54 protein-coding genes, 1 tRNA gene and 1 pseudogene (1 of these 56 only partly in view) are annotated in these 56,057 nt (G+C 65.8%); 35 read left to right on the top strand and 21 right to left on the bottom strand.

Features of this window, described 5'->3' with window-relative positions; genetic code table 11:
- Window positions 1–2,416, bottom strand: partial view of an AAA family ATPase gene (locus tag ACQY8M_RS31195; protein ID WP_428664381.1) — the 5' portion only. Its footprint begins 686 nt before the window's first position; 2,416 of the gene's 3,102 nt are visible here — the first part of the coding sequence; the start codon lies at window positions 2,414–2,416; the stop codon falls past the left edge of the window.
- A gap of 141 nt (window positions 2,417–2,557) precedes the next feature.
- Window positions 2,558–3,337: a 2-keto-4-pentenoate hydratase gene (locus ACQY8M_RS31190; protein WP_428664378.1), complete on the bottom strand. Its 780-nt coding sequence runs from the start codon at window positions 3,335–3,337 to the stop codon at window positions 2,558–2,560.
- 346 nt (window positions 3,338–3,683) lie between these two features.
- Here ACQY8M_RS31190 and ACQY8M_RS31185 point away from each other — a divergent pair.
- Window positions 3,684–4,443: pseudogene (locus ACQY8M_RS31185) on the top strand (isocitrate lyase/PEP mutase family protein).
- Here ACQY8M_RS31185 and ACQY8M_RS31180 read toward each other — a convergent pair.
- On the bottom strand, window positions 4,433–4,891 hold the full coding sequence (locus tag ACQY8M_RS31180; RefSeq protein WP_428664376.1) for an ester cyclase: 459 nt from the start codon (window positions 4,889–4,891) through the stop codon (window positions 4,433–4,435). The pseudogene ACQY8M_RS31185 and the gene ACQY8M_RS31180 sit on opposite strands and share 11 nt — an antisense overlap.
- Window positions 4,892–4,943: 52 nt before the next feature.
- On the opposite strand from ACQY8M_RS31180, the gene ACQY8M_RS31175 reads away from it, so the two are divergent.
- The 5 genes from ACQY8M_RS31175 (at window position 4,944) to ACQY8M_RS31155 (ending at window position 10,485) form a co-directional block, all read left to right on the top strand.
- Window positions 4,944–5,432: a MarR family winged helix-turn-helix transcriptional regulator gene (locus ACQY8M_RS31175; protein WP_428664373.1), complete on the top strand. Its 489-nt coding sequence runs from the start codon at window positions 4,944–4,946 to the stop codon at window positions 5,430–5,432.
- Between the two features lie 37 nt (window positions 5,433–5,469).
- Window positions 5,470–6,510: a putative 2-aminoethylphosphonate ABC transporter substrate-binding protein gene (locus tag ACQY8M_RS31170; RefSeq protein ID WP_428664371.1), complete on the top strand. Its 1,041-nt coding sequence runs from the start codon at window positions 5,470–5,472 to the stop codon at window positions 6,508–6,510.
- A gap of 73 nt (window positions 6,511–6,583) precedes the next feature.
- Window positions 6,584–7,645, top strand: a complete 1,062-nt coding sequence (locus tag ACQY8M_RS31165) for a putative 2-aminoethylphosphonate ABC transporter ATP-binding protein (RefSeq protein ID WP_428664368.1) — start codon at window positions 6,584–6,586, stop codon at window positions 7,643–7,645.
- Complete coding sequence (locus ACQY8M_RS31160) at window positions 7,642–9,330, top strand: putative 2-aminoethylphosphonate ABC transporter permease subunit (protein WP_428664365.1); 1,689 nt, start codon at window positions 7,642–7,644, stop codon at window positions 9,328–9,330. Before ACQY8M_RS31165 ends, ACQY8M_RS31160 begins: the two co-directional genes overlap by 4 nt.
- A 318-nt stretch (window positions 9,331–9,648) precedes the next feature.
- Window positions 9,649–10,485: a class I SAM-dependent methyltransferase gene (locus ACQY8M_RS31155; protein WP_428664362.1), complete on the top strand. Its 837-nt coding sequence runs from the start codon at window positions 9,649–9,651 to the stop codon at window positions 10,483–10,485.
- 10 nt (window positions 10,486–10,495) lie between these two features.
- On the opposite strand, the gene ACQY8M_RS31150 is transcribed toward ACQY8M_RS31155, so the two are convergent.
- The 3 genes from ACQY8M_RS31150 to ACQY8M_RS31140 form a co-directional block, all read right to left on the bottom strand.
- Window positions 10,496–11,833 (bottom strand): TRAP transporter large permease, encoded by a 1,338-nt coding sequence (locus ACQY8M_RS31150; protein ID WP_428664359.1) that lies wholly within the window; start codon window positions 11,831–11,833, stop codon window positions 10,496–10,498.
- A complete protein-coding gene (locus tag ACQY8M_RS31145; RefSeq protein WP_428664356.1) occupies window positions 11,830–12,384 on the bottom strand; it encodes a TRAP transporter small permease subunit in 555 nt (184 codons plus the stop codon). The genes ACQY8M_RS31150 and ACQY8M_RS31145 overlap by 4 nt, the downstream gene beginning before the upstream one ends.
- Window positions 12,385–12,469: 85 nt before the next feature.
- Complete coding sequence (locus ACQY8M_RS31140; protein ID WP_428664353.1) at window positions 12,470–13,594, bottom strand: TRAP transporter substrate-binding protein; 1,125 nt, start codon at window positions 13,592–13,594, stop codon at window positions 12,470–12,472.
- 254 nt (window positions 13,595–13,848) lie between these two features.
- Here ACQY8M_RS31140 and ACQY8M_RS31135 point away from each other — a divergent pair, with 254 nt between their 5' ends.
- From ACQY8M_RS31135 to speB, 3 genes are all read left to right on the top strand, one after another.
- Window positions 13,849–14,985, top strand: coding sequence for an NAD(P)/FAD-dependent oxidoreductase (locus ACQY8M_RS31135; RefSeq protein ID WP_428664350.1), 1,137 nt, complete (start codon window positions 13,849–13,851; stop codon window positions 14,983–14,985).
- Window positions 14,986–15,014: 29 nt separating this feature from the next.
- Window positions 15,015–16,349, top strand: coding sequence for an aspartate aminotransferase family protein (locus ACQY8M_RS31130; RefSeq protein WP_428664347.1), 1,335 nt, complete (start codon window positions 15,015–15,017; stop codon window positions 16,347–16,349).
- A 106-nt stretch (window positions 16,350–16,455) separates the two neighbouring features.
- The gene (gene speB / locus ACQY8M_RS31125) at window positions 16,456–17,421 is read left to right on the top strand and encodes an agmatinase (protein WP_428664344.1); all 966 of its coding nucleotides are present in this window, start codon (window positions 16,456–16,458) and stop codon (window positions 17,419–17,421) included.
- A gap of 4 nt (window positions 17,422–17,425) precedes the next feature.
- Here speB and ACQY8M_RS31120 read toward each other — a convergent pair whose 3' ends face one another.
- Window positions 17,426–17,806 carry a VOC family protein gene (locus ACQY8M_RS31120; RefSeq protein WP_428664341.1) on the bottom strand — a complete coding sequence of 127 codons (381 nt, stop codon included), beginning with the start codon at window positions 17,804–17,806 and terminating at the stop codon, window positions 17,426–17,428.
- Between the two features lie 96 nt (window positions 17,807–17,902).
- Here ACQY8M_RS31120 and soxR point away from each other — a divergent pair, with 96 nt between their 5' ends.
- From soxR to ACQY8M_RS31105, 3 genes are all read left to right on the top strand, one after another.
- Entirely contained in the window at window positions 17,903–18,361 is a 459-nt protein-coding gene (gene soxR / locus ACQY8M_RS31115; protein ID WP_428664338.1) for a redox-sensitive transcriptional activator SoxR, read from the top strand.
- A 137-nt stretch (window positions 18,362–18,498) separates the two neighbouring features.
- The gene (locus ACQY8M_RS31110; protein WP_428664336.1) at window positions 18,499–19,143 is read left to right on the top strand and encodes an OmpA family protein; all 645 of its coding nucleotides are present in this window, start codon (window positions 18,499–18,501) and stop codon (window positions 19,141–19,143) included.
- A gap of 262 nt (window positions 19,144–19,405) precedes the next feature.
- Window positions 19,406–19,681, top strand: coding sequence for a hypothetical protein (locus ACQY8M_RS31105; RefSeq protein WP_428664333.1), 276 nt, complete (start codon window positions 19,406–19,408; stop codon window positions 19,679–19,681).
- 50 nt (window positions 19,682–19,731) lie between these two features.
- Here the strand turns inward: ACQY8M_RS31105 and ACQY8M_RS31100 are convergent, their stop codons facing one another.
- The gene (locus tag ACQY8M_RS31100; protein ID WP_428664330.1) at window positions 19,732–20,514 is read right to left on the bottom strand and encodes an SDR family oxidoreductase; all 783 of its coding nucleotides are present in this window, start codon (window positions 20,512–20,514) and stop codon (window positions 19,732–19,734) included.
- Window positions 20,515–20,626: 112 nt separating this feature from the next.
- On the opposite strand from ACQY8M_RS31100, the gene ACQY8M_RS31095 reads away from it, so the two are divergent.
- Entirely contained in the window at window positions 20,627–21,025 is a 399-nt protein-coding gene (locus tag ACQY8M_RS31095) for a winged helix-turn-helix transcriptional regulator (RefSeq protein ID WP_428664327.1), read from the top strand.
- Window positions 21,026–21,048: 23 nt separating this feature from the next.
- Here the strand turns inward: ACQY8M_RS31095 and ACQY8M_RS31090 are convergent, their stop codons facing one another.
- From ACQY8M_RS31090 to ACQY8M_RS31080, 3 genes are all read right to left on the bottom strand, one after another.
- Window positions 21,049–21,510 carry a DUF5990 family protein gene (locus tag ACQY8M_RS31090; protein ID WP_428664324.1) on the bottom strand — a complete coding sequence of 154 codons (462 nt, stop codon included), beginning with the start codon at window positions 21,508–21,510 and terminating at the stop codon, window positions 21,049–21,051.
- 60 nt (window positions 21,511–21,570) lie between these two features.
- Entirely contained in the window at window positions 21,571–22,068 is a 498-nt protein-coding gene (locus ACQY8M_RS31085) for a hypothetical protein (RefSeq protein ID WP_428664322.1), read from the bottom strand.
- A gap of 254 nt (window positions 22,069–22,322) precedes the next feature.
- Complete coding sequence (locus ACQY8M_RS31080; protein WP_428664319.1) at window positions 22,323–22,745, bottom strand: hypothetical protein; 423 nt, start codon at window positions 22,743–22,745, stop codon at window positions 22,323–22,325.
- Window positions 22,746–23,193: 448 nt separating this feature from the next.
- Here ACQY8M_RS31080 and ACQY8M_RS31075 point away from each other — a divergent pair, with 448 nt between their 5' ends.
- On the top strand, window positions 23,194–24,219 hold the full coding sequence (locus tag ACQY8M_RS31075) for an AraC family transcriptional regulator (RefSeq protein WP_428664316.1): 1,026 nt from the start codon (window positions 23,194–23,196) through the stop codon (window positions 24,217–24,219).
- 123 nt (window positions 24,220–24,342) lie between these two features.
- Here the strand turns inward: ACQY8M_RS31075 and ACQY8M_RS31070 are convergent, their stop codons facing one another.
- Complete coding sequence (locus ACQY8M_RS31070; RefSeq protein WP_428664314.1) at window positions 24,343–24,528, bottom strand: hypothetical protein; 186 nt, start codon at window positions 24,526–24,528, stop codon at window positions 24,343–24,345.
- Between the two features lie 265 nt (window positions 24,529–24,793).
- Window positions 24,794–25,939, bottom strand: a complete 1,146-nt coding sequence (locus tag ACQY8M_RS31065) for an iron-containing alcohol dehydrogenase (RefSeq protein WP_428664311.1) — start codon at window positions 25,937–25,939, stop codon at window positions 24,794–24,796.
- Between the two features lie 48 nt (window positions 25,940–25,987).
- Between ACQY8M_RS31065 and ACQY8M_RS31060 the strand changes: the two genes are divergently transcribed.
- The 6 genes from ACQY8M_RS31060 (at window position 25,988) to ACQY8M_RS31035 (ending at window position 31,283) form a co-directional block, all read left to right on the top strand.
- On the top strand, window positions 25,988–27,382 hold the full coding sequence (locus ACQY8M_RS31060) for a M20 family metallopeptidase (RefSeq protein ID WP_428664308.1): 1,395 nt from the start codon (window positions 25,988–25,990) through the stop codon (window positions 27,380–27,382).
- Between the two features lie 92 nt (window positions 27,383–27,474).
- Window positions 27,475–27,939: a sigma-70 family RNA polymerase sigma factor gene (locus tag ACQY8M_RS31055; RefSeq protein ID WP_428664305.1), complete on the top strand. Its 465-nt coding sequence runs from the start codon at window positions 27,475–27,477 to the stop codon at window positions 27,937–27,939.
- Window positions 27,936–28,610: a ChrR family anti-sigma-E factor gene (locus ACQY8M_RS31050; RefSeq protein ID WP_428664302.1), complete on the top strand. Its 675-nt coding sequence runs from the start codon at window positions 27,936–27,938 to the stop codon at window positions 28,608–28,610. The genes ACQY8M_RS31055 and ACQY8M_RS31050 overlap by 4 nt, the downstream gene beginning before the upstream one ends.
- A 107-nt stretch (window positions 28,611–28,717) precedes the next feature.
- Window positions 28,718–29,269: a carboxymuconolactone decarboxylase family protein gene (locus tag ACQY8M_RS31045; protein ID WP_428664299.1), complete on the top strand. Its 552-nt coding sequence runs from the start codon at window positions 28,718–28,720 to the stop codon at window positions 29,267–29,269.
- Window positions 29,270–29,272: 3 nt separating this feature from the next.
- Window positions 29,273–30,787, top strand: coding sequence for a M81 family metallopeptidase (locus ACQY8M_RS31040; RefSeq protein ID WP_428664297.1), 1,515 nt, complete (start codon window positions 29,273–29,275; stop codon window positions 30,785–30,787).
- Between the two features lie 67 nt (window positions 30,788–30,854).
- Entirely contained in the window at window positions 30,855–31,283 is a 429-nt protein-coding gene (locus ACQY8M_RS31035; RefSeq protein WP_428664294.1) for a GyrI-like domain-containing protein, read from the top strand.
- Between the two features lie 102 nt (window positions 31,284–31,385).
- Here ACQY8M_RS31035 and ACQY8M_RS31030 read toward each other — a convergent pair whose 3' ends face one another.
- From ACQY8M_RS31030 to ACQY8M_RS31015, 4 genes are all read right to left on the bottom strand, one after another.
- Complete coding sequence (locus tag ACQY8M_RS31030) at window positions 31,386–31,754, bottom strand: hypothetical protein (protein WP_428664291.1); 369 nt, start codon at window positions 31,752–31,754, stop codon at window positions 31,386–31,388.
- On the bottom strand, window positions 31,751–32,803 hold the full coding sequence (locus ACQY8M_RS31025; protein ID WP_428664288.1) for a prolyl hydroxylase family protein: 1,053 nt from the start codon (window positions 32,801–32,803) through the stop codon (window positions 31,751–31,753). The genes ACQY8M_RS31030 and ACQY8M_RS31025 overlap by 4 nt, the downstream gene beginning before the upstream one ends.
- A 34-nt stretch (window positions 32,804–32,837) precedes the next feature.
- Window positions 32,838–32,912, bottom strand: a tRNA-Val gene (locus tag ACQY8M_RS31020).
- A gap of 34 nt (window positions 32,913–32,946) precedes the next feature.
- Window positions 32,947–33,648 carry an HAD-IA family hydrolase gene (locus ACQY8M_RS31015; RefSeq protein WP_428664285.1) on the bottom strand — a complete coding sequence of 234 codons (702 nt, stop codon included), beginning with the start codon at window positions 33,646–33,648 and terminating at the stop codon, window positions 32,947–32,949.
- 57 nt (window positions 33,649–33,705) lie between these two features.
- On the opposite strand from ACQY8M_RS31015, the gene glmU reads away from it, so the two are divergent.
- Together glmU and glmS are read left to right on the top strand one after the other, a co-directional pair.
- The gene (gene glmU / locus ACQY8M_RS31010; RefSeq protein ID WP_428664282.1) at window positions 33,706–35,064 is read left to right on the top strand and encodes a bifunctional UDP-N-acetylglucosamine diphosphorylase/glucosamine-1-phosphate N-acetyltransferase GlmU; all 1,359 of its coding nucleotides are present in this window, start codon (window positions 33,706–33,708) and stop codon (window positions 35,062–35,064) included.
- A gap of 5 nt (window positions 35,065–35,069) precedes the next feature.
- Window positions 35,070–36,893, top strand: a complete 1,824-nt coding sequence (gene glmS, locus ACQY8M_RS31005) for a glutamine--fructose-6-phosphate transaminase (isomerizing) (RefSeq protein ID WP_428664279.1) — start codon at window positions 35,070–35,072, stop codon at window positions 36,891–36,893.
- 58 nt (window positions 36,894–36,951) lie between these two features.
- Here glmS and ACQY8M_RS31000 read toward each other — a convergent pair whose 3' ends face one another.
- Window positions 36,952–37,881, bottom strand: coding sequence for an EF-hand domain-containing protein (locus ACQY8M_RS31000; protein ID WP_428664276.1), 930 nt, complete (start codon window positions 37,879–37,881; stop codon window positions 36,952–36,954).
- A gap of 405 nt (window positions 37,882–38,286) precedes the next feature.
- Here ACQY8M_RS31000 and ACQY8M_RS30995 point away from each other — a divergent pair, with 405 nt between their 5' ends.
- The 8 genes from ACQY8M_RS30995 (at window position 38,287) to ACQY8M_RS30960 (ending at window position 46,989) form a co-directional block, all read left to right on the top strand.
- Entirely contained in the window at window positions 38,287–39,075 is a 789-nt protein-coding gene (locus ACQY8M_RS30995) for an ABC transporter ATP-binding protein (protein ID WP_428675549.1), read from the top strand.
- Window positions 39,075–39,788, top strand: a complete 714-nt coding sequence (locus ACQY8M_RS30990; protein ID WP_428664273.1) for an ABC transporter ATP-binding protein — start codon at window positions 39,075–39,077, stop codon at window positions 39,786–39,788. Before ACQY8M_RS30995 ends, ACQY8M_RS30990 begins: the two co-directional genes overlap by 1 nt.
- Window positions 39,789–39,795: 7 nt before the next feature.
- The gene (locus ACQY8M_RS30985; RefSeq protein WP_428664271.1) at window positions 39,796–40,701 is read left to right on the top strand and encodes a branched-chain amino acid ABC transporter permease; all 906 of its coding nucleotides are present in this window, start codon (window positions 39,796–39,798) and stop codon (window positions 40,699–40,701) included.
- Window position 40,702: 1 nt separating this feature from the next.
- A complete protein-coding gene (locus ACQY8M_RS30980; RefSeq protein WP_428664268.1) occupies window positions 40,703–41,767 on the top strand; it encodes a branched-chain amino acid ABC transporter permease in 1,065 nt (354 codons plus the stop codon).
- A gap of 70 nt (window positions 41,768–41,837) precedes the next feature.
- Complete coding sequence (locus tag ACQY8M_RS30975; protein ID WP_428664266.1) at window positions 41,838–43,061, top strand: ABC transporter substrate-binding protein; 1,224 nt, start codon at window positions 41,838–41,840, stop codon at window positions 43,059–43,061.
- 14 nt (window positions 43,062–43,075) lie between these two features.
- The gene (locus tag ACQY8M_RS30970; RefSeq protein ID WP_428664264.1) at window positions 43,076–44,293 is read left to right on the top strand and encodes an ABC transporter substrate-binding protein; all 1,218 of its coding nucleotides are present in this window, start codon (window positions 43,076–43,078) and stop codon (window positions 44,291–44,293) included.
- A 129-nt stretch (window positions 44,294–44,422) separates the two neighbouring features.
- Window positions 44,423–45,649, top strand: a complete 1,227-nt coding sequence (locus ACQY8M_RS30965) for an ABC transporter substrate-binding protein (RefSeq protein WP_428664262.1) — start codon at window positions 44,423–44,425, stop codon at window positions 45,647–45,649.
- Between the two features lie 116 nt (window positions 45,650–45,765).
- A complete protein-coding gene (locus ACQY8M_RS30960; protein WP_428664259.1) occupies window positions 45,766–46,989 on the top strand; it encodes an ABC transporter substrate-binding protein in 1,224 nt (407 codons plus the stop codon).
- 14 nt (window positions 46,990–47,003) lie between these two features.
- On the opposite strand, the gene ACQY8M_RS30955 is transcribed toward ACQY8M_RS30960, so the two are convergent.
- Window positions 47,004–47,489 carry an EF-hand domain-containing protein gene (locus ACQY8M_RS30955; protein ID WP_428664257.1) on the bottom strand — a complete coding sequence of 162 codons (486 nt, stop codon included), beginning with the start codon at window positions 47,487–47,489 and terminating at the stop codon, window positions 47,004–47,006.
- Window positions 47,490–47,628: 139 nt separating this feature from the next.
- Here ACQY8M_RS30955 and gor point away from each other — a divergent pair, with 139 nt between their 5' ends.
- The 5 genes from gor to ACQY8M_RS30930 all read left to right on the top strand — a co-directional run bounded on the left by gor (window position 47,629) and on the right by ACQY8M_RS30930 (window position 53,677).
- Complete coding sequence (gor, locus tag ACQY8M_RS30950) at window positions 47,629–49,017, top strand: glutathione-disulfide reductase (protein WP_428664255.1); 1,389 nt, start codon at window positions 47,629–47,631, stop codon at window positions 49,015–49,017.
- A gap of 193 nt (window positions 49,018–49,210) precedes the next feature.
- A complete protein-coding gene (locus ACQY8M_RS30945; protein ID WP_428675547.1) occupies window positions 49,211–50,539 on the top strand; it encodes a class II 3-deoxy-7-phosphoheptulonate synthase in 1,329 nt (442 codons plus the stop codon).
- A 47-nt stretch (window positions 50,540–50,586) separates the two neighbouring features.
- Window positions 50,587–51,735: a hypothetical protein gene (locus ACQY8M_RS30940; protein ID WP_428664254.1), complete on the top strand. Its 1,149-nt coding sequence runs from the start codon at window positions 50,587–50,589 to the stop codon at window positions 51,733–51,735.
- Between the two features lie 37 nt (window positions 51,736–51,772).
- Window positions 51,773–52,402, top strand: a complete 630-nt coding sequence (locus tag ACQY8M_RS30935) for a glutathione S-transferase family protein (protein ID WP_428664251.1) — start codon at window positions 51,773–51,775, stop codon at window positions 52,400–52,402.
- A 72-nt stretch (window positions 52,403–52,474) separates the two neighbouring features.
- Window positions 52,475–53,677 carry an MFS transporter gene (locus ACQY8M_RS30930; RefSeq protein WP_428664249.1) on the top strand — a complete coding sequence of 401 codons (1,203 nt, stop codon included), beginning with the start codon at window positions 52,475–52,477 and terminating at the stop codon, window positions 53,675–53,677.
- A 95-nt stretch (window positions 53,678–53,772) separates the two neighbouring features.
- On the opposite strand, the gene ACQY8M_RS30925 is transcribed toward ACQY8M_RS30930, so the two are convergent.
- Window positions 53,773–54,633: a type 1 glutamine amidotransferase gene (locus ACQY8M_RS30925; protein WP_428664246.1), complete on the bottom strand. Its 861-nt coding sequence runs from the start codon at window positions 54,631–54,633 to the stop codon at window positions 53,773–53,775.
- A gap of 87 nt (window positions 54,634–54,720) precedes the next feature.
- Window positions 54,721–55,944 carry a 5-aminolevulinate synthase gene (gene hemA / locus ACQY8M_RS30920; RefSeq protein WP_428664243.1) on the bottom strand — a complete coding sequence of 408 codons (1,224 nt, stop codon included), beginning with the start codon at window positions 55,942–55,944 and terminating at the stop codon, window positions 54,721–54,723.
- Window positions 55,945–56,057 lie beyond the last annotated feature (113 nt).

The raw sequence follows: 56,057 nt of genomic DNA, 5'->3' as shown, positions 1-56,057 counted from the left end.
GCAGGAGTTCATCGAGGGTGCGGGACGAAAGCGCGACGCACTCCGCATGATTCGACGCGAACTCGTGGCCCTGCGCCAGAAAATACGTCGCCGCAATCCGCGCCCCCTGAAGGTCGGCGCGCTGTGCGAGCGCGAGGGCTTCGGCTGCCTTGAGCCGGCTCGATCGTACGTTGCCGCAGATATTCTCGACGTGCGCCAGGCTCAGCAACCTCAGGAGCCGGGCGCCCGGTTCCTCCATGGTGGGATCCGTCGGCGTGATCTGGCTCAGGTGAAAATAGAGCCGACGGTATTCGCCCATAGGCGCCAGGCTGAGCCGCAGCTGCATGCGAATTTCGTTCTGCCGGACCGATCGGTCGGCCATGACCGGGGCGCGTGTCGTGGCATCGAGAGCATTCTCCAGGCAGAGCGCCGCATGCTTGTAAAGTGACGCCTCCAGCGCCCTGGCATGTGCTTCACGCCAATCGGCTTCAGCGCGGACCCAGTCTCCGGCCTGTGTCGCATGATGGGCCAGCGTCTCGAACAGCTGATTGGGCCCGTCGATCTTGCCGAGCGCCTCGCGAATGGCCCGATGAAAGCGCTGCTTGTCGGCGCGGATTATGCTGCGCTCGATGATCTGCCGCAGCAGGGAGTGGCGGATGCCGTACAGGGTCTCGTCGCCGACCCGAGCGCGTCGAAGGTAGCCACCCGACTGAAGCGTTCGCAATGCCTCGTCCACGACTGATGCGTCTTGCAAGCCCGACGCGTCCGCCAGCAGGCCGGAAGCGCAGTCGAACTGGAGCAACGCCAGGCATTGGAGGAGCCGCCGGGCATCCGCTTTCAACCGGCCGACCCGGTCGAGCACGACGGAGCGGATGCGACCGGTCGGCTCGCCATCCGGATTGGCGAAAATTTGCTGAACCCTGTCGTCGTCCAGGCTGCCGGTCGTGGCGGCGAACGCCAGCTCCTCGATGAATAGCGGATTGCCACCTGTTACGGATGCAATGCCACCAGCGGCAACCATGGCCGGCGGCGAGTCTCCCGCCATGGCGCTGAAGAGCATCTGGCACTCCGGCTCGCGCAGTGGGCCGATACGGACGACGCTTGCGTTTCCTATGTCCCCGAACCGCGCGATCGATTTCAGTTCCCTCGTGCAAATGATGAACAGCACCGACAGGTCGCTGATGTCCTCGATGCTCTCGAAAAGAATCTCGAGCGATTCGGAATCGCTCCATTGAGCGTCGTCGACAACGACGATCATTGCCCTTTCCTCGCTCACGCGCCGCAGGAGAGCTGAAAACTCCGAGCGCAGGGCAACGTCGTTGTCGCTCGGGGCGGCAGTCCTGTCTCCTGCCAGTATGTCATCTCGATTGTAGAGCAAGGGAGCCGACGGCTCGATCTCGCCTCGATCGATGCGTGCAAGCTGGCGCATGAGGCGCAGAATCGCAGAATAGGAGTGAGTGAGACCTTCGGTTACCTCTTCATGGATCACGACGAGGCAGCCCTGGTCCTTGGCGATCTTCGCCAGTTCCTGGCTCAACCGCGACTTGCCGATGCCGCCTTCGCCCATCAGGATGATCGCCTGGCCGCAATGGCCGCGTGCAAGTTCGAGCGCTGTGGAGAGGATCGCCATTTCCGGCGCGCGTCCGACGAGCGGTCGCTCGGCCGACAGATTGCCGTCTGGCTGCTCGGGTGAGCGGCGCAAGCCCAGCACGCGGAACTGCTGCAACTCATGGGACAGGCCGCGTAAGGGCCGGACCCCCAGGCTTTCGAAATCAAAAAGGTGCCGCGCCAGCCGATAGGTGGCGTACGACGTCAAGATGCCGTTGCTCACGGCCGCTTCTTCGAGGCGCTTGGTGACGTGCACCGTCACACCCATCGCGTCGAAGTCGGCAGAGAAATCGGTCTTGATGAGCCGCGTAAAGACGTCGCCGGAATGAACACCAATGCGAACCGTTGGCGTTTGCGGATCGACACGCCGCACGACCTCGTCGCGGATCGAGACGGCGGCCAGCAGGGCGCGAATTGCATGGTCCTCGCGCGCCCTCGGCGCGCCGAAGATCGCGAAAAATCCGTCCCCTTGAAAATTGAGGACCCGCCCCCCGAACCGATGGATATGGCGCGCGAATCCAGCGTGAATCGCGTCCATGAGTTCGGCCGCTGCTTCGGGTTCGAGGGATTCGATCAGGCTTGAAGAGCCCTTGATATCGAGGAACAGCAACGTCGCGAATACGTTGTGCGGCCCTTCATCCGGCTCGTCGCGTCTCTCCGGCACGGTGACGCGGGTCCCGCAGCTTCTGCAGAAATGCTGGCCCACCAGGAGCGGTGCCTGGCAGTTCTCGCATTGCAAGCGGAGGGCCTGACCGCAGACCGAGCAGAAGTTGTCGCCGCCGAATACGCCGCTGCGGCACTTTGGACAGGCCAAAACATCAGTCGCCATGGCAAGCCTGCAATTGGAAGCGCCTCCAATATTATTGCAGATCATGCGTCAGAGGAACGGGAGGCGCTTCGTCCATTTTACGAGAAGCGCGCCAGAACGATTGCGATTGCCTCCAGCCTCAACCGTCATGCACCGGCCTTTTCAGGCGAAGGTGACACGCACCGCGCCGAACGGGCCGAAGTCGGCGATGTACTCCTCGCCGGGCCTGGGCGTGAGCATGCCGGTCAGCGTGCCGGTGCTGATCATCTGCCCCGCCTTCATGCCCACGCCGGTGCGCGACAGTTCGTTGGCGAGCCAGGTGAGGGGCGCCATCGGGTGATCGAGCGCCGCGGCGGCCGTGCCCTTGCGGCGCAGCCGGCCGTTCGACGACAGCGTGGCCTCCTGGCCCGCGATGTCGCGCGTCTTCCAGTCGGCAATGGCGGGGCCGTAGACGATCGTGCCGGAACCGGCGCCGTCGGCCAGGATCGCGGGCAGCGGCGGGAAGGCGGCGTCATGGATGAAGCGGCATTCCGCCAGCTCGAGGCCGGGATGGAGCGAGGCGACGGCGTCGGTCACTTCCTCCCGGGTGTAGGGCCTGTCGCGCGGCGGCAGGTTGCTGCCGAGCCGGGCCTGGTATTCGACCTCGGGGATCGGGCTGGCGAGCCTGGCGTGCACGAAGCTGGTCGGGGTCTCGCGCGAGAAGAAGACGCGGCCGTAGATCGGCGAGTCGGTGCGCAGCGCCTTCTGCATCTCGTCCTTCATGGCGGCGATCTTCCAGCCGACGACCGGCCAGCCGAGCTCTTCGGCGACCAGCCCGCCGACACGATAGGCGGTTGCCTTGTCAGGCGGCACGAGCGTGGCGGCGAGGCCGCTTTGCTGACGGCCATCGCGGCGAAGGACGGCGAGGAGGCGGGCGAGTTCCCGTTGTGCGGCGGTGTCCATGTGGGTTCTTTAAGCTGCGATGAAGTCAAGTTCACCCATGAACTTCTCTCTGGGTCTTCCCCTCTCCCGTCATACAGGGGAGGTGGCGCGGTAATCCGCGACGGAGGGGGAAGGCCCAGTGGAATTGTTTGCAAGTTGTAGATCATGATCTGAAATCGTAGAGAGCGGCCGCGGCCTTCCCCCTCCGTCGCCGTATGACGGCACCACCTCCCCTGTATGACGGGAGAGGGGAAGTACAACGAGATGGAAACCTTGGCATCACGTGCCAGCGAAAAGGGAGGGCAAGACCATGCCGACGCAAGCCGAGAAGGGGCGCTTGTTCTAGGAGCGGCATGCCAGGCCCGGCATCCTGATCCTGCCCAATCCGTGGGACGCGGGCACCGCAAGCTGCTGCAGTCGCTGGGCTTCGAGGCGCTGGCGACGACCAGCCTCGGCATGTCCAATGCGCTCGGCCGCGCCGACGGCGAGGCGCGGTGAGCCGGGCCGAGCTGCTCGAGAACTACCCTGTGATCGCAGGGGCAACTGACCTGCCGGTCAATGCCGACCTCGAGAACGGCTATGCCGACGATCCGAAGGAGGCGGCCACTATCCTGCGTGATGCGGCGGAAGTCGGCATCGTCGGCGGCTCGATCGAGGACTGGAGCAGCGAGAAGATCTACGACTTCAACCACGCCGTGAACGCGTCGTCGCCGGTGTCGAGATGGCGCGCTCGCTGTCGGTACCCTTCACCTTCGTCGCGCGGGCCGAGAACCTGATCCGCGGCCGGCCCGACCTCGACGACACGATCCGGCGCCTGCAGGCCTTCGAGAAGGCGGGAGCCGACGTGCTCTACGCGCCGGGACTTGCGCGACCTCGCGACCATGAAGCTGGTCGCCTCCTCGGTCGGCAAGCCGCTCAACGTGGTGATGAGCGCCGCCGACCCCTCGCTCTCGGCGGCGTAGATGAAGGCGGTCGGCGTCAAGCGCCTCAGCGTCGGCGGTGCCCTGTCGCGGCTCGCGCTCGCCGCCTTCATGAAGGGTGCGCGCGAGACGAAGGAGAAGGGTGGCTTCACCTGGATGAATGACACGATGTCGAGCCGGGAGCTGAAGGCCGTCTTCAAGGGGTGATCCTGTGCGGCAGCCTGGCCAGCGTCGGAATCGGGTCGGCGCCGATCTGGCGCAGCAGCGAAGCGAGATCGTAGTGGAAGCGCTCGCCCGCCATCAGCCCGTCGCGGAAGGTCAGGATGACGACGAAGGGTTGCGCGAAGGTGCGTCCGCTCGGCGCGAGGCCGAGGAACGGGCCGACATGCCGGCCATGCCAGGTCGCTTCGGCGACGTAGAACTCGTCGGTCGTGACGTAGGCGCGCTGGCCGGGACCACGGCGGACCTCGACATCGAAGGTGCTCCACCACTGACCGTAGTGCGCGGCAGCGCCGTCGTGGCCTTGCCAGCGTTGACCAGTGGCGAAGTCTTCGAACTGGCACTCGGGATGAAGCGTCGCCAGCGTCCCTGGCAGGTCGTGCGTGTTCTCCGCTTCGAGATGGCGGCGGACCAGAGCGGCGAGGTCGGGATTCATGGCGGACGGCCCGTGTTATGATTGAGTTCTGGCAACATATAAGAATGCTGATATGAAGCACAATCCCCGCCCGCCGGCCCCGCCTTCCATTCCGCGCCCCGGTGAGGCCAAGCGTGGCCCGGAAGGCCATCTCGGCTACCTGCTGCGCCAGGCGAGCGTCACGCTGCGCGGAGCGATGGACGCTGCCCTGACCGAGCTCGGTGTAACCACACCGCAATTTTCGGTGCTTACGATGGTCGTGGCCTATCCGGGCATCTCTGGCGCGGACCTTGCACGGCTGACGTTCCTGACGCCGCAGACGATCAACGTCATCGTGCGCAACCTGGAGCGCGACGGGGCGATCGAGAAGACGGCCCATGCCACGCACGGCCGAATCCTGCGCCTGCACGCGACGGCCCGAGGGCAGGCCCTGCTGAAGCGGTGTCGCGGCAGGGTGGCCGAGGTCGAGGCGGAGCTGGTGGGACTGCTGGGCAGGGACGAGGAGCGGCTGGTGCGGCGCTGGCTGAGCGCAGTGGCGGAGAAACTGGCGGACGGTCGCTGACGCCGTTAGAGTTTTGGCGAGCCAAGAGGGGGAAGAAATGACGATTGGGACACTGATCCGCCGCGCCGTCCTGGCGGGCGCTGCGGCGGCCGCGCTGGCGGCGACGCCGGCCTTTGCGCAGAAGACGAAGCTCACGGTCTACACCGCCTTGGAGAACGACCAGCTCGATCCCTTCAAGAAGGCGTTCGAGGCCGACAATCCGACGATCGAGATCGCCTGGGTGCGCGATTCGACCGGTGTCGTGGCCGCCAAGCTGATCGCCGAGAAGGACAATCCCCGCGCCGACATCATCTGGGGGCTGGCTGCCTCGAATGTCGGCGCGATGGCGGCGATGGGAATGCTCGAGCCCTACACGCCGGCCGGCGCGGCAGCGCTGAAGCCGGCGTTCAGGAGCGGCAAGACGCCGGACACCTGGATCGGCATGGACGCCTACCTTTCGGTCGTGTGCTTCAACACCGCCGAGGCCGCGAAGGGCAAGAAGACCAAGCCTGTGAGCTGGGCCGACCTCACCAAGCCCGAGTACAAGGACTCAATCGTGATGCCGAACCCGGCCTCGTCGGGTACCGGCTATCTCACCGTCGCGGCCTGGCTGCAAACCATGGGTGAGGAGGCGGGCTGGAAGTTCATGGACGCGCTGCACCAGAACATCGCGCAGTACATCCATTCGGGCTCCGCCCCCTGCGTTCAGGCGGCCAAGGGCGAGCGGCTGATCGGCATCGGCCTCGACACCCGCGGCGCCTCGGAGAAGACTAAAGGCGCGCCGCTCGAGCTGATCCTGCCCAAGGAAGGGCTTGGCTCGGAGATGGAGGTCACGGCAATCGTCAAGGGCACCAAGAACCTCGAAGCCGCCAAGAAGCTCGCCGACTGGGCCACGACCAAGAAGGCCAACGAGCTCTACGCCAAGACCTACCCGATCGTGGCCTATCCCGGCGTGACCAACCTGCCACCGAACTACCCGGCCGACATCGAGAAGGCGATGGTAAAGAACGACGTCGAATGGATGTCGAAGAACCGCGACCGCATCCTGGCCGAATGGACCAAGCGCTACGACGGGAAGTCGGCTCCGAAAGCCAAGTGACCCGCGCAGCGGGTCATCCCGAACGCAGTGAGGGATCTGTGGCCGTAAAGAGCCCTCGGCCGAAGGCCTCAGGATGACAAATTATCTCGAGGTCCGAAACCTCACCAAGCGTTTCGGCGACTTCACGGCCCTCGGCAACGTCTCGCTCGACGTCGCCGAGGGGGAGTTCGTCTGCTTCCTCGGGCCTTCGGGCTGCGGCAAGACCACCTTGCTGCGCGCGATCGCAGGACTCGATCCGCAGACGTCGGGCACGATTCGGCAGAAGGGCCGCGACGTGTCGTCCCTGCCGCCGGCGCAGCGCGACTTCGGCATCGTCTTCCAGTCCTACGCGCTGTTTCCCAACCTGACCGTCACCGACAATGTCGGCTACGGGCTGGTCAGCCGGCGCCAGAAGCGCGCCGAGATCGTGCGTCGGGTCGGTGAGCTGCTGGCGATGGTCGGGCTGCCTGATGCCGGGCCGAAATATCCCGCCCAGCTCTCGGGCGGCCAGCAGCAACGGGTGGCGCTGGCGCGCGCGTTGGCGGCGTCGCCCGGGCTTCTGCTGCTCGACGAGCCCCTGTCGGCGCTCGATGCCCGGGTTCGGGTGCGGCTGCGGCACGAGATCAAGGCCCTGCAGCGTCGGCTCGGCGTCACCACCATCATGGTGACGCATGACCAGGAAGAGGCGCTCACCATGGCCGATCGCATCGTGGTGATGAACCAGGGCGCGATCGAGCAGGTCGGGGGGCCGCAGGAGGTCTATCGCACGCCCTCGACGGCGTTCGTGGCCGACTTCGTCGGAGCCATGAACTTTCTCGACGGGACGCTCGCGGGCCTCGACCGGGTCAAGGTCGGCGCGATCTCCTTCGCGTGCCTGTCGCAGGATGGCCTGGCGCCGGGCAGCAAGGTGCGCCTCTGCATCCGGCCCGAAGACGTGCGCGTGCGCGACCTGCCGGCCGACACACCCAACCGGCTGACCGTCGAGGTCGGCGAGCTCGACTTCGTCGGCGCGTTCTGCCGCGCCTCGTTGCGGGCGGGGGAGATCGCGCTGGTGGCCGACTTCTCCAGCAACCTGATGCGCGACCTCGGGGTCGCCGCCGGCAAGAAGCTCGACGTCGCTCTGCCGCCGGACAGGCTCAGGGTCTTCGCCGCGTGAGCGTCGCGGCACCGACGCTGAGGGTCCGCCTGTCGCGCGACGACCTGCTGATGCGTGCCGGCGTCGCGCTGCTCGCGGTCGTGCTGCTGCTTATCGTCGGCCTGCCGCTATGGTCGTTGCTGGCGAAGGGCTTCGAGGACCGCGACGGCAAGTTCGTCGGGCTCGCCAACTACATCTCCTATTTCTCGACCCCGGCGCTGTTCAACTCGGCGCTGAACAGCTTCCAGGTCGCGGCGGTCTGCACCCTGATCGTGGTGCCGATCGCCTTTCTCTACGCCTATGCCCTGACCCGCGCCGTGCTGCCGCTGCGCTGGCTGTTCCAGGGCGTGGCGCTGATCCCGATCTTCGCGCCGTCGCTGCTGCCCGGCCTGGCCCTGATCTACCTGTTCGGCACGCAGGGCTTCTTCAAGTCGTGGCTGGGCGGCGGGCAGATCTACGGCTTCGAGGGCATCGTCATCGCCCAGGTCTTCTACTGCCTGCCGCATGCCATGATGATCCTGGTGACGGCGCTGGCAACGGCGGACGCCCGGCTCTACGAGGCCGCCGACGTGCTGGGCGCCTCGAAGGTCCGCGTGTTCTTCACGGTCACTCTGCCCGGTGCGAAGTACGGCGTGATCAGCGCGTCCCTGGTGGTGTTCACCCTGGTGATGACCGATTTCGGCATCGCCAAGGTGATCGGCGGCAATTTCAACGTGCTGGCGACCGACGTCTACAAGCAGGTGATCGGCCAGCAAAACTTCTCGATGGGCGCCGTCGTCGGCATGGTGCTGCTGGCGCCGGCGGCGCTCGCCTTCGCCGTCGACCGCTTCGTGCAGCGCAAGCAGGTGGCGCTGCTGACCGCCCGCGCCGTGCCGCTGGTGCCGCGGCCCAAGGCAGGGCGGGACCTCTTCTACACCCTGTTCTGCACGCTGGTGGCGGCGGGCATCCTGACGATCCTCGGGATGGCGGTGTGGGGCTCGTTCATCCAGTACTGGCCCTACAACCTCACGCTTACCTGGGCGAACTACAAGTTCGAGAGCTTCGACGCCAACGGCTGGGACTCATACACCAACTCGCTGGCCATGGCGGTGGGCGCCGCGGTGGTCGGCACGACGCTTACGTTCACCGGCGCCTGGCTCACCGAGAAAACCAAGGGCTTCTATCTGCTGCGCGACCTGGTGCGGCTGCTCGCCTTCCTGCCGATGGCGGTGCCCGGGCTGGTGCTGGGGCTGGGCTACATCTTCTTCTTCAACGCCCTCAACAACCCGCTCAACTTCCTCTACGCCACCATGGCGATCCTGGTGATCAACACCGTGGCGCACTTCTATACGGTCGGGCATCTGACGGCGACGACGGCGCTGAAGCAGATCGACCCGGAGTTCGAGGCGGTGTCGGCCTCGCTGAAGGTGCCGATCTGGCGGACCTTCGGACGGGTGACCGTGCCGATCTGCCTGCCCTCGATCCTCGACGTCGCGGTCTATATGTTCGTCAACGCCATGACGACCGTGTCCTCGGTGATCTTCCTCTATGCGCCCGATACCAAGCTCGCCTCGGTGGCGGCGGTGAACATCGAGGAGGCCGGCACGACGGCCGCGGCGACGGCGCTGTGCGTCGTGATCGTGGTCACCTCGGCGGGGGTCAAGGCGCTGCACCTGCTTGCGGACCGCTTCCTGCTGGGCCGGGTGCAGGCCTGGCGCCGGCGGTGATCATGTTCCTCCCTGCGCGTAGCGTGGGGAGGTGGCGCCGTCATACGGCGACGGAGGGGTCGTAAGGCCACAGCACCGATGCTACCGCCCAATCATGCTCTTCCGGACCGCGAGCCTCCGGCTCGCTCGGATTCATGAGCGAGCGGGACGCTCGCGTTCCGGAAGAGCGTGAGAGAATCATGAGAAGACCATGAGCCGCACCGGTGCTGTTGCCAATGACCCCGTCGTCGCGGATAGGGCACTTTCGCACGAAGTGCGAAAGTGCCGACGCGCCACCTCCCCGGCTTCGCCAGGAAGGAAGATGAGGAGAGTGTGAACATGAAGGAGAACGACCCGCCGCAGATCGGGGCGATGCCGCTCTACACGCATCTCGATCGCATCGAACGGGGCCTGGCGGCACAAGGCATCGGGCCGCACGACCCGATCCGTCCGGAGCAGCTCTTCGCGCTCGACCAGTGGCACTATCACGGGACGGACGCGATCGCGGCCGCGGGGCGCGCGCTCGGGCTGGGGCCTCGGAGCCGCGTGCTCGACATCGGTGCGGGCGTCGGCGGCCCGGCGCGCTTTCTCGCGCACACCACGGGCTGCCACGTCACCGCGCTCGAGCTGCAGCCCGAGCTTCATGCGGTCGGTGTCGATCTCACGCGCCGGTCCGGCCTCGCCGATCGCGTGACCCACCTCTGCGGCGACGCGCTCGTCGAGCCGCTGCACGACGCAGGCTTCGATGCCGTCGTGAGCTTCCTGGCGATCGTCCACATCCCCGATCGGCCGCGCCTCTTCGCGCGCCTCGCACGAGCGTTACGGCATGGCGGTGCGTGCTATGTCGAGGACCTCTGCCAGCACAGGCCGTTCGCGCCGGCCGATTGGGAGGACGCCCGCCGGATCGTGTATGCCAATTCGCTGACCAGCCAGGCGGCGTACGCCGAGGACGTGAAGGCGGCGGGCTTCTGCGACGTCACCGTCACCGACCTCACCCCGGACTGGGCGCCCTTCGCCGCCGAGCGGCTCGCGGCGTGGCGCCAGAACCGCGCCGCCTATGCCACCGTGCACGGCGACGGCGCCTACCGGGCACAGGAGCTTTTCTACAGCGTGATCGCGCGCCTCTACGACAGCGGCAGTCTCGGCGGCGTGCGCCTCGTCGCACGCCGGCCCTAGTCTGGATTGCCTACTTCAGCGACCGGGGCAGCCAGAGCACGATGTCGGGAAAGAAGACAACCAGGACCAGGCAGATCACCTGGATGATCATGAAGTCGCCCATGCCGCGGTAAATCAGGCCGAGGCTCCATTGCGGGACGACGTTGCGCAGATAGTAAGCCGACATGGCGACGGGAGGCGACAGGAAGGCCGTCTGCAGGTTCACCGCCGTCAGCGCCCCGAACCAGAGCAGCATGTCGAGCTTGCTCATGCCGAGCTGCAGCGTCTCGACCACGGGCAGGACGATCGGCAGGAAAACCAGCACGATCGCCGGCCATTCGAACGGCCACCCGAGCAGGAAGATCGCGATCATGATGACGACCAGCTTCCAGATGTCGGGTAGCGGGATCGCCGCCAAAGCCTGGGTGATGACCTGCGCTGTGCCGAGCTTGGTGAAGACCGCGCCGAAAACGTTGGAGGCGACCGCCAGCAGGATGACCACGCCTGCGGTCATCAGGGTCATGACGGCGGCATTTCTCAGCACCTTGAACGACAGCTTGCCGTAGCACAGTGCCAGCAAGGTGGCGCCGCTGGCACCGCAGGCCGCCGCCTCGGTGGGCGTCGCCATGCCGGCCAGGATCGTGCCGAGGGTGAAGCCGATCAGGAGCGCCAAGGGCAGGACGCCGACGATGACCTCCTTGATGATCACGAGCGGATCGGTGATGCGGTCTTCCTTCGGCACCGGGGGCCCGAGGCTGGGATTGATGAAGCTCCGGACCAGCGTATAGACGATATACATGCTCGCCAGCAGGAAGCCGGGACCGAAGGCGGCGGAGTACAGCAGGTTCACAGGGACGCCCATCGTCGGTCCCATCACCACCAGCATGACCGACGGCGGGATGAGGATGCCCAGGGTCCCGCCGGCGGCGATCGCGCCCGAGGATAGCCGCGCGTCGTAGCCGGCCTTGATCATCATCGGCGCCGCCATGATGCCGAGCACTGTCACTGCCGCGCCGACGACGCCTGTCGCCATGGCGAAGATCGTGGCGGTCAGGATCACCGCCAGGTACAGCGAGCCACGCACCGGGGCGAGCAGGTTGCGCAGGGCGGCGAACAGCCGCTCCATCAATCCGGCCTGCTCGGTCATGAAGCCCATGAAGATGAACAGCGGGACCGCGGGAAACACCTCGTCCTTCATCGTCCCCCAGATCTGCAGGTAGGCGAGGTTGAAGGTGAGGTCGGCGCCCAGGCCGATGCAGCCGAACGCGAGGCCCAGAAAGAGCAGGGTGAAGGAGATGGGGAAGCCCACGAAGATGACCGTGATCATGCCGAACAGCATGACCAGGCCGAGGATCTGGTCGCCGGTCATAGTTCGAGCTTCTCCTGATGGACCAGAAACTGGCCGGTTCGCGCCGCCCACAGGCTCTTCATCAGCTCGGAGATGCCCTGGATGAACAGCAGCAGGCAGGCCAGCGGGACGACGCCGCGCAAAGGCCAGAGGATCGGTTGCCAGGAGGTGGTGTTGGAGCGTTCATTGATCGACATCGAGTAGAAGAAGTCGTCGATGCTGATCCAGAACAGCACGATCATGGTCGGCAGGAAGAACAGGATGTAGCCGCCGGCGTCGATCAGGCCCTTGGTGCGGTCGGAGAAGTTCTCCCACAGCATGTCGGTGCGCACATGCGCGCCCTTCGAGAGGGCATAGGCCGCGCCCAGCATGAACATCGCGCCGAACGACTGGGTGGTGGTGTCGAGCGCCCATTCGGTCGGCTCGCCGAAGCCATAGCGGGAGATCACCTCCCAGGTATTGGCGCCGATCAGAGGCAGGTTGAGCAGGCAGAAGACGTACGCGGTGTACTCGGTGAACTTGTCTATCCCCCGTATTGTCGCGAGATAGGCCGGTGTCGGCGTTGTCGCCATGGGCTCCCCCCCTTATTCAGGCAAGTTTACGCGCAGCAAAGCAAAGCCCGCTTCGCGCGTGCGAAGCGGGCTTTGGCCTTGGTTCTTATTTCTTGTCGGGCCAGTAGTGGTCGGCCGCGATCGCGTAGGGCGGGAAGTAGACCTTCTTCATCGGCACGGTGACCGACGCCCACTTCTTCTGCGATTCGTAGATCTCCTTGAATACTGGGTTCTTCTCGGATTCGCGTGCCGCGACACGATCCCAGGCCGCGAGGAATTCCTTCAGGATGTCGGGCGGCGTGTGCATGACGTTGACGCCATGCTTGGTCTTGAACTCTTCGACTGCCTCGGCATTCTGGCGCTGCCACTTGGCCCAGTGCCAGAACAGGGTTTCCCAGGCGACGCTCTTGATCAGTTCCTGATCGGCCTGGTTGAATCCGTTCCAGACGTCGAGGTTGATCATCAGCTCGCCGATCGACACGGGTTCGTGCAGCGACGGCGCGTAATGCCACTTCCAGATCGTGTGGAAGCCGAACTTCAGGTCGTCGACGCCGCCGACCCACTCGGCGCAGTCGATCACGCCTCGTTCCGCCGCCGGCATGATCTCGCCGCCCGGCATGTTCACGGTACGCATGCCCATCTCGTTGAAGACTTCCTGGGCGATACCGGTCTCGCGGCAGCGCATGCCCTTGAAGTCAGCCACGTTGTCGATCTTCTTCTTGAACCAGCCGAGCGCCTGCGGGCTCTGCGTGTGCATCGGGATCGAGATGACGTTCATCTTCAGGGTTTCGCGGTAGAACTTCTGCATCATCTCGAAGCCGCCGCCGTGCCACATCCAGCTCATGAAATCGATGTGGTCCATGCCCCACGGGCCGGCCGGTCCGCCGGTGAACAGGATCGCCGCCTTGTTGCGGCCGACCCAGTAGCCCGGCCAGGTGTGGGCGCCGTCGATCACCTTCTTGTGGGTGGCGTCCAGCACCTCGAACGGCGGCACGATCTGGCCGCCCGGCAGGGCTTCCATCTTGATGCGGCCGCCGGTGACGACTTCCAGTCGCTTGCCGAAGGTTTGCATCTGGTCGAAGGCCGCACCGGAAGCCGGCCAACTGGTCTGGATTTTCAGCGTCTTCTGCGCCTGCGGCTGGGCCGACGCTGGTTGTGCCTGGGCGTGTACGGTCGAGGCTATCGTCGCCGACACGGCCAGTGCTGCAAGTCCCAACAGGAACCCGTGCATCGTTCTTCCTCCCTATTCGAGTGCGTTTGTCCATTTTTTTACGCAAGCCCCGAGTTCGGTGTTCGGGGGGGACCACGCTTATGCTGGACGCCACAAGGCCAGCCGACGAACCGCGTCGCTGACCGGGACTCAAACCAACCTGCTGCGGCCTTCTACCCCGGATTTCACGCCACGGAAAGTCACACCAGCTTTGGCGCGCACTTCCGCCTCGGGTAAGACTTCGGCTGGTCCGAATTCCTGAAGGAGCGAGCTTGATGGACATCGTCATCGTCGGCGGCGGCGTCATGGGCTCGTCCATCGCCTGGCATCTTTCGGGTGATCCCAACTTCGACGGGACCGTCACCGTGATCGAACGGGATCCGGCTTATACGCGGGCGTCGTCGGCTCTGTCCGCGTCGTCGATCCGGCAGCAGTTCTCGACGCCGCTCAACATTCACCTGTCGCGCCATGGGATCGGCTTCCTGCGGCAGGCGAAGAAGCTGCTCGATGTCGACCTGGGCCTGCGCGAGCCGGGGTATCTGTTCCTGGCGAGCCCGGCGGGCGAGGCGGTGCTGCGCGCCAACAACGTCATCCAGAGGGGTGAGGGCTGCTTGGTCGAGCTGCTCGATCCGGCCGCGCTGATCGGCCGGTTTCCGGCGATCTCAGGCGAAGGCGTGGCGCTCGCGTCGCACGGCACGGCGAACGAAGGCTGGTTCGACGGGCCGGCGTTGATGCAGGGCTTCCGGCGCAAGGCGCGGGAGCGAGGCGTCCGGTATCTCGACGACGAGGTGGTCGGGCTTGAACCCCACAGGGCGACGCTGCGCTCCGGCCGCAGCGTCGAAGCGCGCACTATTGTCATCGCGGCGGGGCCATGGTCCGGCGAGGTCGCGGCGATGGCCGGCATCGCGCTGCCGGTCGAGCCCCGCCGCCGCTCGGTCTTCGTCTTCGACTGCCGCGAGACGCTGCCGCTGCTGCCGCTCACCATCGATCCGTCGGGCGTGTGGTTCCGGCCCGAGGGGCGCTTCTGGCTGGCCGGCACGACGCCTGCGCCGGGCAATGACCCGCCGGGCGCGCCGCTCGAGGTCCAGCATCAGGAATGGGACGACATGGTCTGGCCGGTGCTGGCTCATCGCGTGCCGGCCTTCGAGGCGGCCAAGGTGGTGAATTCATGGGCCGGCTACTACGAGTACAATACCTTCGACCAGAATGGCATCGTCGGCCGCCATCCGGAGATCGACAGCATCGTCTTTGCCACCGGTTTCTCCGGCCACGGCATCCAGCAGTCGCCGGCGGTCGGCCGTGCCGTCGCCGAGCTGATCGTGCACGGCAGCTATCGGACACTGGATTTGTCGCCGTTCGGCTATGAGAGGATATCCGCCGGCCGGCCTGTGCGGGAGCTCAACGTGGTGTGATAGGCTCGGTCGTCCCAAAGGAGTCAGCCGTGCCCGATCAGCCGCTCGTCAATTCGGATCTGCAATCCGCGCTCGCCGAAGTGCGGCAGGCCTATATCGACCGCAATCCCAGGAGCTTCGCTCGCCAGCAGGAAGCCATTGAGGCGATGCCCGGCGGCAATACCCGCACAACATTGCACAATGCGCCGTTCCCGCTGACCGTCGTCAAGGGCGAGGGTTGCCGGCTGTGGGATGCCGACGGACACGAATACATCGACGTGCTGGGCGAGTATACCGCCGGCATCTACGGCCACTCCCATCCGGTGATCCGTGCCGCCATCGACAAGGCGCTCGACCACGGCTGGAACTATGCCGGCCGCAACGAGAACGAGGGCAAGCTCGCCAGGCTGATCGTCGACCGCATGCCGTCGATCGACCTGGTGCGCTTCACCAACTCGGGCACCGAGGGCAATGTCATGGCGCTGGCCGGCGCCCGCGTCTTTGCCCAGCGCAAGGGTCGCAAGGCTGCGACCAAGGTCATGGTGTTCCACGGCGGCTACCACGGCGGCGTGCTGTATTTCGTCTCGGGCGGCTCGCCGGTGAACATGCCGTACGAATACATCGTCGCGCCGTACAACGACGTCGACGGCACCCGCGAACTGTTGCGCAAGCATGCGCAGGAGATCTTTGCAGTGCTGGTCGAGCCGATGCAGGGCAGCCACGGCTGCCTGCCGGGCGATGCCGAGTTTCTCCACATGCTGCGCAAGGAGACCTGGAGCCACGACATCACCCTGATCTTCGACGAGGTGATGACCTCGCGCCTGTCGCCCGGCGGGCTGCAGGCCAAGCTCGGCGTCATTCCCGACATGACGACGCTTGGAAAGTACATCGGTGGCGGCATGTCGTTCGGCGCCTTTGGCGGCAAGCGCGAGATCATGGAGCTGTTCGACCCGACCAAACCCGACCATCTGCCCCACGCCGGCACCTTCAACAACAACGTGCTGACCATGGCGGCGGGCGTCGCGGGCTACGGCGAGGTCTACACGCCCGAGGCGGCGGTTGCGCTGAACGCCCGCGGCGAGAAAATCCGCGAGCGGCTCAATGCGATCTGCCAGAAGGCCGGCGTCGCCTTCCAGTTCTCCGGAATCGGCTCGATGATGACGGCGCATGCCACGACCCGGCCGATCCGGACGGCGGCGGACATCGCTACCTCGAACCAGGACGCCAAGGAGCTATTCTACTTCGACATGGTGGCAGCCGGCATCTGGATCGCCCGGCGCGGCTTCGTGGCGCTCAACATCATGATCGGCGACGCCGAGGCCGACCGGTTCGTCGCCTCGGTCGACGAGTTCGTGGCGGCGCGCAAGGCGTTGCTGGTGGCGTAATGACATTGTTGCCGGGAGCGCGGCTCTCCAGAGCCGCTCATGGGGTTGGGATAACCCGAGGAAAAGCGGCTCTGGAGAGCCGCACTCCCAGCGATGAGCATGAACGATGACTGACTTCCCCCAGCCCGTCGCCGGTACCGTCGTGCCGCGGTTCGGCGATATCGCGACTTTCATGCGCCTGCCGTTGCAGCGCAATCCGGCCGACGTGGAGATCGGCATGATCGGCGTGCCGTGGGACGGCGGCACCACCAACCGGCCGGGCGCCCGTCACGGGCCACGCCAGATGCGAGATCTCTCGACCATGATGCGACGCATCCATCACGTGACGCGCGTCGCACCCTACGAGCTGGCCAAATGTGGCGACCTCGGCGACGCGCCGGTCAACCCTGCCAGCCTCGACGACTCGCTGACGCGCATCGAGCACTTCTACGCCAAGATCCATGCGGCCGGAGCCATCCCCCTGTCGGCCGGCGGCGACCACCTGATCACGCTGCCCATCATGCGCGGCATCGCGAAAGGCCAAGCGCCGCTCGGCATGGTCCATTTCGACGCTCACAGCGATACCTGGGATACCTATTTCGGCGGCTACAAATACACCCACGGCACGCCCTTCCGCCGCGCGGTGGAGGAGGGGCTGCTCGATCCCAAGCGGGTGGTGCAGATCGGCATCCGCGGCTCGCTCTACAAGCGCGACGACAACGACTGGGCGGTCGAGCAGGGCATGCGGGTGATCTACATCGAGGAGTATTTCGACCTCGGCGTCGACAAGGTGATCGCCGAGGCGCGCCGCGTCGTAGGCGACGGCCCGACCTATGTCAGCTTCGACGTCGACGGCCTCGACCCCGCCTATGCGCCCGGCACCGGCACGCCCGAGATCGGCGGCTACACCCCGCACGAGGCGCAGCGCATGCTCCGCGGCCTTCGCGGGCTCGACCTGGTCGGCGGCGACGTGGTCGAGGTCTCGCCGCCGTTCGACATGAGCGGGAACACCGCGCTCGTGGGCGTCACCATGATGTGGGAGATCCTCTGCCTGCTCGCCGAGTCGGTGGCAAAGCGCAAGGGCAGGATCTGAGCGATCAACGGTAGCTCACGACTTCGTACTCGATGCCGTCCGGATCGAGGAAATAGAACCGACGGCCCGGGTCGTAGGTGTCGTGGCCGAACGGGCGCAGGCCTGCGGCGACCACCTTGGCCTCGATCGCGGCGAGATCGTCGACCTCGACGCCGATGTGGTTGAGAGGGCGACCCTTGACGAAATCGTCGGCGCCGTAGGCTACCCCGTGTCCGGTGTAGAGCGCGATGTAGTGATCGTCTGACCCAACATGGATGGTGCGGCCGCCGTTGCGCGCCGGACCTTGCCAGCGCACGTGCCAGCCGAACAGCGACTCCATGAGGCGGGCAGCGCGATCGGGGTCGCTGACGGTGACGTTGACATGTTCGATACGGGGTCCAGCCATCGGAAAGCTCCTCTGCAACGGGAACGATTGCCCTTGCGCATCGCAGGCTAGGACCTCAACCTAACTTGAGGTCAAGCCATTCAGGGAGATCGTCACGTGCCAGTCCAGCCCCTGCTGTCGATCGGCGAGCTGTCCCGGCGTACGGGAATGTCGGTTTCCGCGATCCGCTTCTACGAAGCGCAGGGCTTGGTGAAGGCGATCCGCACCGGAGGCAACCAGCGTCGCTTCGCGCGCGCCGACATGCGGCGGCTGTCCTTCGCGCTGATCGCCCAGCAACTCGGCTTGTCGCTTGCCGAGATCGCCGCCGAGCTCGCGACCCTGCCGATGAAGCGCGCGCCGACGCGGGCGGACTGGCAGGCGATCAGCCGTCGTATCCGCGGCGCGCTGCAGCAGCGGATCGACCTGCTCGAGCGCACGCGCGACCTGCTCGACGGCTGCATCGGCTGCGGCTGCCTTTCGCTCGACCGATGCCGGCTCTACAATCCGGGCGACGAGGCTGGCCGCGCCGGCGCCGGCCCGCGTTTTCTACTCGGCGACCGGCCGCGGCAAAAATAGATTCCCCGAGTTCGGGGAGGGAAAGCTCGAGGGCGAATGCCCCACAGATGCGGCAGGCTCGGCCCTCACAGACGGCATTCCCTTTGCGCGGACACCGCGCTACAAGCACGTGCTCTACCAAACGGGGGAATGATAAAATGTTGTCGAGAATCATGTTGGCGTCGGCGGCCGTGCTTCTGCTGACCGCTTGCCAGCAGAAGCCTGTGCCGGTGGCTACTCCGCCGGCGCCGCCGCCAGTGCAAAAGAACTACACGGTTCTTTTCGACACGGGCAAGGCGGCCCTGTCGCCTGAGTCCGTGGCGACGATCGCGACGGCGGCCAATGTCTTCAAGTCGAGCGGCGGTCGTTCTGTGGCCGTGACCGGCCACACCGATACGACCGGCACACCGCAGTTCAACCTGCAGCTCTCTAAGCAGCGTGCAGCGGCGGTCCAGGCCGAGCTCCAGAAGAACGGCGTTCCGGCCCCGGCGATCGCCGCGCTCGGTGTCGGCGAGCAGAACCTGCCGGTCAAGACTGCCCAGAATGTCCCCGACCAGCGCAACCGCAGCGTCGACATCGTCGTCACCGAGCGCCCGGCCGAGGTGCTCCTGAGCGATACCGACTATTGCAGGAAGCTGAGCGTCCTTTACCGCCGCTACCGGACCAACCAGATCGACCAGGATGCGGCCGAGGCGATGAGCAAGTGCGAGACCCCGGATGCGGGCTCGGCCATTCCGGTGCTCGAGCGCGCCGTGACCGACATGAAGATCGCCCTGCCGGCGCGCATGGTCCCGCGTACCTGACAGGCGTCACGACGCAGCACGGGGCGGGCCGAAAGCCCGCCCCGTTTCTTTTGGGTGCGCCGATCCCCGGATGGCGCCGTCTGCAGGGCGAATGGACACATCCACCGCGTCGACCTCACCCTGCGCGCAGCTGCTTGAGCCGGGGACGTGGTGAACGGGATGGTTCCGATGCCGGAAACCTGGCCGGCTCGAGGGCATCGACTTGCCGTCGGCGCGCACGCACTCCACCATGACGGCGAACGAATGCATCGGGAGGTCAGACATGTCGGACGGGTTGGCGAAGGTGCTGCGGCGCTTCGAGGAGCGGTTGGTGAGTCTTGAATCCGAAGTCGCGGCAGGCGCGAGGCACTGGAAGGCGGTTCACCTGGACAAGGCGCTGGCGGCATTGCCGGGCGATCACGTCGCGGCCCACGGCCATCTCGACGAGATGGATCGCGCCGAACTCGCCCGGGAGTATCCCTCATTGGTCGAGGACCATGTGCCGACGGTCGAGGAGATCAGGACGCGCTTCGGCATGATCGCCGGCGGAAACCTTTAGGAGGCGTCGTTCGAGACCGCCGGTGCGGAAGGAATCCGAACAGCCCTGGCTCACGCCGTGGGCACGGTCCCGCCGTCGATCACATGTTCGCTGCCGGTGATCGCACCGGCTCGCGGTGAGACGAGGAAGGCGATGAGGTCCGCGACCTCCCGGGGCTTCGCCGGCCGACCGAGCGGGATGCCGCCGAGCGACTTCATGATGATCTGCTTGCCGCCCTCGTAGTCGGTGCCGGCCTGCACGGCGAGCCGCTCGGCCAGGGCGATGGCGGCTTCGGTCTCCACCCACCCGGGCGACACGCGCACGACACGGATGCCCTTGGGCGCCACCTCCTTCGACAGGCTCTTGCTATAAGTCGACAGCGCCGCCTTGGCCGCGGCATAAGCCGTCGTCGATTCCGGCAGGGGCAGCTCGTGCTGAATCGAGGTGACATGGACGATCACGCCACTGCCCCGTTCGATCATCGCTGGCAGCAGGGCACGGTCGAGGCGCACGGCCGGCATCAGGTTCTGGTCGAGCTCGCGCCGCCACGTATCGTCGTCGAGGACGCCAAAACCGCCGCCCGGCGCGCCCGAGCCGCCGAGCACATTGACGAGGATGTCGACGCCGCCCAGCCGATCGCGCGCCTCCCGCGCGACCGACGTACAGCCGTCCGCGGTGGTGAGGTCGGCAGCGACGTAATGCGCGTCGTTCGGCGCAGGATTGGGGATCGAACGGGCCGTCGCCAGCACCGTCGCGCGAGCATCGAGCAGGGCGCGGACGACGGCGGCACCGACGCCCTTGGTGCCGCCGGTGACGAGCGCGCGGCGGCCGGAGAGTTCGAGGTCGAAAGTCATGGTCTGATCTCCAATCGCCATGGTTGAACAAACGGCTACATGGCGCCATGCTGTCCACACGACAAGAACGCACGAAAAAGTAGGGTACTTACCTCAAGGTAAGGTTCATCTCATGGTCGACGCCGACCCGAAAAAGCGCGCGCAGAAAAGCGTCTATCCCGGCATCACGCCCGGGATTGCATCGGCCGGCGTGCAGGCGGCGCTCAAGGTGCTCGAAGGGCGCTGGAAGCTCACCATCCTGTTCGAGCTGTTCGGCGGAAGAACACTGCGCTTCAGCGAGCTGGAACGGGCGATCCCCGGCATCACGCAGAAGATGCTGATCCAGCAGCTCCGCGACCTCGAGCGCGACGGCATCGTGGCCCGCACCGTCTATCCGGTCGTGCCGCCCAAGGTCGAATACCGCCTCACGCCAGGCGGTGAGGAACTCTGCCCGGCGCTCGACGAGCTGCTGTTCTGGGCGCAGCGATGGCAGGGGCAACCGACGGCGGCGAACCTTTCCTCCGGACGCTGAGGCGGCCGGCGCCGGAATTTCCTTCACCTGCTCCGGTTATGAGCGTCGACTTGCCAGCCCGGCGCCAGGAGCTGCACCGATGCCAGGGCGGGTCCGCCCTTTGGCGACCGGCCCGGAATTAGCGTGACGAGCCGTTGGCCGGGCGCCAGCGCGTCCATCTGCTCCGAGGACAGGCCGCCCAGCGGGACCTTGACCCGACCACCCCAGGGAGACGCCGTTTGGCCCGCGTACGTGCCAACCGCCAGATAGACGAAGCGCGCCTGGGGCGGGCCCTGCACAACAGGGCCGAGCAGCCGTGGCCGCCCATCTGGCAGGCAGCCGTCGACCGTCACCTCGATGTCGAATGTCACGGCTTCCCGGGAGCGGCTCGCGGGCGGGATGAGCTCGGACTTGGCGGCCTGTCCCCGTTGGAGCGCGATCGAGAGTCCGGGAACCGGGTCCACGACGACGATTCGGATCGGTAGCTCGTAACGCTCAGGTCGCACGGTCGCCTCCATCAACAGCTCGGCGGTATTTCTATACGCGTCCGGGCAGGGCCGCGGAGATCATATTGATTGCCTGGGCGAGATCGGGGCATCGCTCGTCGCCATGGCGCACGCCTCGCTCCTCCTCGTCATGAGCTGCGGATACTTGGCCATCGCCGCGGCCTCGATCTCCGGCAGCGACTCGACCGCTTCGAGCAGCGAGATGAGCGGGCGGCTCAGCTCGTTGTCCGGATGGTGCGCCCATCGGGCGATGCCAGGTCTCGTCGCCTCGGGAACCCAGACCGTGACCGCCCAGGCCGGCAGCCAGTACTCACCGACGAAATCGTCATCCATGATCTCGCGTTCCAGCGAGACACGAAGGCCGTCCTCGTCTTCCCGTCCGCCACCCAGGCTCTTGGTCCAGCGGAGAAGTACGTCATCCTTCGTAGGGCCCGTGGTGCCGAGCCCGGCGCAATAGCCCATGGCGTGGACGATTTTGTCGACTGCCTCGATGATCGCGCGTTCATTGGCATTCTTGGTCTTGATCCGCTGCAGGGCTGCCGCTCTGTCGTGTGCCATGATGGTCCTCTTCTGCCGATCATCTTCAGTGCAAGGCTGGGGCTCTGCTGCCCGTCCTCGCCGGCGGGCTGCGGCCCGTCGAGACCCTTTGCTTCGGCTGACACCGGCCATGTGCGCATCTCGTGCATCAAATGCATTGATCCCGGCCGCCAAACTGTTGACCGGTTGCGACACGCCGACAGCGGATGAACGTGATTTCGTTGCGCGGGTCTGTTCGAGCGCGAAGTTCTCGCCGGCAATGACGCGTCGCCGCCTCAGTGACAACCCTGCGATGCTCTGAGTTGCCGTTCCCGACTGCAACGCAACAGCCTACCGAAGAACTTCCAGAGGCGCGTCGATGCCTGCGAGCTGTCGAATACTGCGAGATCGTGGGCCAGCTCGCGGGCGGCCCCCTCCGCCTCGCGCATATCGTAGACTGGCAATCTGGCGACAACTCGGGCGAAGAATTCTTGCCGCGCCGTCATCTCGTAACGACACCGCTCGGCCGCCCAGGACACGCCGTGCAACTCCAACCCCCTCAGGACGGAGTCGAGGCCCGCCCGCCTGGCCATCAGCCTGACAGCCATCATCGGTACGCCCCAATCGGGTGACACCCGCTCGTGACGCTCGATCAGCGTCTCATAAAGTGTGGCGAGATCGTAGTCGTCCGCGCTGATCCAGGGAATATTCTCGACCACTATGAGCGCTCCTTGCTCGTCCCTGCCGGTCACCGCCGCGCCGACCGGAGCCTGGTGGAGACGTGGCATTGCCGCACAGCCCCGCCCCAATGCTTGAGCGGGCGAATGTCGGGCGATATGCGCGTCACAAGCCTCCACCGCATTGATCTCGCACGCCAGAATGTTGACCCTTGACGACAATCTGGATGACCGGTGACCACTATCGCCCGACTTGAAGGAGAAATGCCGGGGGGCTGAAGATTGGGAAAGCCATCGGAGCGCCGATACCTTCCCGCCCGGCGCTGGTAGCCCCGACTCGCGGCTTGGCGGTGGACTGGCTCTGGATGGGACCAAGTGCTGGCCGGGGTCGACAGCGACCTGCCGCGTGCTTGGGCCACCGAAACTTCATTGACTGATATCGGCACATCATCGACCGTTACCGCCAAGTCCCCGGCGTCTGGCGGTCTACATGTCGCAAACTCACAAGATCGAAGCGCGCCTGGCGACCAGGGTAGTCGGCGACCTCCGGCGCCGCGGCATAAAGCCTGACGGTCTTCTGAAGGAAGCCGGCTTGAAGCGCGCGGACGTTCTGGACCCCGAGAACCGCATCCCCTACGCCTCAGTGCTTGCCTTGGTCGAACGCGCGGCAAATGTCCTCGGCGACGCCAGCTACGGGTTGCGCCTGGGTGCCGCTCAGGAAGCGAGAAGCAGCGGCATGCTTGGTTTCCTAATGCTCAACTCGCCCACACTGTTCGACGCTCTTGGCAATATCCAGCGCTACCACCGCGTTGTCGGCGACGGTGAGGATATCGAGATCGTGGGCACGGGATCGCATGTCATCTTGCGCTTCCGCGAAACCGACGAAGCGCTCCGGGGACTACGACACAATTCCGAGTACATTGCCGCGATAATCGTGCGGGCCTGCCGGGATATATCACGCAAGCGCGTTTCACCTTTGCGTGCAGAGTTCATGCACGGTCGACCCAATGGCAAGATCGCCTACGCCGACTATCTCGGCTGCTCCGTAAGATTTCGCGCCAGCTGGGACGCCCTGGTCTACGACAACGATGCGATGAACCTGCCGGTGATCGGCGCCGACAGCGCGCTCCTCAAAGTGCTCAAGCGAGCCTGCCATAAGATCCTGGGTCCGGCACCGAGGACTCGGGACGTCGCTCACGATGTGCGAGAGCTGGTCATCGACCGGCTTGCCAAGGGAACCGTCCACCTGGACGCGATTGCCGCCGAATTGAGCATGAGCCGCAAGACGCTCGAGCGACGCCTGGCGGCGCGCGGGGTCACATTCAGCACACTGCTTGATGAAGTTCGGAGCGGGCTTGCGAAACGCTATCTCGGCGATACCGACCTCAGGCTCGACCAGATCGCCTACCTGACCGGCTACTCGGAGGCGGCGGCTCTCGTGCGTGCTTTCAAGCGCTGGACCGGCGCGACACCGATGCAATTCCGGGCGAAGGAGCGTGATTGGCTCGAATCCTGACGCAAACAGCCAAAGTGCTCCCAAATCCGGCGCGTTGCCGGGAGGCAAACGATCGGTCATCGCCCAAGAATTCAATGCCGACCGAAATGAGGCGGTCTGGGAGCGTGCTGCCCTTTGGGGCGGCTATGGTCGCACAACCTTGATGTCGGCATTCGTCAGGGTCGGGCTACCCATGAGCCTCGCAAACTGGACAGCGCCGCCGGCGTCCGCTCCATTGCTGTCGTAGAGCAGCGCACCTGTGCCCTGGTGGCGCACGATCTGCGAACCTGTGTCGGTGGCGCTGCCGGTCGTGAATTGGGCAGCGGTCAATTGGTCCACGGCCAATCGTGGCGACCTCTTTCCTCGCGGCTGGCATAGTTCGCCCGCTGCAAGTCGCTGACATGTTGCGAGTTTTCTACCATCCTCATGAGCTGCTCGAGCGCGCTGCTGGCGGATCGCGCATATGTGCGAGCTGCTGACCGACTATAGGGAAGCCAAGCGCGCAATCGCCGTGACCAAGGCCGCCAGATCGTTCTGACTGCAGGTGCCGGGATCGAACTGTAGGGCGAGGGTCCCAAGCACTTGGGCGTAAGGCTCACGCTGCCAGCTCCAGTATCTCCCTCACCTGCTCCGGCCCCGGGATCGGCCGCGGGTTGCGCGGCACCCAAGGCGTGCCCATCGCCTGCTTGGCGATGCGGTCGAAGTTCTCTGGGCCGACCTTCGCTTCGGTGAGGCTGCGGGGCATGCCGAGGCCGCGGATGAAGGCGTCGAGCACGTCGCCGGCATCCTCGCCGGGATGCCCCATTGCGGCGGCGACCAGAGCCTGGCGCGCGGCGTTGGCCGGCTTGTTCCAGCGCATCACCGACGGCAGCATGATGCACGAGGTGTGGCCGTGCGGGATGTCAAATACTGCTCCCAGCACGTAGCCGATGCCGTGGCTCGCGCCCATCGGCACGCCGGCGACCAGCGGCGCCATCGAGAGCCATGAGCCGAGCTGACAGTCGAGCCGCGCGGCCATGTCGTTAGGGTCGGCCATCACCTTCGGCAAGCCGCGCGCCAGCAGCGCGAGGCCGTGCAGCGCCTGGGCGTCGCCGTACGGGCTCGCCTCGTTGGAGCATACGCCCTCGACGCAATGGTCGAGCGCGCGGATGCCGGTCGAGAGCCACAGCCACATCGGCGTGTGGCGCGTCACTTCGGGATCGAGCACGGCAGCGCGCGGCACTATGTCGGCGTGGCGGAACAACTCCTTCACCTTGGTGCGCTCGTCGGTCACGCCGGAGATGTAGGAGAACTCGCCCGCCGACAGCGTGGTGGGGATCGAGATCTGCGGCACGCTCGGCGGCTTGACGGGCGAGGGCGCGCGGATCGTGTCCATCGCCTCTGGCGTGCGGATGTCGTTGGCGAGGCAGAGCTGCACGGCCTTGGCGCCGTCGGTGATCGAGCCGCCGCCCAGGGTGACGATCAGGTCGGCCTTCGCCTCGCGCGCCTGCTCGGCGGCGGCGATCACCGCGGCGCGCGGGGTGTGCGCGGGCATGCTGTCGAAGGTGCCGACGCACTGGTTGCCGAGCGTGCGGCGCAGCTTCTCGATCTCGTCGGTGGTCCGGTTGAGCGTGCCGCTCACCATCAGGAAGACGCGCTCGGCGCCGCGGCGGCGGGCGAGGTCGGCCACGGTCTCGGCGGCCGGCTTGCCGTAGACCACTTCTTCCATCCTGCTGAAGACCACCTGACCCGGCTGCGTCATGTTCCCTCCGATTGGCTCTTTGGCCGCTGCCTTGGTAGCTTAGAGCCCATGAGCGGATCCAGAAACGGCGCCATTGCGCGCGCCGAGCAGTATTTTGACGACGGCGGCTTCCTGGCCGATCTCCAGCGCCGCGTCGCCATCCCCACCACCAGCCAGGAGCAGGGCTCGATGCCTGCGCTGCAGCAGTACGTCTCGGGCGAGATGACCGAGTCGCTGGAGAAGATGGGGTACGACTGCACGGTGTTGCCCAATCCGCGCGCCGAGTACGGGCCGTTCCTGATCGCGCGTCGGGTCGAGGACGCGGCCAAGCCGACAGTGCTGACCTACGGTCATGGCGACGTGATCCGCGGCCAGGAGGACCAGTGGCGGTCCGGGCTGTCGCCGTGGAAGATCGTGGTCGAAGGCGACAAGATGTATGGCCGCGGCACGGCCGACAACAAGGGCCAGCACACGATCAACATCGCAGCCCTTGCCTGCGTACTCGAAGAGCGCGGCTCGCTCGGCTTCAACTCCACCATCCTGATCGAGACTGGTGAGGAGACCGGCTCGCCGGGCCTCGCGGATTTCTGCAAGGCCAACAAGGCGGCGCTCAGGGCCGACGCGCTGATCGGCTCGGACGGGCCACGGCTCGACCATCGCCGGCCGTGCATCTTCGGCGGCACCCGCGGCACGCTGAACTTCAACCTGAAGCTCGCCTATCGCGAGGGCGGCCATCATTCGGGCAACTGGGGCGGGCTGCTGGCCAACCCCGGCATTGTCATGGCCCATGCGCTGGCCTCGATCACCGACGAGCGCGGCCAGATCAAAGTGCCGGAATGGCGGCCCAGGACACTAACCAATTCGGTGCGGGCGGCGCTGGCCGACGTGTCGATCGATGCCGGTGAGGGCGCCCCGAAGATCCACGAGGACTGGGGCGAGAAGGGGCTGACGCCGATCGAGCGAGTGTTCGGCTGGAACTCCTTCGAAGTGCTGGCCTTCAAGACCGGCAATCCCGACCGGCCGGTCAACGCCATTCCGCCGTCGGCCGTCGCCTATTGCCAGCTGCGTTTCGTGGTCGGCACGGACCCGCACGACATCATCCCGGCGCTACGCCGGCACCTCGAGAAGCACGGCTTCGGCGACATCGAGGTCGAGCAGGCGCGCGACGTGATCATGAATGCGACCCGGCTGGACCCGGACAACCCGTGGGCGAAATTTGCCGCTAAGTCGCTCGAGACGACCTTCGGGTCGAAGCCGCATATCCTGCCCAACCTCGGCGGTTCGCTGCCGAACGAAGTCTTTACCGACATCCTCGGCATGCCGACGGTCTGGGTGCCACATTCCTACGCCGCCTGCTCGCAGCATGCGCCGGACGAGCACCTGCTGGCACCGGTAGCGCGCGAGGGGCTGCGCCTGATGACTGGCGTCTTCTGGGATCTCGGGGCGCAAGGACGGCCCGTCTGACTGCCGACGAAGCCGCCGACCTGATCCTGGCCATCGCAGCCCGTCAGGACCGGACGGCCTTCGCGGCCCTGTTCCGGCACTACGCGCCCCGGGTGAAAGCCTTCATCATGAAGGGCGGCGCCGATGCAGAGTCCGCGCAGGAAGTAGCGCAGGAAGCGCTGATCATGGTGTGGCGCAAGGCCGCCAGCTTCGATCGCAACCGCGCTTCCGCCGCAACCTGGATCTACGCCATCGCGCGCAACAAGCGGATCGATCTATTGCGCCGGACCGGCCGGCCGCCAATCGAGGTCGAGGACTGGCTGGCGATCTTTTCGCCGGAGGAGGATAGCGCTGACAAATCCGTGTCGGCCGGACAAACGTACAACCGGATAAGGAAATTGATGGAAGGCCTTTCAGCTGACCAGTTGGTCGTCATCCGCAAGGCATTCTTCGAGGACAAGACCCATACGGCCATCGCCGAGGAATTGGCGCTGCCCCTGGGAACGGTGAAGTCACGCATTCGCCTCGCTCTGGGGAAGCTGCGCGAGGCATTGGAACGGGAAGAAGAGGATCGATGAGCCGCCATCCGGCGCCCGACGAGCTGTTGCTTGATTACGCGGCCGGCGTCCTGCCGGAGGGGCCGGCGCTGGCGGTGGCGCTGCACGTCGCGATCGATCCGGCGTCGCGGCGCGTGGTCGAGCGGCTGCGCGACGTCGGTGCGGCGCTGATCGAGGGCGAGGCGACAACAGGCGACCTGGGCGATGCTGCGTTGGAGCAGGCATTGGCGCGGCTCGACGGCGTGCCGGTCGAGGCGCCGCGCGTGCCGGCTGCCGCGTTGCGGCAGTCCGGCGTCGCTCGGCCCGGCTTCGATTGGGCGCCGGCGCCGCTGCGGCCCTACCTCGCCGGCAAGGCCTGGAAACGGATGTTCGGCGGATTCGACGAGATCAGGATCGGCCTCCGTGACGGAACGCATCGCGTTTCCCTGCTGCGGCTCGAGCCGGGCAAGGGGTTGCCGGTCCATCGTCACGTCGCCGCCGAATTCACCATCGTGTTGCAGGGCGGATACACCGACAACACCGGCAACTATGGGGTCGGAGATTTCGCGGTCGGGCCCGGCCCGCAGGAACACGAGCCGATCGCCGATCCGGGCGAGCCGTGCATTGCCTTGATCGTGGTCGAAAAACCCATCGTGTTGACAGGTGTGTGGGGGCGCCTCCTCAACCCTTTAGTGCGTTGGGGCTGGATGTGACCCACCTCGTGCGTCGCTGAGGCCAGTCCTTGCAATCGAGCGGTGCTCCCAGCAAACATTGACCCCACGACGGCTTGCCTTCAGGCTCGCGGGCCTGGAGGAAAATCATGTCGTCGCGCATTCCGTACTACGAAGTCGATCAGGCCACCGGCAAGCATGCCGAGTTCCTCGACAAGCTGAAGCCGCACCTCAACATCTACCGCATGCTGGCCAACTCGGAGGCCGGGCTGAAGGGCTTCGTGAGGATGGGCAATGCGCTGCTCTTCCGCTGCGAGCTCGATCCGGTGCTGCGCGAGCTCGCGATCATCCGCGTTGGACGGTTGAGCCGCGCCGCCTATGAGGTATTCCAGCACGAGCGGATCGGCCGCGAGGCCGGCATCTCGGACGACAAGATCGCCGCCCTGCGCGAGGCGACTGTCGACTCGCCGGTCTTCAGCGACAACGAGAAGGCGGTCCTGCGCTTCGCCGACGACGTGGTGCGCAACGTCAAGGCCTCGGACAGGAACCTCAAGGCTGTGCAGGCCTTCCTGACGCCCGGTGCGATCGTCGAGCTCACGCTGACCGTCGGCTACTACATGATGGTCTGCCGCTTCCTCGAGACCACCGGTGTCGAGGGCGAGGAGGGCCAGGCGGAGTGGCTCAAGACGGCGAAGATGTAGACCATGGCGTACCGCGTCCTGGTCGCGCAGTTCATGCATGAGACGAATACCTTCAGCAAGCTCGAAACCACGCTCGACGACTATCGCCGCCGATGGTTGATCGAAGGCGAGGAGATGGTGCCGCGCTTCAAGGGCACGCGGAACGAGGTCGGCGGCTATATAGACGCGGCGGCCATGTATGGCTGGGAGCCGGTCTATGCCGTGGCGGCCAATGCGACGCCGTCGGGTATGCTGACAAAGGAGACTTGGGAGGCGATCCGCGACAGGATCGTCGGCACCGCGAAGAGCGCGGGCAAGCTCGATGCCGTCTGCCTGTCGCTGCATGGCGCGATGGTGACCGAGACCGAGGACGACGCCGAGGGCGCGCTGCTCGAGGCGCTGCGCGGTGTGATCGGGCCCGACGTGCCGATGGTCGCCACGCTCGACCTGCATGCCAACGCCACGCTCCGGATGGCGAGGAACGCCAACGCGCTGGTGAGCTTCCGCACCTATCCGCATATCGACGGCTACGATCGCGCGGTCCAGGCCGCCGCTCTGGTGCACGAGGCGCTGGAAGGCCGAAAGACGCCGCGCTGCCTGCTCAGCCAGCCCGCCATGCTCGAAGGCGCCGATCATGGCCGCACCACCCAGCCCGGCGTAATGCGCGACCTGCTGGCGCGCGCCGACGCGTACGAGAAGGAGCCCGGCATCAACGTGGTCAGCATCCAGGTCGGTTTCACCTGGTCGGACATGCCCTACACCGGCCCCTCGATCGCCGTGAGCTACGAGCCGCCGGCCGAGGCGCGCGCCCGCGAGATCGCCCGGTCGATGATCGACGAGATCTGGCGGCGGCGGGACGAGATGTCGGCGGATTACCGCCCGGTCGCCGACGGCGTTTCCGCCGCGCGGGCCGTCAGCGGCAAGGCCGGTCCGCTGGTGATCGCCGACGGCACCGACAACCCGGGCGGTGGCGGCTACAACGACACGACGCCGGTCCTGCAGGCGCTGCTCGACGCCGGCATCCGCAACGCCGCGATCGGCACGATCTACGATCCGGGCACGGTGCAGCAGGCGATCGCGGCCGGCGTCGGCGCCACGATCGAGGTCGAGCTCGGCGGCCACACCGACGAATCGATGGGCAAGCCGATAAAGGCCACGGCACTCGTGAAGATGCTGTCGGACGGCGTGTTCACGAACGACGGGCCGATGAACGCCGGCGTCGAGAGCAACATGGGGCCGACCGCCGTGCTGCGGATCGATGGCATCGACGTCGTCACCATCTCCAGCCGCATCCAGACCACCGACCTGCAGGTCTTCCTCAGCCAGGGCATCGATCCGCGGGCCAAGGACGTGCTGGTGGTGAAGAGCGTGCAGCATTTCCGTGCCGCCTATGCGCCGATCGCGCGCGAGATCGTGCTGGTCGATTCAGGCGGCATCTGCTCGCCCGACATCACGCGGCTGAAATTCACCAAGCTGCGGCGGCCGATCTGGCCGCTCGACGGCGTGAACGATCCGTACGCCGGCACGCGGCCGGCATGATGGAGCGTTGACAGGGCCAATGGGCAGGCCATACACTTAACCAAATAGTTGAGTATGTGGGGCAATCATGAGCTGCAGCGTCGTCACGACCGAACGTCAGTTCACCGCCGTCATCAAGGCGAAGGTGCCGTTCGGCGGAATCCCCGACGCCCAGCGCTCGGCGCGGGCCACCCTTGCTGCGTCGCTGGCGTCGCTTGACGCCGGCGCCGTGGGCCGAGGCATCACGCGCTTTCGCACGCCGGCGGACGGCGCGCTCGACATGGAGATGGGCAGCATCGTGGCGCGCCGTTTCCAGGACCGGGGCGACGTGGTGCTGTCGGAGTTGCCCGCCGGCCGCGCCGCGCACTACGCGCTGAAGGGTCCTTTCGAGGGGCTGCCCGGCGCCTGGCAGACGCTGTTCGAATGGTGCAACCGCGAGGGCGTGACGCCGAGCGGCGTCAATTGGGAGATCTACGGCACCGCGCAGGACGCCGACCTCTACGCGCTGCTCGCGTAACCCCCGTCGTCCCGAGCGTAGCCGAGGGACCTGTTCATCCCGGCAGACGTTGCATGAACAGATCCCTCCACTCCGCTTCGCTCCGGTCGGGACGACGGGAGATCACGAATTCGGCCTGCCGCCGACGCAGTTGTAGAGGCTGAGGCCGATCGCTTCCTTGTTCTGGATCGAGAAGGCCACGTTCGGCTGATAGCCGGCCGGGCAGGCGGTGAACATGAAACCGCCGGACTGTCCCCATTCGGCTTCCGAAACGAAGCGGCCGCCGGGCGTCAGCTCGGCCGTGACGACCTGCTGGTCGTCGAAGGTCATGAATTTCAGCGCGATCGGCCGGCTGCATTCGTTGCGCACGCCGACCGCGCCTTTTCCGCTCCAGATCAGGCAGCCCTCCATATGGGCGCTCGCGCCCTCCTGCGCTGCTGCACCGGCCGCCGCGACGAGCAGCGCCAGTCCACAGGCGAGGGCGCGCATCACTTCTTCGTCCGGAAGAACGTCGTCAGCACGAAGCGCCGGCCGCGCGTCACCGGCAGCGCCTCGTGCAGCACCGAGCAGGAGAACACGGCGGCGGCGCCGGCAGGTGGGCATACCTTGATGCCGGAATATTCCGGGAAGACCAGCTCGCCGCCCTCGAAGTCGTCGTTGAGGTTGAGCGAGACGGCGAACGAGCGGTCGGCCGTGGTCGGCGCGCCGTTGTCGCGATGGGCGCCGAAGAAGTGGCGCCCATCGGCGCTGTAGGAGAGCACGACATGCGCGTCGAAGCCGAACTCGCGGTCGTAGGCGAAGACCTTCACCAGCTCGGGCCCGATGCGGTACGCGATGCGATCGGAGATCGCTTTCTGCATCATCGGCTCGACGACCATGTAGTCCTCGGTGCGCTTGAGGTCGAGCATGCCGACGGTGCCGTAGCGGCTCGAGACGCCGGAGTCCTTGTGATCGCCCTTTTCCCACAGGCGGATCACCTGGGCGCAGAACTCGCGCTCGAAGACGCGTGGCAGCACCAGGACGGGTGCCGTTGCGGTGCGGATCACCTGGTCGGCACTCTCGTCGCTGCGCACGGAGGGGGCGAGGGCGGCGATCTGCTCGGCGGCGGCGAGCAGCGGCCGGCTGTCGAACGAGGCGGCGACCCGCTGGTTGGCATCGAGCACGATCACGCGCAGGCGCAGGCCCATGCCCGCCTGGCCGAAGGCGACGCCGCCGCCCTGCATCAGCAGCAGCGGCACGAACTTGCGCTCGCCGTCGCATAGCAGCAGGCGGCCGTCGGCATCGCCGCCGAGCGCCGTCCAGGCCGCCGACGCAGCCGCCACGGGCATGCCGGCAGCAACGACGATGTCGACTCGCACGTCCTTGCAGCGCGCGGCAAAGGCGGCGAACTGCTCGATATCCACCGTCTTCAGGTCGTCGACCGCGACCAGCGCCACGGCGCGGCCGGTGAAGGACCAGATGAACTTGCGCAACTTGCCGTCGAGACCCGGCAGGATGAAGTCGGGAACGCGATCGCCGGGTCGAAGGGAGAGCGCGGTCATCGTCACCCACGAATAGGAACACGGGTCGGGGCAATGGTGGGCGATGTAGGGATTGAACCTACGACCCCACCCGTGTGAAGGGTGTGCTCTCCCGCTGAGCTAATCGCCCGAGGGCGCGCGTATAGGACAGGCCGGCGCAGGCGTCAACCGGCAGCCAGCTTCTCCAGCGCCTGGGGCAGGGCGTCGAACCTTTCGATCACGGCCTCGGCCCCCAGCTCGCTCGCGGGCGTCGCGGTGTAGCCCCAGCTCACCAGCACCGCCGGCAGGCCGGCGCCGTGGGCAGCTTCGACGTCGTGGATGGAATCGCCGATCATGACGGCCCGGCCGGGGGTGCTGCCCATGCGCGCGACCAGCATCAGGATGTGGCGCGGGTCGGGCTTGCGGACTGGAAAGGTGTCGGCACCGGCGAGGTCGGCGATCGGCGGCATCAGCCTGAGATGCTCCAGGATCATCCGCGACGGCCGCTCGAACTTGTTGGTGCAGACCCCCTGCTTGAGGCCCAGGTGGGCGAAGCGGGCGACCACGTCGGCGACGCCGGGGAAGGCGCTGGTGTTGCTGATCGGGTCGGCCTCGTAATAGCGCACGAATTCGCGGGTCACGGCGCTCAGCGTGTCGTCGTCGAGCGCCTTGCCGTGCTTGGCGAAAGCCTTGGCCATAGTGACCTTGCTGCCCTGACCCATGAAGATGCGCACGTCGTCCTCGGTGACGGCCGGCAAACCATGGTCGGCGAGCACGTTGCTCACCGCCACCTGCATGTCCTTGGCGCTGTCGATCAGGGTGCCGTCGAGATCGTAGATCACGGTGTCGAAGCGGCTGGCGATGAGGTTTTTGGCGTTCGAATTCATGGATTACTTCCTTAGCACATCTTGCCGGACGACCAGCGCCGTGGCATCCGACAACTCATGAAAGCACCCATCGCCGCGGTCGTCCTGGCAGCCGGCGCCGGCACGCGCATGAAATCGTCGCTACCGAAAGTCCTCCACCAGGTGGCCGGCAAGCCGATGTTGCGCCATGTCCTGGACAGTGTCGCACGGCTGAAGCCGGCGCGGGTCGTGGGTGTGGTCGCGCCCGGGGCCGACCAGGTCGCGGCGGCCTTCGCCCCGCATCCGACGGTGATCCAGCACGAGACTCTCGGCACCGGCGATGCGACCAGGGTCGCGCTGCCCGCGCTCGAAGGCCATGGCGGGCCGGTGCTGGTGGTCTATGCCGATTCGCCGCTGCTGACGACCGAGAGCCTGGACCGGCTGGTGCAGGCCTGCCACCGCGAGAAGGCCGCCGTCGGCGTGCTGGGCTTTCGGGCGCGCGATCCGTCGCCCTACGGACGGCTGATCGTGACCGGCGGTGAGCTCGAGAAGATCGTCGAAAGCAAGGATGCAAATCCGGTGGAAAAGGCGATCGATTTCGTCAATTCCGGTGTGATGTGCCTCGATGGATCGCTAGCCGCCGAACTGCTGGGCGCGATCCGCAACGACAACCTGAAGGGTGAATTCTACCTCACCGACGCGGTCGGCATCGCGCGTGCCAGGGGGCATCGCGCAATCGCCGTCGAAGGCGTGGAAGAGGAGTTCCAGGGGGTGAACTCGCGCGCCGAGCTGGCCGTCGCGGAGCGCACCTTTCAGAACCGCCTGCGCGCCGCCGCGATGGCGGCGGGCGTCACCATGGCCGATCCCGACACGGTCTGGCTGTCGGCCGACACGAAGTTTGCGCCCGACGTCACGCTCGGCCCCAATGTGCGCTTCGGACCCGGCGTGACGGTGGCCTCGAACGTGCGCATCAATGCGTTCTGCGACATCGAGGGCGCGACGATCGGCAAGGGCGCGATCATCGGCCCGTTCGCCCGCATCCGCCCCGGCTCGGACGTTGCCGAAGACGCCCATGTCGGCAATTTCGTCGAGCTGAAGGCCACGAAGATGGGGCGCGGCGCCAAGGCCAACCATCTCGCCTATCTCGGAGATTCGGAGATCGGCGCGGGCAGCAACATCGGCGCCGGCACGATCTTCGTGAACTACGACGGCTACGGCAAGCATCGCACGCTGGTCGGCCCCGATGCCTTCGTAGGGTCGAACACCTCGCTGATCGCCCCGGTAAAGATCGGCAAGGGCGCCAACGTCACCGCCGGCAGCGTGATCACCAAGGACGTCCCGGCCGACGCGTTGGCGTTTGGCCGCGCCCGCCAGCTGACAAAGGAGGGGCGCGCCGCGAGCCTCCGGGCGAGACTGAAGGAACAGGCGTCGGCGGCCAAGCAAGCGAAGGGAAAATAGTTTCCATGTGCGGAATCATCGGAATCATCGGCACGACGCCGGTCACCCCGCTGCTGATCGATGCGCTGAAGCGCCTGGAGTATCGCGGCTATGATTCGGCTGGCGTCGCCACCCTGATAAACGGCCACATCGACCGTCGGCGGGCCGAAGGCAAGCTGGTCAACCTGGAGACCCGGCTGGACCGTGAGCCGCTGAGTGGCACGATCGGCATCGGCCACACGCGCTGGGCGACGCACGGAAAGCCGTCGGAGCGCAACGCTCATCCGATCGCCACTGACCGGGTGGCGGTCGTGCACAACGGCATCATCGAGAATTTTCAGGAGCTCAAGGACGAGCTTGTGGCCGAGGGCCGGCGCTTCGACAGCGATACCGACACCGAGGTCGTGGCCCAGCTCCTGACCTCGATGCTCGAGCGTCAGATGACGCCCGAGGATGCCATGGCCAAGACGATGGCACGGCTGCGCGGCGCCTTCGCGCTGGTCGCACTGTTCAGCGGCCGCCACGACATCCTGATGGCCGCCCGCCGCGGCAGCTCGCTCGCCGTCGGATACGGCGATGGTGGGATGTATGTCGGCACCGACGCGCTGGCGCTTGCACCCTTCACCAAGCGGGTGAGCTACCTCGAGGACGACGACTGGGTCGTCCTCAAGGCAGACGGCTGCAAGGTCTACCAGGGTACCACCGAAGTGACGCGCGAGATTCGCCAGAGCGGTATCTCTGGGGCGATGATGGGCAAGGGCAATCATCGCCATTTCATGCTCAAGGAGATCCACGAGCAGCCGGCGGTGATCGGCGACACGCTGCAGAGCTATCTCGATCCGGCCACGCGCGCGGTGACCTTGCCGGCCCTGCCGTTCGACTGGAACAAGGTCAGCAAGCTCACCATCACCGGCTGCGGCACGGCCTGCTACGCCGGTCTGGTCGCGAAATACTGGTTCGAGAGCCTGGCTCGCCTGCCGGTCGAGGTCGAGGTCGCGTCCGAGCTGCGCTACCGCGAGCCGCCGCTGCCAGAGGGCGGCGTCTGCATCGCCGTGTCGCAGTCGGGCGAGACGGTCGATACTCTGGCCGCGATCCGCTACGCCAAGGCCAACGGCCAGACGCTGCTGGCCGTGGTCAACGTGCCCGAGAGCGCCATCGCCCGTGAATCGCACGTCGTGCTGCCGACCCTCGCCGGCCCGGAGATCGGCGTAGCCTCGACCAAGGCCTTCACAACCCAGTTGACCGTGCTGCTCGTCGCGGCGATCGCCGCGGGCCGTGCGCGCGGAACGCTGAGCGAGGCCGACGAGCGGCGGCTCGCCCTCGCGCTGATCGAGCTTCCGGCGCATGTCAACGAGGCGCTCAACATGGAGGGCATTTATCGCCGCATTTCCGAGGAGATCCTCGCCCCGGCCCGCGACGTGCTCTATCTCGGCCGTGGCTCGTCGTTTCCGATCGCCCTCGAGGGCGCGCTGAAGCTCAAGGAGATCTCCTATATCCACGCCGAAGGCTATGCCGGCGGCGAGATGAAGCACGGACCGATCGCGCTGATCGACGAGTTCGTGCCGGTTGTCGTGGTGGCGCCGACCGACCCGCTGTTCGACAAGACCGCGTCGAACTTCGAGCAGGTCAAGGCGCGCGGTGGCCGGCTGATCCTGATGAGCGATGCTGCCGGCGTGGCGCGGCTCGGCGCGCAGGCCCTCGCGTCGATCACGATGCCGCCCGTCGATCCGGTGATCGCGCCGATCCTCTATACGATTCCGGTGCAGCTGCTGGCCTATTATACCGCCGTCGCCAAGGGCACCGACGTCGATCAGCCGCGCAATCTCGCGAAGAGCGTGACTGTCGAATAGCTCTTCCCCCGAATCGCGAGCGCCCGGCTCGCGGTTCGGACGAGCATGAGAAGAGGGCTTAGCGCGTGCCCTGGGGCAGGCCGGGAGCGAGGCCCTGCGGCTGGGCGGGCGCCGGTCCCGGCGGGCGCGCCTGAGCCGGAGCGGGGCGCGGCTGCTGCGCGGGCTGCAGCGACTGGACGATCGCCCGGACTTTGGCCTGCTCGGCTTCTCCGGCCTTCTTGAACTCTTCCTCGTTCAGGAAGCGGTCCTTGTTCAGGTCCATGCGCAGGAACTGACTGACCGCGAAGGCCGTCAGCTCGACGCGATCGAGCATATTGTCCTTGTTGGCGTCGATCTCGGCGAACTTGCGCATCGCGATCTGGCGGCGCAGCTCGAACGGCGGCAGGCCCTGCGCCTGCGGCCCGTCGGCCGGGCCGGCGAGCGTGGTGTATTCCTGCGCGCTGACCTTGCCGTCGTTGTTCTTGTCGAGCTGGTCGGCGCTGCGCAGCTGCAAGTCGATGAAGTCGTTGAGCGCGACCAGTCCCTGGCGGCGACGGGCCTGCTCCTCGCGGCGCGCCTGCTCTTCGCGGCGCAGCGTGCCCTGCATCACCAGCCGCACCTCGGGCTCGGTGATCTTGTTGTCGCGATCCATGTCGTACTGGTTGAATTCCGCGTGCACGAGCGCCTCGGCCTCGCCACGCTCGACGAAACCGTCGCGATTGGTGTCGAGGTTTTGGAACTCAGTCCGGGCGCGAGCGCGCCGTTCCTCGAGGGGCGACACGTTCGGTCCGTCGGGGGTGAAGGGCGGCTCGGCGACCTTGAGGAATTCCTCGATCGTGAGCTTGCCGTCCTTGTTGGCATCGAGTTCCACGAACGTCTTCATGCGGTACGTCAGGAAATCGGGCCGGCTGACCTCGCCCTTCTTCGCCGTATCGATCTCGCTGAACCAGAACGGCAGCGGGATTGGAACGTTCGCGGCGGGGGCCGCCGGCGCGGGCGTGGGGGCCACTGCGGCAGGCGGCGTTGGCGGTGCCTGGACGGGTGTCGCCGGAGCGCGATTGGACGGCCATCCCTGGGTTGGCGGTGTTTGAGCTGCGGCGGGAAACGAGAGAGCGGCTGCGGCAAACAGGATGGGTCGAAGGAAGCGATGCATCGGCAGCAGGTCCGCGATCTTTGAGGGGGATTTCCTATCGGCGGCAATACGTTGCGTGTCAACGTCGGGTCTGACGGTCATCGTGCGGCGCAATCACGCCAAATTCATGACACGCCCGCCATTTGAGTTGCGTCCTCCGGCACAATGAGCCATCGTGCAACGTGTGCAGGCCTCGAAGAAGGGCCGCAAGTAGTTGGGAGGCAAGGGTAATTTCGCGGCGGTGGTATGTTGATTGATGCCCGCCGCGAAACCGACGTGACCATGGCAAATCAGTCCTCATCCACCGCTCCGCCCCTGCTGAGCGTCCGCAACGTCTCGGTTCGCTTTGGCGGCATCGTGGCGCTCGATGGCGTCACTTTCGATGTCTTTCCCGGCCAGATCGCCGGCCTGATCGGGCCCAACGGTGCCGGCAAGACGACGCTCTTCAACTGCCTGAGCCGTCTCTACACGCCGAACGGCGGCGACGTGCTGTTCGAAGGCAAGACCATCCTCAATCGCCCGCGCCACGCCATCCCGTATATCGGCATTGGCCGCACGTTCCAGAACGTGGCGCTGTTCGACCGCATGTCGGTGCTCGACAACGTCAAGGTCGGCTGCCACAGCCGCAGCAGCACGAGCTTCTTCGACAATGCAATCCGCCTGGGCAAGGTCGAGGAGGAGGAGCAGCGCATCACCCGGCGCTCGCTCGAGCTGATCGAATTCATGGATCTCGTGCCCTTCACACACGCCTTGGCCGGCCCGCTGCCGTTTCCGATCCGCAAGCGGGTCGAACTGGCGCGTGCGCTCGCCTCCAGCCCCAAGCTGCTGTTGCTCGACGAACCGGCGGCCGGCCTGAACCACGAGGAGATCGAGACCCTCAAGGGCCAGATCAAGCGTGTACGCGATACCCAGCACGTCACCGTGCTGCTGGTCGAGCATCATATGAGCCTCGTCATGTCGGTGTCGGACAAGGTGGTCGCGATCGACTTCGGCAAGAAGATCGCCGACGGCACGCCGGCCCAGGTCCAGCGCGACCCCGAGGTGATCCGCGCCTATCTGGGGACCTCGTGATGCCGTCGCTGCTGGAAGTAAAGGGATTGAAGGCGTTCTACGGCCAGACGCAGTCGCTGTATGACGTCGGCTTCGAGATCCCCGAGGGCGGTATCACCACGCTGCTCGGCGCCAACGGTGCCGGCAAGACGACGACGCTGCGCGCGATCTGCAACATGGTGCGCACCGAGGGCTCGGTTCGCTTCGCCGGCAAGGACCTGGTCGGCATGGCGACCGAGGAGATCGTTCGCCTGCGGATCGCCCACGTGCCCGAAGGACGCGGCACGTTCACGACGCTGACGGTCGACGAGAACATGCGCATCGCGGCCTACACCCGCCGGGACAGGTCCGCGGTCGCGGCCGAGCGCGAACGGGTCTTCAGCTATTTTCCGCGCCTCAAGGAGCGGGTCCAGCAGCAGGCCGGCACGCTGTCGGGCGGCGAGCAGCAGATGCTGGCGATCGCCCGTGCGCTGATGCTGAAGCCGCGGCTGATGCTGCTCGACGAGCCGTCGTTCGGCCTGGCTCCGCTGATCGTGCTCGAGATCTTCCGCATCCTGCGCCGGATCAACGAGGAGGAGGGCGTGAGCATCCTGCTCGTCGAGCAGAACGCGGCGCTGGCTCTCGACCTGGCCAGCCATGCCTATGTGCTGGAAACCGGCAAGGTCGTGATGTCGGGGCCGTCCGAAGTCGTCAAGAACGACGAGAACGTGCGTAAGTCGTACCTGGGTTACTGAGGCAGACATGGAACAGTTCCTCCAGCAGCTCGCATCGGGCCTTGCCAACGGTGCCATCTATGCCTGCGTGGCGCTTGCGCTGGTCATGATTTACGTCTCGACCGACCACATCAATTTCGCCCAGGGCGAGATGGCGATGTTCAGCACGTACCTCGCCTGGCAGCTGATGAATTGGGGCGTGGGTTTCTGGGGCGCCTTCATCCTCGCCGTGCTGATCTCGTTCATGCTGGGCGTTGCGATCGAGCGCGCCATCTTGCGACCTTTGCACAATGCGCCGGTGCTCTCCGTCATCGTGGTGTTCATCGGCCTGCTGGCGATCTGCAATTCGGTGGCAGGGGCGATCTGGAGCTACCTGATCAAGGAATTTCCCTCGCCGTTCCCCAAGTCGAGCTTCGGCATCGCCGGCGTGATCGGGCCCCATCAGCTCGGCGTCGTGCTGGTCACCCTGATCGTGCTGACGCTGCTGTTCGTCTTCTTCCGCTTCACGCCGCTCGGCCTGGCCATGCGCGCGGCGGCGCAGAACCCGCAGATGGCCCGGCTGGTCGGCGTGAGGGTTGACTGGATGCTGGCGCTGGGCTGGGGCCTCGCGGCATCGGTCGGCGCCGTAGCCGGCATCATGGTGGCTCACATCGTATATCTCGACCCCAACATGATGGGCGGCATCCTTCTCTATGCCTTCGCCGGGGCTCTCGTCGGCGGCATCGGCAATCCGGGCGGCGCGGTCCTCGGCGGCTTCATCGTCGGTGTGCTCGAGAACATGGTGGCCTTCGCCGGCAACCAGATCGAGAAGGCGACGGGCATCTACATCATCGGCAACGGCGAGAAGCTCACGGTGGCGCTGATCATCGTGATCTTCGTGCTGACCGTGAAGCCGGCCGGCCTGTTCGGCCGCGTCGTCGTGAAGAGGGTTTGAGATGCCGGCCTTTCCCAAGAAGTGGGCGCTGCTGATCATCGTGCTTGCGGTGGTCATTCCGCTGCTGCAGCCGCTGATTCCCGGTTTGGTGTCGGACTACCGGCTGTTCCTGGTGAGCACGATGATCATCGCGGCGATCGCGGTGCTGGGGCTCAACTTGCTGACTGGCTTCAACGGCCAGATCTCCCTCGGCCACGGCGCCTTCTACGCTGTCGGCGCCTATGCGGCCGCGATCCTGATGGATCAGGCCGGCGTGCCGTATTGGGCCACCGTGCCGGCGGCCGGCATGATCTGCTTCATCGTCGGCTATCTGTTCGGATTGCCCGCGCTCAAGCTCGAGGGCCATTACCTCGCGCTCGCCACCTTCGCGCTGGCCTTGGCGGTGCCGCAGATCCTGAAATACAAATGGCTCGAGGGGTTGACGGGCGGGGTGCAGGGCATCGTGCTCAACAAGCCCGAGGTGCCGTTCGGGCTGCCGCTGTCGGAAGACCAATGGCTCTATTTCTACTGCCTGATCGTGATGATCATCCTGTATTGGGCGGCCAACAACATCCTGAACAGCCGCAGCGGCCGCGCCATGATGGCGATCCGCGATTACCCGATCGCGGCCGACACGATGGGCATCGACACCGCCCTCTACAAGACGGTCACGTTCGGCATCAGCGCAGCCTATACCGGCATTGCCGGAGCGCTGTCGGCGTCGGCCATCGCCTTCGTGGCACCCGACAGCTTCAACATCTTCCTGTCGATCAAGTTTCTCATCGGGCTCGTGGTCGGCGGCATCGGCTCGCTGGCCGGTTCGGTGGTCGGCGGCATCTTCTATGTGCTGGTCGATAACTCCGCCCAGGCGCTTTCGACCTTCGTCAAGAACGATCTCGGCCTCCAGTTCGACCTGTCGGCCTACACCGTGTTCGGCATCCTGCTGATCGTGCTGATGTACCTGATGCCGATGGGCATCGTCGGTGGCGTCTACATCATGTTCCGTCGGCTCCAGCGCCTCGGTCGCGGCAACATGGCTGCCGGCACGGCGACGACGCGGGCCGCCGAAGCCGGCAAGCGTCCCTAGGCTTCCTTTCCACCCGATTTGCGACGCGTGAGGGTAGTGCATGGAGTGATCTCGTACTGGGAGGATGAACATGAAGAAGACTAGCAGACGTACCTTCGTGGCCGGCGTATCGGCTGCGGCGGTGATTACGGGTAACCGCGTAGCGTTCTCGCAAAAGAAGTACGACGACGGGGCAAGCGACACCGAGATCAAGATCGGTCACACCAACCCCTATAGTGGTCCAGCGTCCGCGTACGGCGTCATCGGCAAGACCATCCAGGCCTACTGGAAGACCGTGAACGAGGCCGGCGGCATCAATGGCCGCAAGGTCAATTTCATCACCTACGACGACGGTTACAGCCCGCCCAAGACGGTGGAGCTGATCCGCCAGCTCGTCGAGCAGGACAAGGTGCTGTGCACCTTCAACACGCTCGGCACGCCGACCAACACGGCGATCCACAAGTACATGAACCAGAAAAAGGTGCCGATGCTGTTCGTCGCCACCGGTGCGTCGAAGTGGGGCAAGCCCAAGGAATTCCCGTGGACGATGGGCTACCAGCCCGACTACCACACCGAGGCGGTGATCTACGCCAAGCATCTGCTGGCCAACGTCAAGGACGCCAAGATCGGCGTGCTGATGCAGAACGACGACTACGGCAAGGACTACTGGGAGGGCTTCAAGGAGGGCCTCGGCAAGGAGGCCAGCCGGGTATCAAAGCATGTCAGCTACGAGGTCACCGATCCGACCGTCGACAGCCAGGTGATCCAGCTGAAGGACTCCGGCGCCAACGTCTTCTTCAACATCGCGACCCCGAAGTTCGCCGCCCAGGCGATGCGGAAGGCGGGCGATATCGGCTGGAAGCCGGTGATCTATCTCAACAACGTCTCCTCGAGCGTCGCCTCGACGATGAAGCCCGCGGGCTTCGACAATGTGCAGGGTGTGCTCACCGCGCAATACCTGATGGACCCGACCGACAAGCAGTGGGACGGCCACGACGACATGAAGGGTTGGGTCGAGTGGATGAAGAAGAGCAACCCGACCGCCAGCCTTCAGGACGCGTCCAACGTCTTTGCCTATTCGGTCGCCACGCTGATGCACGAGACGCTGAAGAAGTGCGGCGATAACCTGACGCGCGAGAACGTCATGAAGCAGGCGGCGAACTTCCAGAAATTCCGGCTGCGGATGCTGCTGCCCGGCATCACCGTGAGCACCAGCCCGACCGACTACTACCCGATCCAGGCCGTCCAGCTTTCGCGCTTCAAGGGCGAAACCTGGGAACTGTTCGGCGACGTCATGCACGCCGAGAGCACCTGACGGGAGGACACACGGTGAAGACGAACAGGCGTACCTTCGTGGGGGGCGGCGCGGCCGCCCTCCTGACCGGCTCCACGGTCGCCGTCGCGCAGAAAAAGTACGACGACGGCGCATCGGACACCGAGATCAAGATCGGCAACACCAACCCGTACAGCGGCCCGGCCTCCGCCTATGCCGCCATCGGCAAGACGATCGATACCTATTTCAAGAGCGTCAACGAAGCCGGCGGAATCAACGGGCGCAAGATCAGGTTCATCTCGCTGGACGACGGCTACGTGCCGTCCAAGACTGTCGAGATCGTCCGCCAGTTGGTCGAGCAGGACAAGATCTTCGCGCTTTTCCAGCCGCTCGGCACGCCGTGCAACACGGCGATCCACAAGTACATGAATACGAAGAAGGTGCCGCAGCTCTTCGTCGCGACGGGTGCCTCGAAATGGGGCGATCCCAAGAATTTCCCATGGACCATGGGGTATCAGCCCGACTACCACACCGAGGCGGTGATCTACGCCAAGCACATCCTGGCAAACATCAAGGATGCAAAGATCGGCGTGCTCCATCAGAACGACGATTACGGCCGCGACTATCTCGGGGGATTCAAGGAGGGCCTGGGCAAGGAGGTGGGGCGGATCGTCAAGATCGTCACCTTCGAGGCGACCGATCCGACGGTCGACAGCCAGATCATCCAGCTCAAGGACTCCGGCGCCAACGTGTTCTTCAACGTTTCCGGACCGAAGGCCGCGGCACAGGGCATCCGCAAGGCAGCCGATATCGGCTGGAAGCCGGTACATTATCTCAACAACGTCTCGGTTTCCGTGGCTGCCGTGATGAAGCCTGCCGGCTTCGACAATGCGCAAGGCATCATCACCGCGTCCTACCTGATGGACGCCACCGACAAGCAGTGGCAGGCCAACGACGAGATGAAGACGTGGAGCGCCTGGATGGACAAGTGGATGCCGGGCGCCAACAAGGCGGACGCCAACCACATCTACGCCTATGGCGTCAGCTACCTGATGACCGAGGCCTTGAAGCGCTGCGGCAACGAGCTAACGCGCGCCAACCTGATGAAGCAGGCGGCGGGCTTCCGGAAGTTCCGCGTCCCGCTGCTGCTGCCCGGCATCACCGTCAGCACCAGTCCGACCGATTTCTACCCCATCCAGGCCGTGCAGCTTCAACGCTTCAAGGGCGAGACCTGGGAGCTTTTCGGCGAGGTGATGCACGCCGAAAGCAGCTGATGTCGATGGCCGGAACCGGCTGTTTCACACAAAAAATGGACAGGCCGCCGGAAATCTGGCGGCCTTCCCATTTGTGTCTTTTCACCGCCGTGTTTTCAGGGGAAAAGCTCGCCACCTGTTACATAGGAGGTGACATCAGTGACTACGAGTAGGCGTACGTTTATCGGCGGCATGTCGGCCGTCGCTTTGTCGGGTAGCGCTGCGTTCGCGCAAAAGAAGTACGATAACGGCGCGACGGACGCCGAGATCAAGATCGGCCACGCCGGTCCCTACAGCGGCCCTGCCTCGGCCTATGGCGTGATCGGCAAGACGATCGAGGCGTACTGGAAGAGCGTCAACGACGCCGGTGGCATCAACGGCCGCAAGGTCAATTTCATCACACTGGATGACGGCTACAATCCGGCCAAGACCGTCGAGGTGGTGCGCCAGCTGGTCGAGCAGGAGAAGGTGCTGTGCCTCTTCAACACGCTCGGCACGCCGTCGAACACGGCCATCCAGAAGTACATGAACCAGAAGAAGGTGCCGCAGCTCTACGTCGCCACCGGCGCATCGAAGTGGGGCAAGCCCAAGGAGTTCCCGTGGACGATGGGCTACCAGCCCGACTACCACACCGAGGGCGCGATCTACGCCAAGCACATGCTGGCCAACGTCAAGGACGCCAAGGTCGGCATCCTGATGCAGAACGACGACTTCGGTAAGGACTACGTCGAAGGCTTCAAGGACGGCCTCGGCAAGGACAATGCGAAGATGATCGTCAAGCTCGCCACCTACGAGGTGACCGATCCGACGGTCGACAGCCAGGTCATCCAGCTCAAGGATTCCGGCGCCAACGTCTTCCTGAACATCTCCACGCCGAAGTTCGCCGCGCAGGCGATCCGCAAGGCCGCCGACATCGGCTGGAAGCCGGCGCACTACCTGACCAACGTGTCGGCCTCGATCGCGGCGGTCATGAAGCCGGCCGGCTACGAGAACAGCCAGGGCATCATCACCGCCTATTACCTGATCGATCCTCTCGACAAGCAGTTCGTCGATCTGCCCGAGGTGAAGACCTGGACGGCGTGGATGGACAAGTACATGGCGCAGGCCAACAAGGGCGACGCCAACTACGTCTATGGTTACACCGTGTCGTACCTGATGCACGAGACGCTGAAGAAGTGCGGCGACACGCTGACCCACGAGAACGTCATGAAGCAGGCGACGAACTTCCAGAAGTTCCGCGTGCCCATGCTGCTGCCGGGCATCACTGTCAGCACGAGCCCGACCGACTTCTACCCGATCCAGTCGGTTCAGCTCGCCACCTTCAAGAACGAGGGCTGGGCGCTGTTCGGCAACGTCATGTCGGCCGAAGGCTCCTGATTTCCGCTTCGGTCGTGGAGAAAGGAAAGGCCGCCGGTTTCGGCGGCCTTTCTCTTTTAGGCAACGCCGGATTGCCCTACGCTTGTCTCGCGTAACGAACAAAAACGGAGGAAGCGTTGAATACCAACAGGCGTGGTTTCTTGGGGGCCGTTTCGACGGCTGCCCTTCTGTCGGCGTCCGGAGCGGCGTTCGGTCAGAAAAAGTATGACGATGGCGCGACCGACAAGGAGATCAAGATCGGGCACTTCTGTCCCTATAGCGGCCCGGCGTCGGCCTACGGCGTGATCGGCCAGGCCCATCAGGTCTTCTGGAAGATGGTCAACGAAACCGGTGGTATCAACGGCCGCAAGATCAACTTTGTCACGCTCGACGACGGCTACAACCCGTCGAAGTCGGTCGAGGTGACGCGGCAGTTGGTCGAGCAGGAGAAAGTGCTCTGCCTGTTCAACACGCTCGGCACCCCAACCAACACGGCGATCCACAAGTACGTCAACCAGAAGAAGGTCCCGCACCTCTACGTCTCGACCGGAGCGTCAAAGTGGGGAGATCCCAAGAATTTCCCTTGGACCATGGGCTTCCAGCCCGACTACCACACCGAGGGCGTGATCTACGCCAAGCACATCGTGGCCAACGTCAAGGATCCGAAGATCGCCGTGCTGATGCAGAACGACGACTACGGCAAGGACTATTACGGCGGCTTTCGCGAGGGATTGGGCAAGGATGCCGACAAGCTGATCGTCAAGCACGTGACCTACGAGACGACTGACCCGACCGTCGATAGCCAGGTCATCCAGCTCAAGGACTCCGGCGCCAATGTCTTCTTCAACATTGCCATTCCCAAGTTCGCCGCGCAGGCGATCCGCAAGGCCGGCGATCTCGGCTGGAAGCCGGCGCAGTATCTCAACAACGTGTCGGCCTCGGTCGCCTCGACCATGAAGCCGGCCGGTTTCGAGAACAGCCAGGGCATTATCACCGCGGCCTACCTGATGGATCCCACCGACAAGCAATGGGACGGCCACGACGACATGAAGGCGTGGCGCGCGTACATGACCAAGTATATGCCGCAGGCCAACCAGTCCGACGCCAATTACATCTTCGCCTACTCGGTGGCGACGATGATGAAGCGCACGCTCGAGAAGTGCGGCGACCTGCTGACGCGCGAGAACGTCATGAAGCAGGCGGCCAGCTTCAGGGGCGAGAAGATCCCCCTGGTGCTGCCTGGCATCACGATCAGCACCAGCGCGACCGACTTCTACCCGATTCAGGCGGTCCAACTCGCGACCTTCAAGACCGACACCTGGGAGCTGTTCGGCGACGTCATGCACGCCGAAAGCTCCTGAGGGATTACGTCCAATCACCGCTCGAGGCGGGCGCGATCGGCCGGCGGGCGCTGTAGCGCCTGCCGGCATTCGGCGGCGTCCGTGCGGCCGTCCTTGTCGGTATCGCAGCGGGCGAAATTGCGATCGGCCTGGCTCATGAACTCGGCCTTGCTGATGGTGCCGTCGCGATCGGCATCCATGCGACTGAAGAAGGCATCCTGCCGCTCGAGCGTCCGGTCGGTCGGCAGGACCATCCCTGACGCCTGCCGTGCGCGCGCGAACAGCTCGTCCTTGCTGAGCTTGCCGTCCTTGTCGGTGTCGAGCTGCTTGAAGCGCGCTTCCTGGCCGGCCGTCCATTCGCTACGGTCGACGAGGCCATCCTTGTTGGTATCGTAGCGCATGATGCCCGAATTTGAGGCGCGAGCCGGGCGCGGCGCGGCCGTCTCGTCGCCGGGAGCGGCGAGGGCCGGCGCAGCGGTGAGCAGGATCAGGATCGATGGTAGGATCGTTCTGGCAATCACGAGGTTCTCCTTTAGGTTGTATCGGTTACCGATTACACACGCACCGGTTCCCTTACCGGCGCGTTTAAGGGCCGATATAGTCCGAGGCGGGTCCAAAATGTGGCCGTGTTGAGGTTTTGTTCTCTCTGAGGATCGCGTCATGGCATTCGACTACGACCTGTTCGTCATCGGCGCCGGATCGGGTGGCGTCCGCGCCTCGCGCATTGCGGCGACACACGGCGCAAGGGTCGGCATCTGCGAGGACTACCGCGTCGGCGGGACCTGCGTGATCCGCGGCTGCGTGCCGAAGAAGCTCCTGATGTACGGCTCGAAGTACGCGCACGAGTTCGAGGACTCCGCGGCCTACGGCTGGACGCTCGAGCCGCCCAAGCACACCTGGTCGACCCTGCGCGACAACGTGAACAAGGAAGTCGATCGCCTGAATGCGGTCTATCTCCGGCTGCTCGACAGCGCCGGCGTGAAGCTGCACATGGGCCGCGGACGGCTGATGGATCGCCACACCGTCCAGGTCGGCACTGAGCAGATCACCGCCGAGAAGATCCTGGTGTGCACCGGCGGCCGTCCCGAGATGCCGCCCATCCCGGGGCATGAATTCGCGATCACCTCGAACGAGGCGTTCCACCTGCCCGATCCGCTGCCCAAGCGGGTGACGATCGTGGGCGGCGGCTACATCGCCGTCGAGTTCGCCGGCATCTTCCATGGGCTCGGCTGCGAGGTCGATATCGTGATCCGGCGAGACCGCGTGCTGCGCGGTTTCGACGAGGAGTGCCGCACCTTCGTGCACGAAGCCCTGAAGGCGAGCGGCATCAGGATGCGGACCGAGACGGAGATCGAGCGCATCATGCCTACCGACGGCAAGGCGCCGTACCGGCTGTGCACGCCGCTCGGCGGCATGTTCGAGACCGATCTGGTGATGTATGCGACCGGTCGCGTGCCCAACACGGCGGGCATCGGGTTGGAGAAGGTCGGCGTACAGCTCGACAAGGTGGGGGCGATCGCCGTCGATGAATGGTCGAGGACCACGGTCGAGAACATCTGGGCCGTCGGCGACGTCACCGACCGCATCAACCTCACGCCCGTCGCCCTCATGGAAGGTCACTGTTTCGCCGACACCGAGTTCGGCAACAGGCCGCGCAAGGCCGATCATCGCAACGTAGCGTCGGCGGTGTTCTGTCAGCCGGAGATGGCCAATGTCGGCCTGACCGAGGAGGAGGCACGCCAGACTCTGGGCGAGCTCCGTGTCTATGCCTCGGCCTTCACGCCGATGAAGTACACGCTGGCCGGCCGCAAGCAGCGCAGCTTCATGAAGCTGATCGTCGAAGCCGCCACCGACCGGGTCGTCGGTTGCCACATGGTGGGCGACGACGCGGCCGAGCTGATCCAGGGACTTGCAGTCGCAGTGAAGGCAGGCGCCACCAAGGCGCAGTTCGATGCGACAGTCGGAATTCACCCCACTGCGGGCGAGGAATTCGTCACGATGCGGACACCGCGACCCGAACCGACAGCCAAAAGGGCAGCTGCCGAGTAGGCTCGTCCGGCTGGCCTTTTATCCACACCGCGTATAGGTTCACGCCCCCGGCCAGCCTGAAGGGCGGCGGGTGGAGGAGGAGTAGATGACCGCGATTCAGGGCGCATCCCGGACGGCGCCGAAGGCGCAGTCGCGCAGCACGAGCGCCGCCGATTGGACCCCGACCAGCTGGCGCGGCAAGCCGGCGCAGCAGATGCCGGTCTATCCGGACGCGACGACCCTGGCCGGAGCCGAGGCGCGCCTGCGCCGCTATCCCCCGCTGGTCTTCGCCGGCGAGGCGCGCAAGCTCAAGACGGCGCTTGCCAAGGTTGCCAATGGCGAGGCTTTCCTGCTGCAGGGCGGCGATTGCGCCGAGAGCTTCGCCGATTTCACGGCGAACAACATCCGTGACACGTTCCGCGTGCTGCTGCAGATGGCCGTCGTTCTGACCTACGGCGCCGGCGTGCCGGTGGTGAAGGTCGGCCGTATGGCCGGCCAGTTCGCCAAGCCGCGCTCGTCGAACGTCGAGAAGATCGGCGGCGTCGAGTTGCCGTCCTACCGCGGCGACAACGTCAACGGCTTCGAGTTCACGCCGGAAGCGCGCGTTCCCGATCCGGAGCGCATGGTCCAAGCCTACAACCAGTCGGCCGCCACGCTCAACCTGCTGCGCGCCTTCGCTCAGGGCGGCTATGCCGATCTGCACGAGGTCAACCGCTGGAACCTCGACTTCGTGCGCAGCTCGCCTGCGTCCGAGAAGTACGAGGACCTGGCCGCACGGCTCGACGAGACGCTGAACTTCATGGCCGCCTGCGGGCTGAACTCGGCGACCACGCCGCAGATCGCCGAGACCGACTTCTTCACCAGCCACGAGGCGCTGCTGCTGCCCTACGAGGAGGCGCTGACCCGCGTCGATTCGACTTCGGGCGACTGGTACGACTGCTCGGCGCACATGCTGTGGATCGGCGACCGGACGCGCCAGACCGACGGGGCGCATGTCGAGTTCCTGCGCGGCGTGCACAATCCGCTTGGCTTCAAGTGCGGCCCGTCGCTCTCGACCGATGACACGCTGAAGCTGATCGACGGGCTGAACCCCAACAATGAGCCCGGCCGCATCGTCATGATCGTGCGAATGGGCGCCGAACACGTCGCGACCAAGCTGCCGCCGCTGGTGCGGGCGGTGAAGCGGGCCGGCAAGTCGGTGGTGTGGTCCTGCGATCCCATGCACGGCAACACGGTGACCGCCTCGAACGGCCGCAAGACGCGCGATTTCGACAACATCCTGCGCGAGGTGAAGGCGTTCTTCGAAGTGCATCGCGCCGAGGGAACCCACCCCGGCGGCGTACATTTCGAGATGACCGGCCAGGAGGTCACCGAGTGCATCGGCGGCGCGACCGACATCACGGTCGACCAGCTGAACGAGCGCTACGAGACGCAGTGCGATCCCCGCCTCAACGCCAGCCAGGCGCTGGAGCTTGCGTTCCTGCTGGCCGAGCAGCTCAAGGCGGAGCGCCTGTCTGTGCAGAGGGCGCGTCCGGCCGCGTAGACCGGACGCGAACAGGCGCCCAGGAGCGCGAGGGCCGGGGAGGGCCGATGACGCACCCAAGCAATGGCGAGATAGAGCGCTACACCGATCACTACTTCAACCGCACCAAGCGGGTGATCGGCAAGTTCGGCGATACCCGTGTGACCTATGCCGTCTTCATGCGCCGGCCCGTGGTGTTCGCGCCGCGGCTCGCGCTGCAGTGGCTCGAGGACACCGGCCGCGATCGCAACACCGCTGTGGAGGTCGACAAGCGCTACATCGAGGGCAAGTGGGTCGGCGCGGGCGAGCCCATGATGTACATCACCGGCTCGTTCTTCCATCTCGTCGACCTCGAGACGATCTTCCTGCAGAAGCTCGGTCCGGCGTGCGTCGCGGCTTACAACGCCTGGACGATGTGCGCCGACATGCCGAACACGGCTTTCCTGGCGATGGATGCGCGGCATTGTGCCGGACAGGAAATGGCCGAGATGATGGCCTACGCCGCCTCGGTCGGCTCCGCCCGCGCCAAGCGCAAGGTCGGCGCGGTCGGCTTCATCGGCAATGCCACTCATGCCACGGCGCACTTTTTCGGCCGCGACCAGGGCCTCGGCACCATGCCGCATGCCCTGGTCGGCTACGCCGGTTCGACGCTGCGCGCCGCCGAGATGTTCCACGAGACTTTTCCCGGTGAGCCGATGACCGTGCTGGTCGACTACTTCGCCAGGGAGATCTCCGATTCGCTGGAGGTGTGCCGGCGTTTTCCCGATCTCGCAGCCAAGGGGATGCTGTCCTTCCGACTCGACACGACGGGTGGGCGCTACGTCGAGGGCCTCGACCCGGCGACGTCGTACGCTGTGCTGGAGCGCTATTCGCCCGAGTCGATCCGCGGCTATCGCAGCGAGGAGGAGCTTCGCTATCTCGTCGGCACTGGGGTTTCGGCGGCGGCGATCTTCCATCTGCGGGCGGAACTGGACAAGGCGGGGTTCAACGAAACCAGGATCGTGGCGTCTTCGGGCTTCGGCCCTGCCAAGTGCCGCATCATGGCGGAGGCGAAGGCGCCGATCGACGTGGTCGGCACGGGCTCTTTCCTGCCGTCGAACTGGACGGAGACCTACGCCACCGCCGACATCGTCGAGTACGACGGCGTGAAGCGGGTAAAGATCGGCCGCGAGTTCCTCCACCGCGGCCGTCCGAATGGTGCAGGCGCGCCGTTGTAGCTGGGCGCAGCGGGCGCGGCGAACGAAGGAGACATTGATGCTCAAGCTCTACTACGCGCCGGGTGCGTGCTCGACGGCGTCGCATATCGGCCTCGAGGAGAGCGGCGCCAAGTTCGAGGGGCAGGCGCTGTCTTTCGCCAAGAATGAGCAGAAGGCGCCAGAGTACCTGAAGGTCAATCCGCGAGGGCGCGTGCCTGCGCTCGTGACCGACGAAGGCGCGATCGTCGAAAACACAGCGATCCTCGACTATGTTGCCGCCGTGCATGCGCCGCAGCTCATGCCGACCGATCCGGTGCGGCGCGCCCGCGCGCTCTCGCTGATGGCTTGGTTCTCCAACAACGTCCATCCGGCCTTCACCCATATTAGCCGGCCCGAGCGCTTCGCGACCGACCCGTCGGTGTTTGATCATCTCAAGGCGACCGGTCGCGAGAACTTCCACGCGGCGCTGAAGGAGATCGACGGCCTTTTCGTCGGCAAGCAATGGATCCTCGGCGACACGTTCAGCGTGGTCGACGGCTATGCACTGGTGTTCTACGGCTGGGGCAAGCGCATCGGCCTGCCGGTCGAGGAGTTGAAGAACTACACGGCCTGGAAGGACCGCATGCTGGCGCGGCCGGCGGTGCGACGCGTGCTGGAGCGCGAGCGGAACGTCCTTGTCGCCGCGTAAGCGGGGATCGGACACGCGGCGACAGCCGAGCGAGCCAGAGCCGGCGGCATGTGCCGCCACCTGCGAGAAATAATGCGTTCAGCCTTTCCCATCTATCTGGTCGGCCTCGGCACGTGGTTCGTCCCGCTCGGCATCCAGATGGTGCTGTTTTCCTGGCTGGCCGCCATCGTCCTGCATATGGACGCGTTCTCTGTCGGCATCGCCCAGGTGGCGCTCATGGCGCCCGGCATCCTGTTCCTGCCGATGGGCGGGCTGGTCGCCGACCGCGGCAACGCGCGCCGGCTGCTGCTGCTCTACCATCTGCTTTACGCCGTGCCTCCGCTGGTGCTGGGCGCCGTGCTGGCGATGGGCGGCCTCAGCTACCCGCTGCTGATCGCCTACGGCCTCGCCGCGGGATCGATCGGCGCCTTCGCCGTGCCGACGCGCGACGCGCTGCTGCCTTACGTGGCGTCGGGTAATCTGCCGCGGGCCGTGGCGCTCGCGACGGCGCTGCAATTCGTCGGCCAGCTGATCGGCATCGCCTGTGCCTCTCAGGCCGACCGCGTCGGCGCCCTGCCGCTGCTGGCCGGTCATGCGGCGCTCGTGCTGCTGGGCGCGATCGCTGTCTGGATGTTGCCAGATCCGCCGCCACACCCTCCCGCGCAGCATCCGAGCTTCTGGCGCAGCATCGCCGACGGCATTGCCGAAGCCGCGCGCTCCGAGCAGATCTGGCCCGTGCTGCTCCTCAACTTCGGCATCGGTGTCTTTTATGTTGGGCCGTTCATGGCGGTGCTGCCGCTCGTCGTGCGCGACATCTACCACGGCGGCGCTGCCGAGATCGCCTATGTGAACCTGGCGTTCTGGGCCGGCACCATCGTCGCCGCCTTCGCCTTTGCCGGACTGGCGCGCAACCTGACGCGGCGCGGCCGCCTCGTCGTGTGCGCCGTCTCGGTCGGCGCGATCATCCTGTTCTGCATGGCGCTGCAGCCGCCTTTCCTGCTGCTGAATGCGCTCTGCTTCCTCTGGGGACTGGGCGCCGGCATCACCCTCACACAGGGGCGCACCGTGCTGCAGATCGTGGCGCCGCCGACCCACCGCGCGCGGCTGCTGGCGCTGTTCCAGCTCGGCCTCGGCGGCGGCGGCCCGATCGGCGCCTTCATCGCCGGCACGCTGGCCTCCGTTCTGGGGCTCAAGCTCGCCATGGTGCTGCCGGCGCTGGCAATGGTCGTGCTGATCGGCACAGTGCTGGCCTTCTCTCGCGTCTGGATGATGCGCACGGTGGAGAAGCCGGCCTGATTTTCGCCGGGAGCGCGGCTCTCCAGAACCGCTCATGATTTGGAGCGGGTCTGGAGACCCGCTCTCCCATCAAGACCATGAGGACGCTTTCGCGTCTACCGACCGGCCGCGTGTGGCAGCACCTCGGCCCGGAGCCAGTTGCCGAATTCGACGGTCCTGATCTTGGGATCGAGCACGTCGGCATGCAGGCCGTACTTCCAGGCGAGATCCTTGCGTGCTGCGTCCTGCGTGACGCTGCGGAAGTCCGAGACGATCATGTCCACTTCGCCTTCCGACATCGCCAGTCCCTCGTCAAGATGGCGCTGGGCGCGCAGCGCAATGATCGCCGCGACCGCGCCGAAGTCGAACTCCGGATGGTACTGCACGCCCCAGAAGCTCTTGCCGCCCTCGCGGATCGCCATCGCCTGGACCCGGCTGACCGCGTTCGAGGCCAGCAGCTCCGCGCCGGCAGGCAGCGTCGCGACCTCGTCCTCGTGGCTGCACAGTGCGTCGAAGGGGCCGAGCTTGCCATCGAAGAGCGCGTGGCGGCGGCCGGCCTCGGTCGGTGCGATGCGACGCGCCACGCCGATCTCGCGGCCGTTCGGATTGAGATGCACCGTGCCGCCCAGCGCAGCCGTCATGAGCTGCAGTCCCCAGCACGAGCCGAAGGCCGGTACACCGGCCTGCCAGATGGCGCCGGCCAGATCGAGCTGCTCGCGAATCGTCGGCTGCTCGAGGCGATAGACGTTGAGCGGCGAGCCGGAGAGCCAGGCGCCGTCGAAATCGCCGAGCTGCACTCCCTGTGGCAGGTCCTCGCCATCGCCGATGTTGAGCGTGAAGGTCTCCAGCGACTGCCCGGGCGGCAGATGGCGGGAGGCCGCAGCGATGAACTGTTCGTCGTAGGGACGACTGCCCAGAGCCGCCAGCCTCTGCAGCAGCGAGTCGTGGGTGCAATTGACGATGAGCAGGCGCGGCATGATCGGCCGGATCGTAGAGCTGCTTTCAGCCAAGTAAAGCTGCACAGCGCCGTTTTGCCCGAGATCGGATATGTCCCGGAAGGCAGGCTACTCCGCCGCGGCGCGGCAGCCGAGGCCCAGAGACTGCCAGACGTCCTGCATCGCCGCGACCAGCCGGGTCATGTGCTCGTCGGAATGGAGCGGTGTCGGTGTCAGGCGCAGCCTCTCGGTCCCGCGCGGGACGGTCGGATAGTTGATCGGCTGCACGTAGATGGCGTGACGGTCCATCAGCAGGTCGCTCGCCTGCTTGGCGAGGGCGGCGTCGCCCACGAAAACCGGCACGATATGGGTCGTCGACGGCATGACGGGTAGGCCGGCCGCGGCCAGGCGCCGCTTCAACGTTGCCGCCCGCTCCTGGTGGCGGGTGCGCAACTCGGGATGGGCGCGGACAAACTGGATGCTGGCGAGCGAGCCGGCGGCGATGGCGGGCGGCATCGAGGTCGAGAAGATGAAGCCCGCGCCGCACGAGCGCACGAAATCGACGGTGGCCGCGGTCGAGGCGATGTAGCCGCCGACCACGCCGAACGCCTTGGCGAGCGTGCCCTGCACGATGTCGACCTTGTCGAGCACACCGTCGCGCTCGGCCACGCCGCCGCCCTGCGCACCGTACATGCCCACGGCATGGACCTCGTCGAGGTAGGCGAGCGCGCCGTAGCGGTGGGCGAGATCGCACAGCTCGCCGATCGGCGCGACGTCGCCATCCATCGAGTATACCGATTCGAAGGCGACGATCTTTGGCCTCGCCGGATCGGCGGCGGCCAGCAGTTCATCGAGATGGGCCACGTCATTGTGCCGGAAGATCCGGCGCACGGCGCCGGAATGGCGGATGCCGGCGATCATCGAGGCGTGGTTGAAAGCGTCGGAATAGATCTCGCAGCCGGGCAGCAAGGCGCCGAGCGTCTGCAGGGTCGTCTCGTTGGCGACATAGCCCGAGGTGAAGACCAGGGCAGATTCCTTGCCGTGCAATGACGCGAGCTCGCGCTCCAGCGCCACGTGCAGCGTGTTGGTGCCGGAGATGTTGCGCGTGCCGCCGGCGCCCGATCCCTGCGCACCGACGGCGGCCTGCATGGCCTCGACCACCACCGCGTGCTGGCCCATGGCGAGATAGTCGTTGCTGCACCACACCGTCACGTCGCGCGCCGCTTCGCCCTCGCGATGGAAGCGGGCTCGGGGAAAGGCACCGACGACGCGCTCCAGCTCGGCGAAGACGCGATAACGGCCCTCGTCGTGCAGGCGGCGCAAATGTCCCGAGAAGAATGCCTCGTAGTCCATCTTGATCCTGTACCCCCGTCGGCGCCGAAACTACTCGGATCGGTTCCGTTGTTCTTGGACATTATGGTCGCGGATCGCCCGCGCGCCTTGAGCAGGATCAAACACGAAGGCGT

This window comes from Reyranella sp., assembly GCF_965279465.1.
Taxonomy (GTDB): Bacteria; Pseudomonadota; Alphaproteobacteria; order Reyranellales; family Reyranellaceae; genus Reyranella.
This window is presented reverse-complemented; position numbering and strand designations above follow the sequence as displayed.

Bases quoted from the DNA above. Each gene is read 5' to 3' on its own strand.
- ACQY8M_RS31190 (WP_428664378.1), bottom strand. From the start codon at position 3,337: ATGGACACCGCCGCACAACGGGAACTCGCCCGCCTCCTCGCCGTCCTT.
- ACQY8M_RS31180 (WP_428664376.1), bottom strand. From the start codon at position 4,891: ATGAATCCCGACCTCGCCGCTCTGGTCCGCCGCCATCTCGAAGCGGAG.
- ACQY8M_RS31175 (WP_428664373.1), top strand. From the start codon at position 4,944: ATGAAGCACAATCCCCGCCCGCCGGCCCCGCCTTCCATTCCGCGCCCC.
- ACQY8M_RS31170 (WP_428664371.1), top strand. From the start codon at position 5,470: ATGACGATTGGGACACTGATCCGCCGCGCCGTCCTGGCGGGCGCTGCG.
- ACQY8M_RS31165 (WP_428664368.1), top strand. From the start codon at position 6,584: ATGACAAATTATCTCGAGGTCCGAAACCTCACCAAGCGTTTCGGCGAC.
- ACQY8M_RS31155 (WP_428664362.1), top strand. From the start codon at position 9,649: ATGAAGGAGAACGACCCGCCGCAGATCGGGGCGATGCCGCTCTACACG.
- ACQY8M_RS31150 (WP_428664359.1), bottom strand. From the start codon at position 11,833: ATGACCGGCGACCAGATCCTCGGCCTGGTCATGCTGTTCGGCATGATC.
- ACQY8M_RS31145 (WP_428664356.1), bottom strand. From the start codon at position 12,384: ATGGCGACAACGCCGACACCGGCCTATCTCGCGACAATACGGGGGATA.
- ACQY8M_RS31140 (WP_428664353.1), bottom strand. From the start codon at position 13,594: ATGCACGGGTTCCTGTTGGGACTTGCAGCACTGGCCGTGTCGGCGACG.
- ACQY8M_RS31135 (WP_428664350.1), top strand. From the start codon at position 13,849: ATGGACATCGTCATCGTCGGCGGCGGCGTCATGGGCTCGTCCATCGCC.
- speB (WP_428664344.1), top strand. From the start codon at position 16,456: ATGACTGACTTCCCCCAGCCCGTCGCCGGTACCGTCGTGCCGCGGTTC.
- ACQY8M_RS31120 (WP_428664341.1), bottom strand. From the start codon at position 17,806: ATGGCTGGACCCCGTATCGAACATGTCAACGTCACCGTCAGCGACCCC.
- ACQY8M_RS31110 (WP_428664336.1), top strand. From the start codon at position 18,499: ATGTTGTCGAGAATCATGTTGGCGTCGGCGGCCGTGCTTCTGCTGACC.
- ACQY8M_RS31105 (WP_428664333.1), top strand. From the start codon at position 19,406: ATGTCGGACGGGTTGGCGAAGGTGCTGCGGCGCTTCGAGGAGCGGTTG.
- ACQY8M_RS31100 (WP_428664330.1), bottom strand. From the start codon at position 20,514: ATGACTTTCGACCTCGAACTCTCCGGCCGCCGCGCGCTCGTCACCGGC.
- ACQY8M_RS31095 (WP_428664327.1), top strand. From the start codon at position 20,627: ATGGTCGACGCCGACCCGAAAAAGCGCGCGCAGAAAAGCGTCTATCCC.
- ACQY8M_RS31085 (WP_428664322.1), bottom strand. From the start codon at position 22,068: ATGGCACACGACAGAGCGGCAGCCCTGCAGCGGATCAAGACCAAGAAT.
- ACQY8M_RS31075 (WP_428664316.1), top strand. From the start codon at position 23,194: ATGTCGCAAACTCACAAGATCGAAGCGCGCCTGGCGACCAGGGTAGTC.
- ACQY8M_RS31065 (WP_428664311.1), bottom strand. From the start codon at position 25,939: ATGACGCAGCCGGGTCAGGTGGTCTTCAGCAGGATGGAAGAAGTGGTC.
- ACQY8M_RS31060 (WP_428664308.1), top strand. From the start codon at position 25,988: ATGAGCGGATCCAGAAACGGCGCCATTGCGCGCGCCGAGCAGTATTTT.
- ACQY8M_RS31050 (WP_428664302.1), top strand. From the start codon at position 27,936: ATGAGCCGCCATCCGGCGCCCGACGAGCTGTTGCTTGATTACGCGGCC.
- ACQY8M_RS31045 (WP_428664299.1), top strand. From the start codon at position 28,718: ATGTCGTCGCGCATTCCGTACTACGAAGTCGATCAGGCCACCGGCAAG.
- ACQY8M_RS31040 (WP_428664297.1), top strand. From the start codon at position 29,273: ATGGCGTACCGCGTCCTGGTCGCGCAGTTCATGCATGAGACGAATACC.
- ACQY8M_RS31035 (WP_428664294.1), top strand. From the start codon at position 30,855: ATGAGCTGCAGCGTCGTCACGACCGAACGTCAGTTCACCGCCGTCATC.
- ACQY8M_RS31025 (WP_428664288.1), bottom strand. From the start codon at position 32,803: ATGACCGCGCTCTCCCTTCGACCCGGCGATCGCGTTCCCGACTTCATC.
- ACQY8M_RS31015 (WP_428664285.1), bottom strand. From the start codon at position 33,648: ATGAATTCGAACGCCAAAAACCTCATCGCCAGCCGCTTCGACACCGTG.
- glmU (WP_428664282.1), top strand. From the start codon at position 33,706: ATGAAAGCACCCATCGCCGCGGTCGTCCTGGCAGCCGGCGCCGGCACG.
- glmS (WP_428664279.1), top strand. From the start codon at position 35,070: ATGTGCGGAATCATCGGAATCATCGGCACGACGCCGGTCACCCCGCTG.
- ACQY8M_RS30995 (WP_428675549.1), top strand. From the start codon at position 38,287: ATGGCAAATCAGTCCTCATCCACCGCTCCGCCCCTGCTGAGCGTCCGC.
- ACQY8M_RS30990 (WP_428664273.1), top strand. From the start codon at position 39,075: ATGCCGTCGCTGCTGGAAGTAAAGGGATTGAAGGCGTTCTACGGCCAG.
- ACQY8M_RS30985 (WP_428664271.1), top strand. From the start codon at position 39,796: ATGGAACAGTTCCTCCAGCAGCTCGCATCGGGCCTTGCCAACGGTGCC.
- ACQY8M_RS30980 (WP_428664268.1), top strand. From the start codon at position 40,703: ATGCCGGCCTTTCCCAAGAAGTGGGCGCTGCTGATCATCGTGCTTGCG.
- ACQY8M_RS30975 (WP_428664266.1), top strand. From the start codon at position 41,838: ATGAAGAAGACTAGCAGACGTACCTTCGTGGCCGGCGTATCGGCTGCG.
- gor (WP_428664255.1), top strand. From the start codon at position 47,629: ATGGCATTCGACTACGACCTGTTCGTCATCGGCGCCGGATCGGGTGGC.
- ACQY8M_RS30945 (WP_428675547.1), top strand. From the start codon at position 49,211: ATGCCGGTCTATCCGGACGCGACGACCCTGGCCGGAGCCGAGGCGCGC.
- ACQY8M_RS30940 (WP_428664254.1), top strand. From the start codon at position 50,587: ATGACGCACCCAAGCAATGGCGAGATAGAGCGCTACACCGATCACTAC.
- ACQY8M_RS30935 (WP_428664251.1), top strand. From the start codon at position 51,773: ATGCTCAAGCTCTACTACGCGCCGGGTGCGTGCTCGACGGCGTCGCAT.
- ACQY8M_RS30930 (WP_428664249.1), top strand. From the start codon at position 52,475: ATGCGTTCAGCCTTTCCCATCTATCTGGTCGGCCTCGGCACGTGGTTC.
- ACQY8M_RS30925 (WP_428664246.1), bottom strand. From the start codon at position 54,633: ATGCCGCGCCTGCTCATCGTCAATTGCACCCACGACTCGCTGCTGCAG.
- hemA (WP_428664243.1), bottom strand. From the start codon at position 55,944: ATGGACTACGAGGCATTCTTCTCGGGACATTTGCGCCGCCTGCACGAC.